The organism is Sutcliffiella horikoshii (genome assembly GCF_019931755.1).
Lineage (GTDB): Bacteria > Bacillota > Bacilli > Bacillales > Bacillaceae_I > Sutcliffiella_A > Sutcliffiella_A horikoshii_E.
The window spans coordinates 572,541-630,211 of sequence record NZ_CP082918.1; the positions used below are offsets into that span (position 1 = coordinate 572,541).

Annotated in this window: 49 protein-coding genes, 1 pseudogene and 1 riboswitch (2 of these 51 cut by a window edge); of the genes and pseudogenes, 43 read left to right on the forward strand and 7 right to left on the reverse strand. The window is 37.4% G+C overall.

Annotated elements, in window-relative coordinates; translation table 11 throughout:
- The 8 genes from K7887_RS03150 to K7887_RS03185 all read left to right on the forward strand — a co-directional run.
- On the forward strand, positions 1 to 1,030 hold the final stretch of the coding sequence (locus K7887_RS03150; RefSeq protein ID WP_223492139.1) for a helicase-related protein. The gene continues 2,213 nt to the left of window position 1, outside the view; only the last 1,030 of its 3,243 coding nucleotides appear in the window; the start codon falls outside the window, past its left edge; the stop codon is at positions 1,028 to 1,030.
- Between the two features lie 8 nt (positions 1,031 to 1,038).
- Complete coding sequence (locus tag K7887_RS03155; RefSeq protein ID WP_223492140.1) at positions 1,039 to 1,803, forward strand: DUF4391 domain-containing protein; 765 nt, start codon at positions 1,039 to 1,041, stop codon at positions 1,801 to 1,803.
- Positions 1,804 to 3,612: a site-specific DNA-methyltransferase gene (locus tag K7887_RS03160; RefSeq protein WP_223492141.1), complete on the forward strand. Its 1,809-nt coding sequence runs from the start codon at positions 1,804 to 1,806 to the stop codon at positions 3,610 to 3,612.
- A gap of 13 nt (positions 3,613 to 3,625) precedes the next feature.
- Positions 3,626 to 6,613 carry a type III restriction-modification system endonuclease gene (locus K7887_RS03165; protein WP_223492142.1) on the forward strand — a complete coding sequence of 996 codons (2,988 nt, stop codon included), beginning with the start codon at positions 3,626 to 3,628 and terminating at the stop codon, positions 6,611 to 6,613.
- A gap of 176 nt (positions 6,614 to 6,789) precedes the next feature.
- Complete coding sequence (gene drmA / locus K7887_RS03170; protein WP_223492143.1) at positions 6,790 to 10,092, forward strand: DISARM system helicase DrmA; 3,303 nt, start codon at positions 6,790 to 6,792, stop codon at positions 10,090 to 10,092.
- Positions 10,089 to 11,825, forward strand: coding sequence for a DUF1998 domain-containing protein (gene drmB, locus K7887_RS03175; RefSeq protein ID WP_223492144.1), 1,737 nt, complete (start codon positions 10,089 to 10,091; stop codon positions 11,823 to 11,825). Before drmA ends, drmB begins: the two co-directional genes overlap by 4 nt.
- A 3-nt stretch (positions 11,826 to 11,828) precedes the next feature.
- The gene (locus K7887_RS03180) at positions 11,829 to 12,545 is read left to right on the forward strand and encodes a phospholipase D-like domain-containing protein (protein ID WP_223492145.1); all 717 of its coding nucleotides are present in this window, start codon (positions 11,829 to 11,831) and stop codon (positions 12,543 to 12,545) included.
- A 25-nt stretch (positions 12,546 to 12,570) separates the two neighbouring features.
- The gene (locus tag K7887_RS03185) at positions 12,571 to 13,878 is read left to right on the forward strand and encodes a DNA cytosine methyltransferase (RefSeq protein ID WP_223492146.1); all 1,308 of its coding nucleotides are present in this window, start codon (positions 12,571 to 12,573) and stop codon (positions 13,876 to 13,878) included.
- 95 nt (positions 13,879 to 13,973) lie between these two features.
- Here the strand turns inward: K7887_RS03185 and K7887_RS03190 are convergent, their stop codons facing one another.
- The gene (locus tag K7887_RS03190) at positions 13,974 to 15,647 is read right to left on the reverse strand and encodes a DUF262 domain-containing protein (protein ID WP_223492147.1); all 1,674 of its coding nucleotides are present in this window, start codon (positions 15,645 to 15,647) and stop codon (positions 13,974 to 13,976) included.
- Between the two features lie 303 nt (positions 15,648 to 15,950).
- Here K7887_RS03190 and K7887_RS03195 point away from each other — a divergent pair, with 303 nt between their 5' ends.
- The 15 genes from K7887_RS03195 (at position 15,951) to K7887_RS03265 (ending at position 30,365) form a co-directional block, all read left to right on the forward strand.
- A complete protein-coding gene (locus K7887_RS03195; protein ID WP_223492148.1) occupies positions 15,951 to 17,069 on the forward strand; it encodes a DUF4145 domain-containing protein in 1,119 nt (372 codons plus the stop codon).
- A 254-nt stretch (positions 17,070 to 17,323) separates the two neighbouring features.
- A complete protein-coding gene (locus K7887_RS03200; protein ID WP_223492149.1) occupies positions 17,324 to 19,243 on the forward strand; it encodes a hypothetical protein in 1,920 nt (639 codons plus the stop codon).
- 1 nt (position 19,244) lies between these two features.
- Complete coding sequence (locus K7887_RS03205) at positions 19,245 to 20,096, forward strand: hypothetical protein (protein ID WP_223492150.1); 852 nt, start codon at positions 19,245 to 19,247, stop codon at positions 20,094 to 20,096.
- Positions 20,086 to 20,844 carry a hypothetical protein gene (locus K7887_RS03210; RefSeq protein ID WP_223492151.1) on the forward strand — a complete coding sequence of 253 codons (759 nt, stop codon included), beginning with the start codon at positions 20,086 to 20,088 and terminating at the stop codon, positions 20,842 to 20,844. The genes K7887_RS03205 and K7887_RS03210 overlap by 11 nt, the downstream gene beginning before the upstream one ends.
- A 104-nt stretch (positions 20,845 to 20,948) precedes the next feature.
- Positions 20,949 to 22,328, forward strand: coding sequence for a PD-(D/E)XK nuclease family protein (locus K7887_RS03215; protein ID WP_223492152.1), 1,380 nt, complete (start codon positions 20,949 to 20,951; stop codon positions 22,326 to 22,328).
- A 293-nt stretch (positions 22,329 to 22,621) separates the two neighbouring features.
- The gene (locus tag K7887_RS03220) at positions 22,622 to 22,849 is read left to right on the forward strand and encodes an HTH-like domain-containing protein (RefSeq protein WP_223492153.1); all 228 of its coding nucleotides are present in this window, start codon (positions 22,622 to 22,624) and stop codon (positions 22,847 to 22,849) included.
- Between the two features lie 20 nt (positions 22,850 to 22,869).
- Positions 22,870 to 23,175, forward strand: coding sequence for a hypothetical protein (locus K7887_RS03225; protein WP_223492154.1), 306 nt, complete (start codon positions 22,870 to 22,872; stop codon positions 23,173 to 23,175).
- A gap of 141 nt (positions 23,176 to 23,316) precedes the next feature.
- Positions 23,317 to 23,982 carry a YwqG family protein gene (locus K7887_RS03230; RefSeq protein WP_223492155.1) on the forward strand — a complete coding sequence of 222 codons (666 nt, stop codon included), beginning with the start codon at positions 23,317 to 23,319 and terminating at the stop codon, positions 23,980 to 23,982.
- 31 nt (positions 23,983 to 24,013) lie between these two features.
- Positions 24,014 to 24,331 (forward strand): hypothetical protein, encoded by a 318-nt coding sequence (locus tag K7887_RS03235; RefSeq protein WP_223492156.1) that lies wholly within the window; start codon positions 24,014 to 24,016, stop codon positions 24,329 to 24,331.
- Positions 24,312 to 24,809 (forward strand): DUF3895 domain-containing protein, encoded by a 498-nt coding sequence (locus K7887_RS03240; RefSeq protein ID WP_223492157.1) that lies wholly within the window; start codon positions 24,312 to 24,314, stop codon positions 24,807 to 24,809. Before K7887_RS03235 ends, K7887_RS03240 begins: the two co-directional genes overlap by 20 nt.
- Before the next feature lie 718 nt (positions 24,810 to 25,527).
- On the forward strand, positions 25,528 to 26,388 hold the full coding sequence (locus K7887_RS03245; RefSeq protein WP_223492158.1) for a hypothetical protein: 861 nt from the start codon (positions 25,528 to 25,530) through the stop codon (positions 26,386 to 26,388).
- A complete protein-coding gene (locus K7887_RS03250) occupies positions 26,381 to 27,877 on the forward strand; it encodes a hypothetical protein (RefSeq protein WP_223492159.1) in 1,497 nt (498 codons plus the stop codon). The genes K7887_RS03245 and K7887_RS03250 overlap by 8 nt, the downstream gene beginning before the upstream one ends.
- Positions 27,878 to 28,447: 570 nt before the next feature.
- Positions 28,448 to 29,050, forward strand: a complete 603-nt coding sequence (locus K7887_RS03255) for a GNAT family N-acetyltransferase (protein ID WP_223492160.1) — start codon at positions 28,448 to 28,450, stop codon at positions 29,048 to 29,050.
- 62 nt (positions 29,051 to 29,112) lie between these two features.
- Complete coding sequence (locus K7887_RS03260; RefSeq protein ID WP_399209656.1) at positions 29,113 to 29,532, forward strand: HIT family protein; 420 nt, start codon at positions 29,113 to 29,115, stop codon at positions 29,530 to 29,532.
- A 23-nt stretch (positions 29,533 to 29,555) separates the two neighbouring features.
- On the forward strand, positions 29,556 to 30,365 hold the full coding sequence (locus K7887_RS03265) for an SLATT domain-containing protein (protein WP_223492162.1): 810 nt from the start codon (positions 29,556 to 29,558) through the stop codon (positions 30,363 to 30,365).
- Positions 30,366 to 30,460: 95 nt separating this feature from the next.
- On the opposite strand, the gene K7887_RS03270 is transcribed toward K7887_RS03265, so the two are convergent.
- Positions 30,461 to 30,904 (reverse strand): VOC family protein, encoded by a 444-nt coding sequence (locus K7887_RS03270; protein ID WP_223492163.1) that lies wholly within the window; start codon positions 30,902 to 30,904, stop codon positions 30,461 to 30,463.
- A 269-nt stretch (positions 30,905 to 31,173) separates the two neighbouring features.
- On the opposite strand from K7887_RS03270, the pseudogene K7887_RS03275 reads away from it, so the two are divergent.
- The 3 genes and pseudogenes from K7887_RS03275 to K7887_RS03285 all read left to right on the forward strand — a co-directional run bounded on the left by K7887_RS03275 (position 31,174) and on the right by K7887_RS03285 (position 34,741).
- A pseudogene (locus K7887_RS03275) lies at positions 31,174 to 32,881 on the forward strand (LXG domain-containing protein).
- Positions 32,882 to 32,903: 22 nt separating this feature from the next.
- A complete protein-coding gene (locus K7887_RS03280) occupies positions 32,904 to 33,380 on the forward strand; it encodes a hypothetical protein (protein ID WP_223492164.1) in 477 nt (158 codons plus the stop codon).
- Between the two features lie 210 nt (positions 33,381 to 33,590).
- A riboswitch (purine riboswitch) is annotated at positions 33,591 to 33,693 on the forward strand.
- A 163-nt stretch (positions 33,694 to 33,856) separates the two neighbouring features.
- A complete protein-coding gene (locus tag K7887_RS03285) occupies positions 33,857 to 34,741 on the forward strand; it encodes a 5'-methylthioadenosine/S-adenosylhomocysteine nucleosidase (RefSeq protein ID WP_223492165.1) in 885 nt (294 codons plus the stop codon).
- Positions 34,742 to 34,818: 77 nt separating this feature from the next.
- Here the strand turns inward: K7887_RS03285 and K7887_RS03290 are convergent, their stop codons facing one another.
- Together K7887_RS03290 and K7887_RS03295 are read right to left on the reverse strand one after the other, a co-directional pair.
- On the reverse strand, positions 34,819 to 35,169 hold the full coding sequence (locus tag K7887_RS03290) for a hypothetical protein (RefSeq protein WP_223492166.1): 351 nt from the start codon (positions 35,167 to 35,169) through the stop codon (positions 34,819 to 34,821).
- 192 nt (positions 35,170 to 35,361) lie between these two features.
- A complete protein-coding gene (locus K7887_RS03295; protein ID WP_223493569.1) occupies positions 35,362 to 36,447 on the reverse strand; it encodes an endonuclease in 1,086 nt (361 codons plus the stop codon).
- Between the two features lie 813 nt (positions 36,448 to 37,260).
- Between K7887_RS03295 and ltrA (K7887_RS03300) the strand changes: the two genes are divergently transcribed.
- From ltrA (K7887_RS03300) to ltrA (K7887_RS03345), 10 genes are all read left to right on the forward strand, one after another.
- Complete coding sequence (gene ltrA, locus K7887_RS03300) at positions 37,261 to 38,511, forward strand: group II intron reverse transcriptase/maturase (protein ID WP_223492167.1); 1,251 nt, start codon at positions 37,261 to 37,263, stop codon at positions 38,509 to 38,511.
- A gap of 291 nt (positions 38,512 to 38,802) precedes the next feature.
- The gene (locus tag K7887_RS03305) at positions 38,803 to 39,168 is read left to right on the forward strand and encodes a helix-turn-helix domain-containing protein (protein WP_223492168.1); all 366 of its coding nucleotides are present in this window, start codon (positions 38,803 to 38,805) and stop codon (positions 39,166 to 39,168) included.
- A gap of 4 nt (positions 39,169 to 39,172) precedes the next feature.
- The gene (locus K7887_RS03310) at positions 39,173 to 39,964 is read left to right on the forward strand and encodes an ImmA/IrrE family metallo-endopeptidase (protein ID WP_223492169.1); all 792 of its coding nucleotides are present in this window, start codon (positions 39,173 to 39,175) and stop codon (positions 39,962 to 39,964) included.
- Positions 39,951 to 40,787: a hypothetical protein gene (locus K7887_RS03315; RefSeq protein WP_223492170.1), complete on the forward strand. Its 837-nt coding sequence runs from the start codon at positions 39,951 to 39,953 to the stop codon at positions 40,785 to 40,787. The genes K7887_RS03310 and K7887_RS03315 overlap by 14 nt, the downstream gene beginning before the upstream one ends.
- A 522-nt stretch (positions 40,788 to 41,309) precedes the next feature.
- Entirely contained in the window at positions 41,310 to 42,110 is an 801-nt protein-coding gene (locus tag K7887_RS03320) for a reverse transcriptase domain-containing protein (protein WP_223492171.1), read from the forward strand.
- Positions 42,111 to 42,616: 506 nt separating this feature from the next.
- The gene (gene ltrA, locus K7887_RS03325; protein ID WP_223492172.1) at positions 42,617 to 43,861 is read left to right on the forward strand and encodes a group II intron reverse transcriptase/maturase; all 1,245 of its coding nucleotides are present in this window, start codon (positions 42,617 to 42,619) and stop codon (positions 43,859 to 43,861) included.
- Positions 43,862 to 44,192: 331 nt separating this feature from the next.
- The gene (locus K7887_RS03330) at positions 44,193 to 44,510 is read left to right on the forward strand and encodes a group II intron maturase-specific domain-containing protein (RefSeq protein WP_223492173.1); all 318 of its coding nucleotides are present in this window, start codon (positions 44,193 to 44,195) and stop codon (positions 44,508 to 44,510) included.
- Positions 44,511 to 44,785: 275 nt separating this feature from the next.
- Complete coding sequence (locus K7887_RS03335) at positions 44,786 to 46,168, forward strand: alkaline phosphatase (protein WP_317849233.1); 1,383 nt, start codon at positions 44,786 to 44,788, stop codon at positions 46,166 to 46,168.
- Between the two features lie 87 nt (positions 46,169 to 46,255).
- A complete protein-coding gene (locus K7887_RS03340; protein WP_223492174.1) occupies positions 46,256 to 46,894 on the forward strand; it encodes a DUF4352 domain-containing protein in 639 nt (212 codons plus the stop codon).
- A 523-nt stretch (positions 46,895 to 47,417) separates the two neighbouring features.
- Entirely contained in the window at positions 47,418 to 48,746 is a 1,329-nt protein-coding gene (ltrA, locus tag K7887_RS03345; RefSeq protein WP_223492175.1) for a group II intron reverse transcriptase/maturase, read from the forward strand.
- A gap of 187 nt (positions 48,747 to 48,933) precedes the next feature.
- Here ltrA (K7887_RS03345) and K7887_RS03350 read toward each other — a convergent pair whose 3' ends face one another.
- The 3 genes from K7887_RS03350 to K7887_RS03360 form a co-directional block, all read right to left on the reverse strand.
- Complete coding sequence (locus K7887_RS03350; RefSeq protein ID WP_223492176.1) at positions 48,934 to 49,737, reverse strand: Ltp family lipoprotein; 804 nt, start codon at positions 49,735 to 49,737, stop codon at positions 48,934 to 48,936.
- A gap of 30 nt (positions 49,738 to 49,767) precedes the next feature.
- On the reverse strand, positions 49,768 to 50,388 hold the full coding sequence (locus K7887_RS03355; protein ID WP_223492177.1) for a hypothetical protein: 621 nt from the start codon (positions 50,386 to 50,388) through the stop codon (positions 49,768 to 49,770).
- A 377-nt stretch (positions 50,389 to 50,765) separates the two neighbouring features.
- A complete protein-coding gene (locus K7887_RS03360) occupies positions 50,766 to 51,212 on the reverse strand; it encodes a GNAT family N-acetyltransferase (protein ID WP_223492178.1) in 447 nt (148 codons plus the stop codon).
- A 154-nt stretch (positions 51,213 to 51,366) separates the two neighbouring features.
- Between K7887_RS03360 and K7887_RS03365 the strand changes: the two genes are divergently transcribed.
- The 7 genes from K7887_RS03365 to K7887_RS03395 form a co-directional block, all read left to right on the forward strand.
- Entirely contained in the window at positions 51,367 to 51,789 is a 423-nt protein-coding gene (locus K7887_RS03365) for an Lrp/AsnC family transcriptional regulator (protein WP_223492179.1), read from the forward strand.
- 322 nt (positions 51,790 to 52,111) lie between these two features.
- Complete coding sequence (locus K7887_RS03370; protein WP_223492180.1) at positions 52,112 to 52,948, forward strand: sugar phosphate isomerase/epimerase family protein; 837 nt, start codon at positions 52,112 to 52,114, stop codon at positions 52,946 to 52,948.
- Positions 52,938 to 53,819 (forward strand): sugar phosphate isomerase/epimerase family protein, encoded by an 882-nt coding sequence (locus tag K7887_RS03375; RefSeq protein ID WP_223492181.1) that lies wholly within the window; start codon positions 52,938 to 52,940, stop codon positions 53,817 to 53,819. Before K7887_RS03370 ends, K7887_RS03375 begins: the two co-directional genes overlap by 11 nt.
- 91 nt (positions 53,820 to 53,910) lie before the next feature.
- Positions 53,911 to 54,891, forward strand: a complete 981-nt coding sequence (locus K7887_RS03380; protein ID WP_223492182.1) for a tripartite tricarboxylate transporter substrate binding protein — start codon at positions 53,911 to 53,913, stop codon at positions 54,889 to 54,891.
- A 55-nt stretch (positions 54,892 to 54,946) separates the two neighbouring features.
- The gene (locus K7887_RS03385; protein ID WP_223492183.1) at positions 54,947 to 55,465 is read left to right on the forward strand and encodes a tripartite tricarboxylate transporter TctB family protein; all 519 of its coding nucleotides are present in this window, start codon (positions 54,947 to 54,949) and stop codon (positions 55,463 to 55,465) included.
- 20 nt (positions 55,466 to 55,485) lie between these two features.
- Complete coding sequence (locus K7887_RS03390) at positions 55,486 to 56,997, forward strand: tripartite tricarboxylate transporter permease (RefSeq protein WP_223492184.1); 1,512 nt, start codon at positions 55,486 to 55,488, stop codon at positions 56,995 to 56,997.
- Between the two features lie 21 nt (positions 56,998 to 57,018).
- Positions 57,019 to 57,671, forward strand: the 5' portion of a protein-coding gene (locus tag K7887_RS03395; protein ID WP_223492185.1) for a PdxA family dehydrogenase. The gene runs 346 nt beyond the window's last position; the window shows 653 of its 999 coding nt (coding positions 1-653); its start codon is at positions 57,019 to 57,021; the stop codon falls past the right edge of the window.

Below are 57,671 nucleotides of genomic sequence, written 5' to 3' on the forward strand. Positions count from 1 at the left end.
TGGAGGCAATCAAACCACACTCAAAGGAGTCCAGAAAGATTTAAACTCAATCTTAACCCACTTTTCACCCGTATCCAAAGAGAGAAGTAAAATAGATTCCACAATTCGGGATGAGATCGACATATTGATTGCTACCGACTGCATTTCGGAAGGTCAGAACCTGCAAGACTGTGATTACCTTATTAATTACGACATTCACTGGAACCCAGTCCGAATCATCCAACGGTTTGGTCGAATCGATCGTTTAGGCTCTAAGAATGATGTTATCCAATTGGTGAACTTCTGGCCGAACATGGATCTTGATGAATACATTAATTTAGAAGCACGTGTCAGTGGCAGAATGGTACTCCTTGATATTTCAGCAACGGGTGAAGAGAACGTAATAGAATACGATGAAAAGAAGCAAATGAACGATTTGGAATATCGTAAAAAGCAACTAAAGCAGCTACAAGAAGAGGTTGTTGATTTGGAAGATATTTCTGGAGGAATCTCCATCACAGATTTGACCCTGAACGACTTTAAAATGGATTTGCTTGATTACATGGATACCAATAAGAAGAAAGTTGAGACAGCTCCTCTAGGATTACATGCAGTTACATCGCTTCAGTTGGCTCCGTCTTCTGATACCGAACCAGGGGTAATATTCTGCATCAAACAACGCAATGCAGCAGCACCAGTAAAAGAAACAAGCGCACTTTATCCTTATTATCTGGTGTATATGAATATGGATGGAGAGGTTCGACTAGGACATTTAAAGACAAAGCAGATACTGGATCTCTTCCGTAAAGTTGCTAATGGTCAAGGGGACGTGTTCAACGAGTTAATTCATCAGTTCGCTCAAGACACAGAGGATATGAGCGACATGTCTACTTACAAGTATCTATTAGACAAGGCGGTCGAATTTGTTCTTGGTATTGTAGAAGAGCAAGGAATGGAATCGTTGTTCAGTCTTGGGAATTCTAGTCTTTTACAGGACTCTAATACAACTTCGGAAGACTTTGAATTGATATCATTTTTAGTGATAAAGTAGGTGATGGAATGAGGGAATGGTTGATTAAACGTTTGCAAATACCTCAACGTGCTGTGCTAAACCGTAAGATACCAAAGAAAGCATTTTTCACTCAAGCGGACCTTTCCGCATCCGAGAAGGAAATGTTCACTTCCCAGATAGAGGGGATTTATCTATTAAGTGTTATGAATCAGCAGAGTACAAATATCCCTATCTATCAAGATGACGAATTTAATTATGCAGAAGTAGTATGGATATACGTTGAGCTGCGAACGGACAAAAATATAAACAAGATTATTAGTGCTTTTCATAAGTCTATCCCTAATCCAGTCGTATTAATAGTGGGTTCTTCAGAAGGTCAGATTCTTTTTAGTACTAGTCACAAAAAGCTTAATAAAAATGACAAGACCAAAGTAGTTGTCGAACAACCAACTATTACTAACTGGATTAAGCTGAAGGAAGAAGATGCCACATATTCCAAATTACTGAACGCTTTGGTCATTTCAAATTTATCTTTTGAAAACCTACATAGTATTTATGAGGATATCCATCAATGGATAAGATGTGAAGAATTGATTCAGTTAGTAGGTACAATGCCTACCAATGCAGACAACCGAAAAGAAGCGATTACCATATTAAATAATTTACAGAAGTATCGCAAAGAAGTAGAACAATTACATCATAATCAAAAAGGACAACTTGATTTTGGTACGAAAATGGATTTGCACATGAAGATACGGATAAAAGAACAGGAAATCCATAGTCAATTACAGCAAATAAAGGAGTTGTGTTAATTGCAGAAGTTAGAAGGAAAAACCTTCAATGTTGTTCAGGATAATATTGAAAAACTAAAAGAGTTATTTCCAGAAGTATTCACAGAGGAAAAAGTTGATATTGATAAACTGCGTCTTGCTCTTGGTGAAAATGTTGAAAAAGAAAAAGAGCGATATGAGTTTACATGGAATGGAAAAACTGAAGCAATTAAACTAGCACAAAAACAAACCACAGGAACGCTTCGACCATGTAAAGAAGAAAGTGTAGAGTGGGAAACCTCACAGAATCTATATATTGAAGGAGATAACTTAGAGGTTCTACGTATACTTCAAAATTCTTATCGTAATAAAGTAAAAATGATTTATATAGACCCCCCATATAATACTGGTAAAGATTTTGTATATAAAGATAGCTTCCAAGATAACTTAAAAAGCTATAAAGAAATGAATTTAGAAAACTATAAAACCAACGCAGAAACAAATGGTAGATTTCATACGGAGTGGTTGAACCTTATGTACCCTCGGTTAAAGGTTGCTAGGAGTTTACTTACAGAAGATGGAGTAATATTTATCAGCATTGATGAAAATGAACAACATAATCTAAAGAAAATTTGTGATGAGATTTTCGGTGAACACAACTTTATCACGGAGTTTGTATGGAGGAAAAGAACAGGTTCTAATGATTCAATTAATCTTGTTTCAATTGATCATGAAGTAATTGTTTGTTATGGAAAAAGTAACTCTGTTGTATTTAACGGCGTAGAAAAAGCATTTGAAAACTACAAGAACCCTGATAATGATCCTAGAGGTGACTGGATGGCAGATAATTTAACTTGTAATAAAACTGCTTCTGAGCGCCCTAATCTATATTATCCCATCACAGACCCAAAAACAGGCATAACATATCAATGTAATCCAAATAGAGTATGGGCTTATGAAAAGAATCGTATGAAGCAAGCAATCAATGAAGGAAAGATTATATTCCCGAAAAAAACTGATGGTACACCAATGTATAAGAGGTTCAAGAATGAAGTGAAATCTACACATAAACCCTTCAGTTCAATTATTGAAGCACCAATAAACTCTGTTGCCACAAAAGAGCTAAGGGAAATATTGGGTGGACATTTCTTTGATTTTCCTAAGAGTACAGCCTTAATTGAAAAATTAATAGGACAAGCAACTGATTCAGATAGCCTTGTTCTAGACTTTTTCTCTGGATCTTCTACAACTGCACACGCTGTTCTAAATCAAAATATTGCAGACGGAGGAAAACGGAAATTTATAATGGTGCAGTTACCCGAGAAAACTATAGAAGGTACAGGTGCTTTTGAAGCTGGATATAAAAATATCTGTGAGATTGGAAAAGAACGTATACGTAGGTCTGGGGAAAAAATCAAAGAAGAACAAAAAGAAAAATCCAAAAATCTAGACATCGGATTTAAAGTATTTAAGCTTGACGAAACCAATTTAAAAGTATGGAATCAAGAGTCAATGAATCTTGAAAAGGATTTATTAGATTTAATAGAGCCAATTAAAGAGGAACGCACTAAAGAAGATGTTGTATACGAAATTCTACTTAAGTATGGAGTAAATCTAACAGTGCCTATTCAGGAGTTGACTGTTAACGGTAGGACGGTTTTTTCAGTTGGTATGGATTATTTATTTATCTGTTTAGAAAAAGATCTAACACTAGAGGATATTGAAGAAATTTCCAAAAATAAGCCTTCAAGAGTTGTTTTCTATGATGAAGGATTCAATAACGATACCGTCCGCACAAATGCACAACAAATCCTTAAACGTTATGGTGTAGAAGATATTCGGGTGATATAAAAGGAGTGGTAACATGAAAATTAAGTTTGATAAACAACAATATCAGCTTGATGCCATCCAGTCAATCACTGATATCTTTGAAGGCCAAACAGTAAAAGTTTCTAACTTTACCGTCAGTATGGGTGATATTGTTGGGCAAGAAATAACAGAGTTGGGGATCGGAAACAAGCTGGAGTTATCTGAAGCAGAAGTTATTGAAAATGTTCAAAAAGTACAGAAGAGAAATCATCTAAAAAAAAGTTCTAGCATCCAAGATTGGAACTTCACCGTAGAAATGGAAACAGGAACTGGTAAAACCTACGTTTATACGAGAAGTATTTTTGAGTTGAATAAACTATATGGTTTTTCAAAATTTATTATTGTTGTCCCTAGTGTTGCTATTCGTGAAGGGGTATATAAGTCGTTTCAGATGACTGAAGAGCATTTTGCAAATGAGTATCCTGGACAGCATTGTCACTACTTTAAATATGATTCTTCCAAACTAGAACAAGTTCGTGAATATGCAACAAGCACCAATATTGAAGTAATGATAATTAATATTGATGCCTTTAAAAAAAGCTTTGATGATCCAGAAAAAGAGAATAAGGCTAATCTTATCCACCGTGAAAGAGACACAATGAACGGTAAAAAGCCTATTCAATTTATTCAAGAAACAAACCCTATAGTTATTATTGATGAGCCGCAAAGTGTTGATAACACGGATAAAGCAAAGGAAGCTATTGCTTCATTAAATCCACTTTGTAAATTGCGGTATTCTGCAACCCATAGGGATACGTACAATCTAATGTACAAGCTAGATCCTGTGGATGCCTATGAGAAGAAGCTTGTTAAGAAAATTGAAGTGCTTTCCGTCAATTCCGATGACGATTATAACGATCCATATATTAAATTAGTGAGTGTCTCCAATAAAAACGGATATAAGGCAACAGTGGAAATAGATGAAAAAAAGAAAAATGGTACTGTCACCAGAGTAAAAAAAGAAATAAACCCCAACAATAAGAGCAACTTATATCTATTATCTGGTGAGCGGGAACTCTACCGTGGTTTTATTGTAGATGGTATCGACTGTTATCCTGGAAATGAAATGGTTGAATTTGAGAACGGAAAGACACTGAGACTAGGAGAATCCATTGGTGGAATCGATGATGACTTACTCAAGAGATATCAAATAAGAGAAGCGATCCGCACTCATTTAGATAAAGAAAAAAGACTTGTTCACCAAGGAATTAAAGTACTTACTCTTTTCTTTATAGACAGAGTAGAGAACTATCGAGTTTATCCAAAAGGGCAACCTTGGCAAAAAGGAAAATATGCCAAGATTTTTGAAGAAGAGTATACTTCCCTTATTAAGCAATCTAAATATCGGTCGCTCTTTGAAGAAGACCAGTATATTTCTAATCAAACTGTTGAAGAGGTTCATGACGGATATTTTTCAGAGGACAAGAGCGGAAACTATAAGGATAGTAAAGTTGCGAAAGATGGCAGCCTACGGTCGAATAAAGATGATGAATCAGCATTTGAACTCATCATGAAAGAAAAAGAAAAGCTACTAAGTTTTGAGACGCCGTTGCGATTTATCTTCTCGCACTCTGCCCTTAAAGAAGGGTGGGATAACCCAAACGTCTTCCAAATATGCACTTTAGTAGAAACCAAGGATCCTTTCACTAAACGGCAAAAAATTGGTCGTGGATTGCGCTTAGCTGTAAATCAGAATGGACAAAGACAATATGATGAAAATATTAATGTCCTCACAGTAATAGCAAATGAATCGTACCAACAATTTGCTGAGTCACTTCAAAAGGAAATGGAAGATGAGACAGGTGTTAAGTTTGGATACCTTGAAGAACAATCCTTCTCTACAATTACTTTGACAGATGAGTTCACTGGAGAGTCTAAGGAAATAGGCTATGACTATTCTGCCCAAGTGTATTCTTTCCTTGTTAAAGAAAAATTCCTTGATAAAAAAGGAAAGGTTGAAAACAAGCTGAAGGAAGCAATTGCAGCTGAAACTTTCGATGTACCAGAGGAATTTAAGGAAATAAAGCAGGGTATTGAAATGGTCATAAGAAATTCCATTAAGAAGCTGCCGATTTTCAATAAGAAAGACGAAGTGGATATTAAGCTGAATAAAGAAGTTCTCCTTAGCGACGTGTTTAATCAACTATGGAACCAGATAAAATACAAGACGACTTATTCAGTGGATTTAGACTCCGATACACTTAAGAGCCGTTGTATAGATGCAATACAAAATCTGAATGCATTTAAGGCTAGGAAAATCAAACGAGAAAATGCCCTGTTGAAAGTGGACAAATCAGGTGTGTCTGGTGAAGGGCAGACAATGCGTGTATATGAAGCGCTGGAAGAGAAACGACGTCTGCCAGACATCCTACGTTATTTACAGGAACAAACCAACCTTAAAAGACGTACACTTGTGGACATCTTAATTGGCTCTAACCGCTTGAGAGACTTTGAGAAAAATCCACAAGCATTCATGGAAGCTGTGATGAAAATCATTAATAGAGAAAAGAAGAAGTTAATTGTTGATGGCATTAAATATGAGTGTATAGGTGACCATGCATTTTATCAACAATCTTTATTCGAGCATCAAGAGCTTGTCGGTTACATGAAGGCTAATGCAGTTGAAGTGTCCAATGATAAGTCAGTCTATAACTATATCCGTTACGATTCCAATGTGGAGCGAGCATTTGCAGAAAAGCTTAACAATGATGAAGACGTTAAGTTATTTGTTAAGCTCCCATCATCATTTGTAATAGATACACCGCTGGGCAACTACAACCCTGACTGGGCAGTATTGGTTGAAAAAGAGGGCGTCGAAACCCTATTCTTCGTAGTTGAAACAAAGGGGAGCACTGACCAGGAGGATCTTCGAATGAAAGAAGATGGGAAGATCACATGTGGTCGGAAGCACTTTGCTGCATTGGAGAACAATGTATTATATGAATTAGCAAATAGCTATGATAAGTTCAAAGAAAAAATTTAATTTTTGTTTGTGTAAAAAGGGTGTAGAGAAGATTCTATACCCTTTTTATTATAAGAAAAGTTACTTAATAAAATTTTATTAACACCTTTTCACAAATTATACTATGTTATAATAATAATTGGTACATTTCACCTAAATATGTCTGCATATTACAGTGCTGAATGGAGTGATATTTGTTGAGTAGAGAAGCATATAGAATTGTTCGCGAGAAAATGCTACAAGATTTAAAACGGGATCTTGTTGGCCCTGAATATATAAAAAATGATGTGATTACCGAACCCCCTTCTCAGGCTTATTTAACCGGAATTCTTTATCCTTTAGAGTCTGAGGTGGAAAGTCAAGATGATAGTTTATTAGATGAGAGGTTAGAAGCAGTTTCTGATGATGCTGAAGAATCAGTAGAAGAAGTTGTGGTGGAATCAAAAAATAAGACATTTAAGCAACAATCTTCAATGGGATTAAGGTTTTATATAAAAGAGTCGATCCAGAATTTTAACATAAAGTATACTTGGGGGAAGTATAAAAAATCCAAGAAATATAATGAAGAGAAGCAAAAAGATATTCCTATATGGGTTCGAAATATTGAATCTGATGTAAAAACTATTAATATCAAGAAAATTCAAGATAAAAATGAGTTTGAAGTATCCGATAATGTTTATATAGTAATAAATAAACGAAAAGTAAAAGAGACGAACAACTATCTTGTTTCCGTGTTCATAAGTAATAGGAACGTTGATAAGGATAGCAATAATGGGATGTTCCAGTGTGAATTGGAAGTTTTCCATGAAGGTGGAGATAAAATATTTCTTGCAGAAAACTATGCTAGGAAGGACTCGAATAAGTTTGAGGAGTTTTTATATCGGAATAAACCAATTTTTGCAAAAGGATTTGGTTGTGCAGCATCATGGGAAAATAACGACGATATGTTTGCAGGGAGTATTAAAACAGAATTTATACCCACTCATGAAGTAGGTAGTATGAGTACTGAACTACCTGAGGATGAAGATATGGGAAGTATACCTAAAGGCTTTTTTTCTATTAAAAGGTTTTCTGAAGAAAATGATAAAAGGGTAGTCATTGAAAAACTTAATAACCTAGCTGATAGATATGAAAATTGGATAAATAGACTTCCAGTGGAAAATGTTAAAGATATTGAATCAGCGGAATCGAGCATAAATGAATGTAGAAAAGTACTTAAACGAATCCGATCAGGAATCCTATTATTAGAAGATGATAAAGTTTTTAGTGCATTTACTTTTATGAACAAAGTGATGCACACTCAAATATCTATGAAAAACTATTCTAAAAGCAATAATACCACTTCACTAGAGGAGGAACTAAAGAAAGAAAACTTTAGTTGGCGACCTTTTCAATTAGCTTTTATTTTGCTAAATATGGAAGGGGTTGTTAACCCTAAATCAGCGGATCGTACTATTGTAGACCTTTTGTGGTTCCCTACAGGTGGGGGAAAGACGGAAGCATACTTGGGAATAATTTCATTTTTACTAGGATATCGAAGATTGCTTGCAACAGATGACCAAAAATACGAGCGAGATGGTGGAGTTACAATATTTCTTCGCTATACTTTAAGACTCTTAACTACCCAACAGAGAGATCGGTTAATGAGAGTTATTAGTGCTGCAGAATATATTAGAGCAAATGAAAAAGAACATAAATATGGACATGCTGAGTTTTCTGTAGGTTTTTGGGTCGGTGGTCAAGTCACAGCCAATAAATTTAATGAGTTACAGGAAACAAGCTATAGAAAAGCTTACCAAGTTAAGAATATGTATAAAAATATTGAGAAGCAACTCCTAGAATGTCCTTGCTGCGGTACAAAAAACCCTAAATTTCAGTTCTTACCTGATAGAAATACCAAGAGTGAAAAGACAGGCCTAGATATATATTGTGAAAATTCTTCTTGTTATTTCTCTAGTAACCATATTCCTGTTTATTTGATTGATGAAGAAATATACCGAAGGGTTCCATCGGTAATTATTTCAACCGTTGATAAATTTGCAAGGCTTCCTTGGGATGAAATTACAGGAACTCTTTTTGGGAAAATCGATAGATATTGTGAGAAGTGTGGGTTTATTGGTGAGGGAGAAAAACATACTGCATATCATATAAGTCCTAAAGCAAGTGTTTCTAAAGTAAGAAACTTTTATCCTCCAGAACTAATCATTCAAGATGAGCTGCACTTAATTACAGGTCCTTTAGGAACGATATATGGTGGATATGAGACGGTTATTGAAGAACTTTGCACTATTAAAGATGAAGATAATGAAACCATAAAGCCCAAATACATTGCTGCAACTGCCACAATCAAAAATGCAGAACAGCAAGTTGAACGTGTGTTTGGGAGAAGAAATATGCAACAATTCCCTCCTCCTGGCTTAGAAAATGAAGATTCTTTTTTTGCGCGCGAGATAAGTGTAGAAGATTATCCTTTCCGTTTATATAGTGGTGTCTGTGTATCTGGGCAATCCATGAAAACTGTATTACTTCGTATATATGCAGTCCTCCTCCAATCCACAGAAAATCTATTGAAAGATGAAGAACTTGCTAAATATGTGGATCCATACAGAACACTAATTGGTTACTTCAATAGTATTAGGGAATTAGGCGGTGCTGTAAGGTTACTAGATGACGACGTTAGAAAACGCATTCAAACTTTACAAAAAAAATATGGTTATAAAAATCAAAGGTATATTAATAGAAATGATGAACTTACAGCTCGTGTTCCATCATATAAGATTCCTAAAGTACTAGAATTACTTGAAAGAGAAACAGGTAACAATGAATACGATGTTGTTTTAGCAACTAACATGATCTCAGTGGGAATGGATGTAGATCGTTTAGGTTTAATGGTTGTTACAGGCCAACCAAAACAAACTTCAGAGTACATACAGGCCTCAAGCCGTGTAGGAAGAAGTAAACCAGGTTTGGTTATAACCGTTTATAATCCATATAGGCCACGAGACATGTCACATTATCAAAATTTTAAAGGTTATCATAGTAGGCTTTATTATTTTGTAGAAGGAACTACAGCTACACCATACGCTTCTCGTGCTAGAGATAGAGTTCTGCATGCGATAACAGTTGCACTCGCAAGGATGAAAGAGAAAGAGCTTGCTCAAAATGAAGGAGCTAAAAATATCGGTAATATTGATTTAAGTGTCATAAAGTCAATAATTCTGGATCGTGTTAGCATTGTAGAACCTAATAATGTTGATGGAACAATAGCCGATCTGGATGAGTTTTTGGACGAGTGGATTGCAACCAGTAGTTTAGATAAAGAACTTTTATACTACTTCAGTACAATGAGTAAACAAGCTAAGTTTAAAAAACAAAATAGGCTTTTACGTAGGTACTCTGAAAAGGAACTTTCTAAACATGAAAGACCTACACTAGATTCAATGAGGCAAATAGAAGGAAGCTCACGGTTATACTTATATGAAGGGTGGGAAAATGAATGAGTAAAAATCAAGTCGGAGAGGTAAGACCTGGACAACTAATTACTACTTTTGGTCCAGGAGCAATTCTTGATTCAGTAAATGATTCCTTAATGGTTCTTGACATCAAATATTGGGATAAAGCAAAAGATAAGATATTTGATAGAAGGTTATCTAAGTTCTTAAAGAAATCTTACTTTAAAAAAATTCCGGCAAAAGGATGGCAAGATTTACCCTCCATTCCTTTTCCCTTTTATCACATATGCAGTAATAATAATTGTCGTAGATTATTTGACTTGAGAGACAAATTTCATTTAGAAACTTATTTGGAAGAGGGACCAAAGTGTCCCGATTGTGAGTGGAAGTCATACCCATCTAGGTTTGTAGTTTCTTGTAGAGAAAGTAACCACTTAGATGATTTTCCATGGAGATGGTGGGTACATGGAAAACAGGAAACAACATGTTCTGGAAAACTTTACATGACAAGTTCAGGTAATACATCTAGTCTTGCCTCTCTAGGGGTAAAGTGTGAGTGCGGTGCATATGAAAATATGGCTGGTGCTACTCAATCTAATTCATTTAATCAATTTACTTGTACTGGAAACCATCCACATCAACTTAGCAAAAGTGGGTATTGTGAGTCACCAATAATTCCTTTGCAACGAGGTGCCTCGAATGTTTATTTTCCAGCACTTAGAAGTGCTATTTCTATTCCTGATCAAGAAGAATACGCGGATCAATTAATTCAACAAGAAGAAGAAATACGAGAATATGAAGAAGATTTTGGATTAGAAGGTCTAGAAAAATATTTCAAACGAAAACTAGCGAATGTATACGATAACTTTGATGATTTTGTAATAGATTGGGAAAAGTATAAAAATTCAACTATGGAAGAGGTTGAAGAATATCAAAATATCAAAGAAATTGAGTATGCAGCATTTACAGATTTTACTTCTAAGAAGAAGCTAAAAGATTTTGAAGCAGAAAATCAAGAAGTACCTAAAGACTTGCAACCTTATTTTAAACGTATTATTAAGGCGCATCGTCTTAAAGAAATATTAGTTTTATTAGGTTTTATGCGTAATGACAGTCCAGAACCAGAAGTAAATTCACCTAAAAATATTGTATGGTTAGGCTCAGGAACAGATGAAAAGTGGCTCCCAGCAGTAGAGGTATTTGGAGAAGGTATTTTCTTAGAGTTTAATAGAGACTATATTAAAAAGTGGTTGTCAGATAATGGGCCTACATTATCTAGTAAGTCAACGGAGTTCTCTCAATTATATGATAATTGGATAAAACAAAAAGGCTGGGAAGTTACAGGAGTAAGAGATGCAGTGTACGTGATGATGCATACATTGTCCCACTTACTTATAAATCAACTTTCTTTACAATCTGGATACTCATCGGTAGCTATTAAAGAGCGAATATATTGGAATGAGAACATGGCTGGAATACTACTATATACAGGCAGTACTGATCAAGAAGGTTCCTTAGGTGGATTAGTTGAAATGGGTGGTACAGACAATATACGTAAGACATTATTTGCTGCTCTGCAAGAAGCAGTATTTTGTGCAAGTGACCCTCATTGTGCCAACCTAGAACCTTCTGAGGAGAATCATTTTAATGGATGTTCTTGTTTTGCTTGTTCTATGATTGCAGAAACCTCTTGTGAAACTGGTAACCGATTCTTAGATCGTTCTTTGGTTGTTAGAACCATGGATTCTGAAATTAAGCCATTTTTTGATGGGTTTATCTAATGTATGGATAACGTTTTGTTTTCAAAGCTATATTTATTGTTAGATGAAATAGAATCAGAAGTAAAATCTTACGAAATGGTAGAGTTGGAATTATACAGTTCAATAGTGCAAGGGAGAAATAATAATTTGAGCAAGGATTTCCCCTTGCTCCTTACTCTATTTCCCTCTCTTACAAATGAAGAAATAGGAAATTTACTAATATTGCTAAAGTTATATTCTTCTAAATTTAACCAAGAAAAGATTGATTTAGTTGGCACACTGCCAATTGCTATTCCTAACGTTAGAAAAACTATTGGTGTTGTCAGACAGCTAATAAATGAGGCGAAAACTCATATATTAATTACTGGATATGCAATTTCAGAGTACTTTAATGATATCTTCGATCTTGTTCTTGCAAGAAGCGAACAGGGAATACAAGTCGATTTGTACGTTGATAATAATGAGCAGGTTTCACAATTCTTAAAGCAGTTTAAAGGTCGTAATCATAAGGTAAATATATATAATTATTCTGGGAAAGGTTTTTCCTCATTACATGCTAAGTTATTAGTAATAGATTTTCAAAAAGCATTTGTATCGTCATCTAATCTTTCTTATAATGGAATAATTAATAATCTTGAGATTGGTACATTAATTACAGGGAAAAAGGCTTTAACTTTAACCAGAATTTTTGATGAATTATATACTCAAGGATATTTTAAAAGATTATACACAAGTAATTAAGATGATGTAGGAGAGATAATAGAAAATGGTAATAATAGATCTTTTCTCAGGTGCTGGCGGGCTAAGTGAAGGTTTTCATAAAGAAGGCTTTAAGATTGTATCTCAGGTAGAAAAAGATCGTTGGGCAACTGAAACGTTAAAAACCAGATACATTTATCATGAGCTAAAAAAACATAATGACATAGATTTGTATTTGGAGTATCTTACCTCAAAGAAATCCTATAAATCTATTGAAGATGATAGAGAAATAATTTATAAGAAGTATAATTATTTAAAAGAAAAATTAGATATAGAGGTACTCAATAAAAAATTCGGCAATCCTGCTAATGATAAGGAAGCTTCCTCATCTAAAGAAGTTATATCCCTTATTGAGAAGAGCCTTAAATTTAACAACGAAAATTCAGTATCATTAATTATTGGAGGGCCACCATGCCAAGCATATTCTCTTGTCGGAAGAGGAAGAATGGGGAATGATGCTGAAAAAGATAATAGAAATTTCCTTTTCTATTACTATCTTCGGATTGTTCAAGAATTTTCACCTAAAATGTTTGTGTTTGAAAATGTACCTGGTATTATTTCTGCAAAAAAAGGGAGGATTTTCAAAGAAATTCAGGAACAGTTTGATAAAATAGGATATAAATTAGTGACTGGCCGTAATGCAGGTGAAAATGTTCTGAATTTCGCAGACTATGGAATTCCGCAAAATAGAAAGAGAGTATTGTTATTTGGTTTCAAGAAGGAATTTAACTTAGAATTCCCACCTTATATGGATGAAAAAATATACTGGGATCATGAATTAACTACCAGAAATGTACTATCTGACTTGCCAATTCTCTCTCCGGAACAAGGAACCGATAGGTTAATAGAATATGATGAAAAAGAATTAACTACATTTCAAACATTAATGCGCACAGAGTCAATAGGTGTGTTTAATCATAAAGCTCGTCGTATCCAAGCGAGAGATAGGGCAATTTATAAGATCGCTATCAATAAAGCAAAGAATGGAGAAAAACTTAATTACCCGGATTTACCAAGCGAACTTAAAACTCACAAGAATGAAAACATCTTTAAAGATAAATTTAAAGTACATCCAGAGGAGCAAACTCCTCATACAGTAGTAGCTCATATATCAAAAGATGGGCACTACAATATTCACTATGACTTATCTCAGGCTAGGTCTCTTACTGTCAGAGAAGCTGCAAGAATTCAAACTTTTCCTGATAACTTTTTCTTCGAAGGACCTAGAACAGCTCAATATGTACAAGTTGGTAATGCAGTCCCACCGCTTATGTCAGAAATTATTGCAAAAACAATTAAGAATACTTATTTTTAAAGAAAGACCGGTACAATAGAACTAATTAAAAGTTCTTTTTGTATGGGTCTTTTTTTCGGTGATTAAGAACTTTTATAAAACTTTAGACTTATAAATTAATTTATTAAAAGATCTAACATTTTATTTTGCCTTGATGTTAACACTTCAGGTGTCCACTTATCTACTTGAAGAACAAAAACTTTGCTGCCTGCAAAAACATCAATTCTTTTTTGAAGGTATTTTTGTTTTTTCTTTCCAAAATCAAGATTGCTTAAAGATGAATTTTTTCTTTTGGAAATCAAAACCAAATTAGCTAACTTATGAGTCCAGTTCAGTCGTTCCTCAAAGTTAAAATCTTGAACCCATGTACTATTTTCTTTTGGTGATTGCGGCAAAACATGTTCAACACTTATTGTCTTATAGTCAGCCAAATGGACAGTATTATCACTTTCTAAATACTCATATTTTAGCAGGATGTATCTAGCGAATCTACGTCCATATATATTCTTATCTAGAACTTCTCTTAACGCTTGTTTATCTACTGAAAATAGTTCCTCTACTTGAAGTAAATCGTTTGAACTATTGGAAAGCTCAATCTGCTTTAGTATTTTATTCATATTTTCTATTCTTTGGGTAGAGGTGAACTGTAAGATCCAATCCGCTACAAACTTGTATTCAAGCTTTTTTAAAAACTTTGTTAAGTCAATTCTTCCAAACTTCTTATAGTAATACATTAGAGAAGGTATCCAATCATCGGAAGGCAAACCGATAAGCATTATAGTTATCAAGTTTTTAAAATCATTAGTCAATTTATTATCCTTGAATAAGATTAAATTGTCATATACACTCTTATAGTCATTGATAAATCTTATTGTCTCCGTCCCTTTAGAGAGTAATCCTTTTTTATATACTTTCTCTTCAAATTCCTCTAGTAAATTGACCCTGGCCTTTTCTTTCACCAATATTGTTCTAACAAAAGAAAGGAAACGGTCGAAATCATCTCCTAACTCTCCTTCAATCTCTTCCCACACCCGAGCATGTTTTTGACTATCATTTTCAATTTCTCCAATATTTATAGACTTCAAAATATCTGCACTTGTCAAGGGAATTCCACGATTGTTTAAAATAGTAAACAATCTAAATGCATCTTCTCTATTATTAGTATAAACATATATGAAAACTACATTCATAGCTAGGAACTGAGCAAAAGACTCTACTTCTTCAGTTTCTTTTGAATCAAAGAACTTACGCATTGTAATAATAGCATTTGCCATATTCTTAATCGAAGTATTTTCTTCATTAAGTTTACTTCTTAGAAATTCATTGTTTTTAGTGCAACCATTGTTTAGAAGGGACTCGCTTATAAAGCCTTCTACACTATCACGAATTTTATACAAAATTCTAACCCGCTCTGGAATTCCCTTAAAGATATTCTTCTTCTGAAAAAGCATTTCACTATATGTATCTAATAAGTCTTGGTTGTTTGATGTATCTCTAATTACTGATAAAAGCATAAACAATGTAGTTAATCTTTGTTGGCCATCTAAGACTTCAAATTCTTTGTAACTAGTATTATTTAAATCACGTAATACTAGTGAACCAAGAAAATATTCACTATCCCTTTTATTCTCAAAAGCATACCAAAGATCATCGAGTAAATCATTAATGTTATCGGTCTCCCAAACATAAGACCGTTGGTATTCAGGAATAATAAACCAAAACCTTTCGAAAATAGTAGCGACATTACTTTTTTTTGCTTCAATGGATCCTTGTTCAGTTACAGTAGACACAGTTTCAACTCCTTATTAATAAGTATTATCCCTAAACTTATATATCCATATTCTAACACTTGCTGGTAACATTGTTAAATATGACTTCTTCAAAACATTTCTTTATTCTATAAAAATTTATTAACTTTCAATTCAAAAGAAACTTTATAATATAGCTATATGTATTTAATAATCACTTCTAAAAATGGAGTTTTGACCATCATAAAATTAATCATATTTATAGGTCATTTGGTAAAGGAACTATATGTGGTGTATACATAGAGCTTTTATAACTTGATAATTTTTAAATTTGGAGGGATCCCCTTGAATAACCAAAAATATTATTATATATTCCTTGAACCGCTTTCCAAGGAACTGGCCTTGTTAGCAAAAGAACTTGAGCATAGTGTTTTCTCAAGCCCCCGTACTATGTTGACTCACTCCAGAGTTTTAATTGAGAACATACTGAAGAACCTAATGAAGATTGAAAAACTCACAGACTCTTTAAATATGAGTATATTAGAACGGATTAATACACTTTCTCATCAAGGATACCTTGTTCCTAGTATAGTAGATGCTTTACATCATGTTCGTAAAGTAGGAAATGAGGCAGCGCATGATACAAGGGTGTTCCGATATTCTGAATCGTTGCTATGTTGGGAAGCTCTTTACAAAATTGTTAAATGGTATGTAGAAAGTTATGGTCCATTAGATTTATCGGTTCCGGAATATCAAGAACCGTCTCAACTTCGAGATGAGCCCTTAGATTTAGCTGAACTTTTGGATCGCTTGAAATCACTAGAAGAAAAATTATCTTCACCAGAGACGCAAGCAGAAGTTGCTGTTACTACAACTGACATAAACTACGATTCTAGTTTATCAGGATATGCTGCAATCAGAAGAATAAAATACTTCGACAAGCACCTAGACATTCCTTATTTTCTTAGAGATACATTCTTGCTGCCACAAAGATTTCATAAATCTGAAACTTTTCTCATTAGGTTAGGAGAAGTCCAGCAAGCTAGGTTCATGAGTGAATTACCTAATAGTCTCATCGATTTGCATAAACATGTAAAACGGTATAACGAAAAGAATGACAAAACGTTCTTTGAAGAACTCGCATTATTTGTCCAAGAAGAAATAACAAGAAGAAAAATTGAAAATAATCGGCGTGGAGAACTCCTGTTTTTCTACAAAACAGATTTTATAGTTGTTACAGAAGAGTTATCTAAGATCTCACTTACAACCCAGGAATTTAGCGGCATACCTAGTCTTATAAAGCAACTTAACCAGAATGAAATTTATACTGTGGGTCAATTACCTAAAGAACTCGTAAGTCTTGCAAAATACAAAAACGTAGGCACATTAACAATTGAAAATTTGTTTATACAATTAAAGGAGAAACAAGGAGCTGAAGTGACAGGTACATTATCTCGTATATAGCTGAAAAGGAAGAGAAAAGGGGGGAGGTGTAAGTGTCTAGTAAAAAATTGGGTGTACTATTACCTGCAAAATGGCAACTTACATAATAAGTTGGTTATGATTATAAACTATATAAAAATTTATCAAAAAATAAAGAAGATTGCCAAATTGGGTAATCTTTTTTTACTAGATTTAGAGTGAATTCACAAAAATAGCAAGATGATGTAAAATGTTAACAGGTGAAAATACAGATATTAGTAGAAGAGGAGCTTATCATGTTTAAACAGCAACCTAAGGAGCCATTGTGGAAATTTTCCCCGATTCCTAATATAGAAGAATCAAATTTTAATAAAATATTAGAGCGATTTTATAATATGCGTGTGACCGGTCTAACTCGTGAAAATACACAAAACTCGATGGACGGTCGCTTACTTGGATACGAAGGACCAGTTCGTTTGAAAATAGAAACAGGTAGTATAAAGAAAGAAGATATACCTGGGATCAATGATGTAATTGATAGAATAAAGTGTTTGCAAGGCAGAAATAGTTATACGAAAGAAACCATTCAACATATGATTAATAAAATCAATCAAGATGAAGTGAGATACATTTCCTTTGAAGACTCTAATACTAGAGGATTAACAGGTGCGAAAAATGGCCAAAGCAATTCTGCACGTGATACGTGGGGAATATACGCATATAACAAAGGAGTGCACTTTGAGGAAGCAGATTCCCAAGTGGAAACATCTCGTGGAGGATCACATGGGGTTGGTAAGATAGCCTCCAATGCAGCATCCGATTTACATCTGATGTATTTTGCCAACTGTGATGAATATGGTGATAAGCATTTGGGAGGGACTGTTCAACTTATTGAGCATGTATATGACGATCAATGCTATCGATCCACGGGTTATTTTACAGATATCGAAAGATTAGAAGACAATAAGTCCAAGTTTTATCCGTATGAAAACAATTTTCATCCTGTATTTGAAAAGAATACGCGCGGGCTAAAAATCATTATTCCTTTCCTAAGAGAAGAGTATGATAACGAAACAGAAATTGTGAAAAGTATTTGTGACAGCTTCTTTGTTTCTATTTTAGAAGGGAAGCTAGAAGTGTTGGTTAACAAAGAAATTATTACTCGCGAAACGATATTGGATTATGTAAAAGATCCTAAATATTATGAACAGGATATTACGGAAGCGAAAAAAATATTTACCCCGTTATACGTAGAAACTTATCAAAATCAAAAGCCAAGAAGTTTGAAGGTCTCAGATAGTGTCAGAGATTATAACTTTAATCTTTACTTCCATTACGATGAGCAAATTCCTAAAGGGCGTGTCGCCATTGTTAGAACTATAGGAATGAAGATAGAAGACTTCAAAGTGGCTTCCAATGCTAATAAACCATACAATGCTGTTCTAATTGGTGGTGCAGATGAGGATGCATATATAAAGTCGCTTGAAAACGAATCTCATACAGAACTATCATGGGAACACATTAAAGATCCGAAACTACAAAAACGTGCTAAGCGTTTTATAAATAACCTGTCTAAAGAAATGGCTAAAATTATTGAAGAAGCTATCAAAGAGAATAATCCAACTGACGGTGTAATGAATACAGAAGATATTCTCTATGTGGTGGAAACTCAATTTAAGAATGACTTATCGGATAGTCTAGGTACCGTTATGATCAATAAAGGTAAATCAGTGGTAAAGGCATCAACAGTAGTTCCTAAAAAGGCGAAGAAGAAACGCGGGGAAAACACTGAGAAGGAAAAGCCTGAAAAAAAACGTGATCCTTTGAAACGTAAGAAAAGAGAAGAAAAAGGTACAGAGTCGGAAGAACAGAAAAGCACAAAGTATAGCGCTAACCCTGAAATGGTAGAGCGACTTATTTTAGGTAAAAGAGAGTTGGTTAAATTCGATTTTACTAAAAGTGAGCTAATCAAAGACGAAACGGCTTGTGATATCTCCCTATCAATTATTGATGGAATGGGTGTAGAGTATCCTGATGAATTCAACTTACTAGGAAACTACAGCTCTATTGCAGATCCATACTCGGGCACTCAGTACAAGGTGAACAATAACGTTATTAAAGATGTGAAAATCCGCCAAGGTGTTTCTGAGCTGCAATTAGAATTAAATGATAACTTTAACAAATCACTAAAATTTGTTTATTACATCGAGGTGTAACATGATCTATAAAAAAGACGCAAATTTCCCCTATCCTGTATTAACGAATAAGTCTAATAGTTATGCTTCAAGCCAATTTATATTAGATGTAGAATTGCACGAAAATGTGCACCACTACCAATTCAACTATAAATACGAAATTGACTCAGCATTTATCAATAAACTATTAAGAGAAGGCCGAGCGCAACTCATATTAATTATTCAGTCAAAAGATAATAAGTTCTTTAAAGTAAGTATGGCACAGTCTTCTATAAAAATATTAAAATCACGAATCTCCATTAGTAGCCGTACTTCCATTCAGATGCATATTCAATCAACGGAAGATGTTTCTTTTAGAAACAACGAAGATCTAAGCACCTTCTATGATAAATTTAAGGACGAATTAGTTGTACCTAAACATTCTATTTTAGGATTCTCCAATGTTGTTATGTTTGAAGGTAGCACTACAAAACCATTGGAACTGTTTGAAAAGAAGTTGAATCCAGCATTAAAATCAGCCATTAAGATTGAACTGAGCCACGAAACCATTGTTATTCAATATAGAAATGAAGAGTTCCAATTTAATAATTTGCCTAAGAGTAATACACTGAACAATCCATATGTCTACACGGGTATGCATATGGCCCTTCATAGGTTCATTGTTAATAACGGAGAAGACAATGAATATGTAGACTTATTAGAAATAGATCCTCCGGCCAATCCTTTAGATTTAAAGCTTTACCATTTAATGAGAAAAAAGATGGTCGAGGAACTAGGTATAGACACGATTGATGAAGTAATCTATGCAATTTCTGACCGCATGATTGAAAAGTACACAACAGTAGTAAAGGGGTTAATTTCAAGTGGAAGTTAGATTACTAGAAAAAGGATATAAAGACAATGAGCAATTTTATAAAGACTTCCTTGAAGATCAATTGCAGCTGAAGGAAGAGTACTTTACTTCCGAAGTAATACATCTGGATAAGGCACCAGATTTCCCTATCTATATGGCACAAGGCAGTGAAGCAGAACGGAAAGAATTGTTTTTAGAAGCATTTAAGGTGCTAACAGATGACTATCTTGATACCGATCGCGATATCCATCTAAATGAAGTCTTTTGGCATTCTTTACTTATAACCAAAAGAGACTATCTTTTAGAGACATACCCTAAGATTACTGAAAGCCTTAGTCATTTTAACAATATAGTATTAAAGAAATTTGACTGGGAGAACTATATTTACAAATGTGTACTTGGTGCACAGTATATCAATGATCGCGTAACGGACCCTGCACAAAGAGAACGTTATTACTCTTTGCTTGTCGATAACCTAGACTTGTACAATTACATTATTAAGTATGAGATCTTCCGAAATGATCAATTTTTGCTAAATATCCTAGATATCATTGACGAACTGCAGTTGTCCAAAGTCCTGAAGGCAAAAATCACCGATCGGGACGACCTAGGCAAAGATGAACGTGTTGGACGACGTGTAATCTTTGAATTTAATAAGAGCTACCCAGTCGTTATGTCTCCAGTGTTAGAAAAAGAAGAGTTAAAGCCAATATTTCTGCAGTATTTGAGTTATTATTTCAACACAAGTAAGTTAATGCAGAGTTCATGAATTAGTTGAAAGTAAGCAACAGAAAACCAGATATGTTTTTTGTTGCTTGCTTTTTTATTCTTCAGAGAAAGTTTTTTAAAATACATAATTAGCAGGTGCGCATTATGAAATCACTTAAGAGAATGCTATATGAATTAACAATGGATAAAGATTTTGTCGCGTTAAAGTTCCTCATTAATCGACCGAATGTCTTTCATGTAGCTGGTGCCACTCATTTGGAAACTTGGCATTCAAGATTCCTGTCTTGGTTATTGGACCCTACAGAACGCCATAATCTTGGTTATTATCCTTTTCAGCGGTTTCTGATGGCTGTAGCTGACTCAGCGGATGCTGACATTGATGAAATTACCGATATTGCCATGCTGAATATGAAGCAGTTCAGAGACCCAGAGGTAGTAGCGGAAAAAGATATTAATAAGCTGAATATCATGGAGCTGGATGCATTGGAGGAAACAGCAGGCAGTGATGATAAGGGAAGACTAGATGTCTTTTTTAAGGTGAATATAGTGGATGATACAGACCCTACCCAAGTGAAAAAGTTAATTCTTGCAGTGGAGCAAAAGGTGTATGCACGAGTGGACGTAAAACAATGTAACAAGTACTTGCGAAAGTTCGAGGAGACTTTTAAGGATGAGCAGTATTTGTTGGTAGCTTTGGTTCCAAAGAGTCAAATCAAGGAAAGCAATCAAGAAACGTTCGGAAGCTCTGAGTGGATTGGAATTGACTATCAGCAATTAGTGGACATCGTCTTAATGCCTTGCCTAGAAAATCCCGATTTAAATGCGTTCGCAAAGCCAATTATCCAACAATATTTGGACGCTTTACGTATGCCTTATAAAGGGAAACGTGAGAAGCTTGCTACTATTGAAGAAGAGCGTGTGTTAGTTCGTTCCCTATATGATCGCTTTGAAGATGTATTTAAAGCCGTCACGAAAATAGCAGCAGAAGACGAAAGTGAAGAAAGAAACTATGTGAAGAGCGTTGTTAACGATACTTACGGGGAAGTGTTTAGAACCATTAAGTGGATTCTGGATGAAGAGAATGATATAGAAGAGACATGGAATTTTGCCAATCCATTTCAGCGAAACATTTATAAGAGATGGGATGAACTTAGAGTCATTGTGAAACATAACAATGATGAGTTTGTTATTGTTGCAGACAAAGTTCCTGACCTTTTCAAGAGGACTTTACGTTGGATGGAAGAGCAAAACTTGCCCCTACGAGAACAATTGGAAGAAGGCATTATCCTAGGTGGTGGCAACAATGGAAAACGATTTGCATTCGCATTACAACCCATTCATAAAGACAGGAAGAAGTTTGCGTCTATGCACACCTACGAATCTATACATACAGGTGAGACCTACTACATAGAGACGAAGATAAATCCGAAGAGTGCGATGTTAACTATTGCGAAGATGTTGAGGGAGTTAGGTGTCGGGGTGGAGACACCGTTGTTGGAGAGTGGAGAAGAGGTATTGGTTTAATAGTTTTCCAAAAAGAGATGTTATGCATGTCTTTTGTTGTGGAAAATAAAGGATGTTGAAGATTTTTGTAGAATCTTAAGTTAGGAAGAATATTAAATGGTCGTCTTAATCTTTTCAACTCCATGAACAAGGAAGGATTTGAGTAACATGAATAAACCACATCTCAACCTTATGCAGTTCTTTGAAGGTAGTTATGATCACTAGGCCAGGCCTAGAAACGTTGCTTTATAAAACATTGAAAAAGCGGAGAGATGGATTGGCTAATTAATAAAAATTATGGGGAGAAATAATTTATGAATAAAAATGAACTGTCTAAGATTCTTTACGAAATGTATACAAGTGCCCCAGAAGGTGAACAAGTGGCCAATATTCATCTTTTTGGAGTAAAGTATGCTGATTATATTATAAAGAGTAACTACAAGGCTACTGAAATTGTAAAACTATCCGGATTAAAACCTTCATACTCGACTGAAGTAAGTAAGGGTATTCGACTCTCAAAGTATGTTGTACCAAAAGTTTAATTTTGTAAGGAGGGCTATTAATGAAAGTTAAAGAAGAGTTGAGGTGTGACCTTCTTAACATTTACAAGACTGCTAAGCTAGAATGCAATTATAACGCATCTAGATTTTTGCAAATGCTATCTAGTAATGAGGATTCAATAACTATAACTAAGAAATTGGTGCTTTCTAATGTACCTTCTGATGGGTTTACTAAACTTTGGGAATTAAAAAGACTGGATTTAACAGTGGAAGCGTTAATTTACGAAAACGAACGCTATCAACGATTTTTCACAGAGTCTGAATTGGAATTTATTAAGGATAAGTTAGTAAGCTACGGTTATATTTAAACAAGGTTGGTGACAGCGCTGTCACCGCCTTATTCCTCATTAAAGCTTAATATTTGTTAGTACTAGAATTAATCTATTAACAGGAATAAGTAGGAAGTTGTTGAAAGTAGATTGAGAGAATAATAGTGAGGAGGAATCGTGTTGAAAGCCAAATTAGGCGGCTCCCCAGACTTTCCTGCTGGTTGGGAGTTCCCTTGTTATGAAGACAACTATCTTACTTTTATGCTTCAAGTCAATTTGTCTGAAGCCAAGCCTTATGACAAAGATAATTTGTTGCCTGAGAGCGGTATATTGTATTTATTTTATGAGGCATTGGAGCAGCCTTGGGGATTTGATGGAGATGAGGGATGCTTTAAGGTGCTTTATTATGATGGAGATTTAGGAGGCTTGGAGAGGAAGGAAAGTCCGAGTAGTAGGACGGATTTTGTTGCGTTTCCGGCGTTCCAACTTTCGTTTGAGAATATAGTGACATTGCCGGAAAGTCCTGAGAATCTGGATTTTGCAGATGATGATGAAGAAGCGAATTACTTTGATTTCCGTCAGGAGCTAGTGCAGCCAGAGGACAGGGATGGCAAAGTGGTGCCGGCTCATTATATGTTGGGCGCGCCGTTGAATATTCAGGATGATGTGTTGGAGGAGCTTTTTGAAGATGGAAAGGATCCGGTGCTCTTGTTCCAGATTGATTCGGATGAGGAACTGGCAGATGTCATGTGGGGAGATAGCGGCATGCTGTACTTCTGTATGGAGAAAGAGGACTTGATGGAGAAGCGGTTTGATCGGGTGAGGTTTACGTTGCAGTGTTTTTAATGTGGAAATTCGAAACACAGGAGGGGAATGAATGCTTTCACAATCAGAACGTGATTCCTTGTTGGAAACTTTATCAGAACCTCAAAAAGAGTTTATCGTGCACTTTATGAAGCGAGGAAAGAGGACGCAATTCTCTAACCTTATTGCTAAGTGGAAAGCCGAAACGAAAAGTGGAGAGGGTGCTGAGGATACAGCGAGTAATTGGGAGTTAATAGATTATATCGATGCAGGACCAGATTGGAGCGCGGCAGGATTGCAATGCGAATGTGGGAGAAAGCTTAGGAGGCAATATATTGTATCTAACACAATAACTGGTGTAACGCATAAGTTTGGCAGAGCGCGAAGATAATGAGCAAGCTAAAAGATTCAAGCAACAGAAGAGATTAAAGGATATAAAACGTATTCCTACAGAAAATATCTTAAGTAAAGTAAGGCAAGAAAACTCATATGAACCTAGTGAAAAAGAACAAACAGAGCAACCTCTCCCTGTACCTAATCGCAACATGAAATCAGTAGACTTCAAAAAAATGAGACTCTCCCTTCCCAGGAAACATCAAGATGCTGTAAGAGACATTATTAACAAGTGGAATTCTGACGATATAAGCACGCTCGCTATCTGCTGGGAGTTAATGAATAACTATGGTGCCAATAGCGAAATGTATGCAACAAATAAGAAGCCGAAAATTTACATGGATGTTCAGTTATTGATGAATGTTCTAGTAGAGAAAGGCGTACTTAAACTAACTTCTAAAAGTCTGGATAATTGCTCGTACTCTATTCTATCAGGTGTTAAGTCTGCGGAAGATCAGCAATTAAATTTGTTTTAGGGAGGAGTAATGTGTTGAATTTTGAAAAGTTGAAAGATGCTGGTGAAGGATACATCGTAATTACTGATAAACCTACTAGTAGATTTAAAGAGTTTTACTACAAAGGTGGTAGATAACCATGAGGAAAATGGCTCTTACTACTGGTTTAGTGATAAAAAGATGCAGTGTCAGTAACGAATGTTGATGAATGCTTAGTTTGTAACGGGAAATAAATTTAAAGTGCTTACTGTCATATTGAAATGTACCTCTACTGACATAATATTATCACCTAATGAGTAAGTGCAACACAGATTGACAGACTGTTTACCACTTCATAGATTATTCATTGTATTACTTAGTAGACGTATACTATGCAAAATAAAATATTCTACTTTAGAAAATTTTGTGAAGAATTTTATTTAAAGTATAGGGATTTTATGGAATTATAAAGAAAAATTAACCATATAAGAGGGTTTTACCAATCCTCATCGAATATATTATGCAAAATACAATCAATATTAGATTCTGCATATGGCGAGGGTGCCTTACTTGAGGCAGCAAAAAATAGGATAAGAGATTGTACAGCTTAGCTTATTGAAAGAGTATTTTGAGCAGAATGATATTGTGCCGATAAAAGGGGCAACTACATATTGGTTTATAGATGAGGTTCTTAAGCTTGACTCAAGCAAAGAAGATTAAAATTCTACTACAGTAATAAACTATGAGGGAAGGTAATCCCATGTTTAATGCAAAGTTAAGAAAAAATGCAATCGACAATTATAATGCAGCGGTAGAACGTTATGAAAAAGTCGCCAATGGTTTAGGTGAAAATACGAATGTTCTTTATAAAGAGCGTGAAAAAGCTTTAAAACTTGTAAAATTTATAGAAGAACGAATAAATAAATTAGCAAACACTCCCAAGGAATTCAAAGTAACACTTAAAAAAATTGAAATTGAAGTGGAGAATTTTAAGACAAAACAACAAGAAATTAAAAAGGCAGAAGTTGAAGCTAAAGCAGCTGCTGGAGGTTCTGGAGCGGGTGCAACTTTAAGTGCTCTTGGAGTTGCTGTAGCGACTATGGGTCCAACAGCAGCAATGGGCATTGCCACTACTTTTGGTGTTGCATCAACAGGTACTGCTATCTCGACTTTATCAGGAGCCGCTGCGACTAATGCTGCATTGGCATGGCTTGGTGGTGGTGCATTAGCAGCGGGTGGTGGTGGAGTGGGTGCAGGTAGTGCATTCCTCGCACTAGCAGGACCAGTAGGTTGGACAATTGCTGGTGTTATGCTTGCAGGTTCGGTTGGTTCAGGCTTGTATGCCAGTCATAAAAACAAAAAAACTGCGGAAAAGCTAATTGCTGAGAGAGAAAATCTCGAGAAAATAATTAGAAAATTTAACAATATGAACTCAGAAGTCAAGGCTTTGGTGGAAACTACCAACACTCAAATTACTGGAGTGTCTAAGGCAGAGAAAACTTTGATTGGGAGTGATTATAGTCAATTCACCAAAGATGAAAAACTACGAGCTGGATTGCTTGTGAATTCAACTTTAACTTTGGCACAACTAATCAATATGGAGCTAAAATTAGATGCTTAGTGAAAAGACTATTGATAATAATGTTGAACAAGGGATTGCATCATATGTCGATTATTTAAATACTATCCGATTAACAGATCTGATGAATACATTAGACTCAATTCTTACTAGTGAAACAGTTAAATTATCAGACTTAGCTACTAAATCAGCAAATGCATTATCAAATCTAGATTGGGCGAAAACAGAAATCGATAATCTTATCAAAAATAATCGTGGTGGAGATACTGGACTACATGGTTTTATTTCAGAGCTTGCTGAAACGGGTATAAGAAATGCAAGAGATATTTATCAAGGACTACAGAAAAGTGTAGTCCTATTAAATGATAATGGACCTGCAGATATTCTACTTCGAGGCAAAGAAGTGCAAATGAAGTTTTATGCAAATATCTTAAAAGAGATTAAGCAAGCTTCCAATTATAATAAAATGGGTATTATTTTTCCAAAGGACCATGTGGACGTCATTGAAAAAATTATGAGCGGAGCAAAATCTGTAGAGTTTAATGGAAATATCTTGTCTAACTCCCAAATCAATAATATTAGAAAAGCCATTGAAAGTGAGAGTGCTCTTCGTGGCGTTTTTTATGATAAATGGTTGGAATCATCAGTTCTTGAATATAAAGAAGTTCAAAAAGGAACAATTGACCAGACGTTATCAAGGGAAGTAAATGACATAAATAATCAAACTGCTCAAAAAAAATCTGATATTAAAAAAGAAGCGGATAGCGATAGATTAAGAGCCCATCAAGAAGCACAGCCAAGTTTCGGAGAAGCATCTAAAGTTGCTGGAATAGGTGCAACAGTACAAGGTGGGTTCAATCTAGGGATCTTTGTCTATCAAAAGCATAAAGATGGAAAAGAAGTCTGGGATTTTGATATGGAAGATTGGAAAGAGTGCGGACTCAGTACAGCTAAAGGTGCTATTAAAGGTGGAATTTCTGGATATGCAATATATGGATTAACCAACGTTTGTCACCTTGCTGCACCAAGTGCTGGTGCAATTACTTCAGGAACTTTTGGGTTAAGTAATGCCATTGTCAAATTTAGAAAAGGTGATGTTGATAGCGATGGATTTATTGATTTAGTAACACTAAATGCCATTGATGCAACAGGTGCTGCTATTGGTGCTGCTATAGGGCAAGCAGTTATACCATTTCCAGTTGTGGGTGCTTTAGTTGGCTCAATCGTTGCAACCACAGCACTAAGTCTTGGAAAAGGAGTCCTAAGCAAACGCGAAATAGAAGTTATTAATCTTTATCAAGAAAAAATTAATGCATTTGTTGATAAATTGGACAAAGAATTCCTAGTAAAACTTGAAGAGCTTTTGAATAAATATCTTAAACTCGGGGAATTCCAGCAATACTCGTTTGACTTCAATATCAATGTTCAGCTAAGATTTGTTTCTTCTATTAATTTAGCGAAGTCAGTAGGAATCCCAGAGAAAAGTATTCTCAAAAATGAAGATGAAATTGATGAATACTTTCTATGTTGATTTGTTCCCAAACACGACCATTAATAGAAATGGGGCATAAAAATTCGATTTTGATAACTATTCTTACCTCTCAAGGCATGTTGAGTGTGGAAACATTCTAATAAAATTAATGGCGGTTTAACCATAAACCTCGGTAAGTACTTTTACCAATGCCGTTTTGCCTCTTAGATAACAACGGTTAATCATACCACAAGTTAGGTAATCTTAATTAATCGTCATTTTTCTGAAAAGGTTTATAAGTTAAACAATGATTGCTGAACAGTACATCGAAACGAATGTGGAAAACCTATGGTTAATTCCTCCGTAAAGATAAGAAGGAGTATGCTTTTTCCCTTCACAAACATTGACAGACTATGTAAGTGTGTTTGCGTATAGTGGTGAAAAAGATGGCAAGAGTGGTAAAAGCTCTTGGTTGTATACAGATTAGAACAAGAGGAATGGGGAATGGTCTATTAGGCTATTCCTCTCTTTTTATGAAAAGGAAAAAACAGGATTTATGCAAGTTGTGTCGAAATGTGAAATATAGAATAGTAGGGATTAGTAATCTTCGGTCCACTAAAGAGGTGCATAGTGATTACATATATCGGAACACCAAAGCTAGAAACAAATCGATTAATCCTGGAAAAGTTTGAGCTCAGTGATGCCCAGAAGGTGTTTGATCACTGGATTTCAGATGAGCGGGTGACAGACAATCGAGTGAGTGCGGCGCATACAGATGTTTCACAAACGGTGGAGAGAGTGGCGGGTATTGTGTCGCAATATGAGAAGGAAGATTTTTGTTATTGGGCAGTGAAGTTGAAGGGTAGTGGAGAGCTAATTGGCGAGATTGATTTGTATGACTTTGATGAGGCAACCGGAAATTGCGAAGTGAGTTATTCCCTCGGTTACCGGTGGTGGAATCAGGGGTATGGCACGGAAGCGTTGCGAGCCGTGATCGAATTTGGCTTTCGGCACATGAATCTTCATAAGATTGCAGCTGCACACAACACCGACAACCCAGCGTCCGGGCGCATCATGAGCAAGGCAGGGATGGTGCAAGAGGGGATTGTGAGAGATATGATCCGGAATTCCAAAGGTCAGTATAAGGATTGTGCGATTTATGGGATTTTGGCGGGGGAGTATTTTAGTAAGGGGTTGGGGGATAAAGGGTTTATTTTGAATGTGAAGGGGTGAGAAAAGTGGCACATGAAGACTGCCTAGGCTGCCGATTAGCCAACAAAAGCGAAAACATCTATATGGTCTACGAAGATGACTATGTCATATGTTTCCTAGACCACGACCCGTTTAATGAGGGACATACCTTAATCTTGCCGAAACAACATTTCCTAGATGTCGACGAACTCGATGAGGAGACCGCAAATGCCATTATGAAAGCTTCTATTTTAATATCCAAAGCGTTGAAGTGCCTCTACCAACCGGACGGCATTACCATTAACCAAAATGGTGGGGTGTTTAATGATCTGACTCATTATCATATGCATGTGGTGCCTAGATATAAGGGGCAATGGTTTGGGGATTTTTATAGTGAGGAAGCGGTGGGGGAAGTGGATGTTAGGGAGTTGGAGCAGGTTAGGGGGAGGATGGTTGAGGAAATAAAGGAGATTTCAGGAGCTGGGGAAAGAAATTATAAACTTGATGTAAAGCAAGAGAGTTAACCGAAAAAATAAGGGAGATTAATATGGATAATGGAAACCAATGTAATTATAAACAACAGAGTGCATTAGAATGCGAACAGGAAGATCTATTTAAGTTGTTGCAAGAGCTAAAAAGAAAAGTAAACCTAACAAGAGTTTCGAGACTAAATGCTTCTAAAAGACTCAGAGAAGATCACACTTATTATCAAAAGGTTAGTGTTTATTATTCTGTGTTAATAGCTGGCTTATCAATTTGGTTTATAAGGTTTGGCGTAGATGGTGAACAAGAAATTAGTTATTTATTATCAAACATGCTTTTAGTTGCGTCAATTACCTTGACCTTTTTTTCCATGTACATATCTATTATAAACTTACAAGAACGCGCTTATAGAATGGAGAATAGTCAATTAGAGTTAGGGAAACTGTTAAATGACATTGAACGGGCACTAATAATAAAAGTACAAAGTTTAGAAGAATTAAAAAAACTTCAAAGGAAGTATGAAAATATATTAGTGAGAGTGGAAAATCACGAGGATGTCGATTACTGGATTACAATTGTAAGTAATTCAAAAAGAGAATTGAAGGTGAAGCGGAAAAATACAAATGAGAAGCACGATTTAACAAATGAAGAGGTTGCTGCAACTATTGAAAAAAGCACTGAAAAAGAAGATGAAGGTATTAATAAAAATGAGGAATTGTTTATCGAATATCAAAAAAATATAAAATCATATAAAAATAAGAGGCGGTTTTATAAAGTCGTAGGACTAAGCTTCCCAATTACATTTCCAATAATATTGTTAGGAATGGAAGCATTGTTTAAATGGGCTGCAAAAATTTTCATATCATTAAACTAATATACTACTATATGCTAAGGGACGTCTTAGTTTAATTGAAGCTACAGGCATTCCCCTGTAGCTTTTGATTGTTTCATAGGTTTCACTTATAGTCTTCACACATCCTCAATCACCAACATATTCGATTGATCAAATTTCCAAAACTCTCCATAAGCAACTTCCCAATAGTACCCGTCAAGATCGGTAAAGTAACCGCTATATCCACCCCAGTCTGTTTTCTGTGGCTTTTTCTGAATGGTCGCTCCTGCTGACTCCGCTTTCTTCATGACTTCGTCCACTTCATCTATGGATTTTGTATTATAAGCCAGGGTGATTCCTGGGAAACCTCTTCCGCTCTCAGGAGGTTGCTGCTCATTCACGTCTTTCGCTAATTCATCTATTGGATAAAGCGCGATTCTTGTGCCATCATTCTTGAAAAAGATAATGGCCGGAGCGGATTCTGGTCCTCTGATGGATGTTTCGAAGCCTAACTCTTTGTAAAATTGATGTGCCTTCATGATGTCCTTTGTACCGAGTGTAATGATATTTAAGCGGTTCATTGATTTTCCTCCTTTGTGGTCCCAATAAGGGAACTATTCTACATAGAGGTGGGAAACCCTTTTTGAAATACAGGGCAGACGACATATTCTCTTAAAATAGCTCCTTTCTATATAGGTCAATTCTCTCATTTTGCCATTCTATGCAGGAATTTCTGCAAATAGGTCGAAACGTGATAGTTATGCATATACAGTATTTGTAAAATATTAGCGAGAGGAGGGGAATGATGAAGGTGTTAGATGTGTCATCACTGCATGAGGGAATACGAGGGATGACCCAGCAACTGTCGCAATTAGAAAAACAATTAAATGGCGTGGAAAATAGTATACGATCTTTTGTCGCCTCAAAGGATTCCTATCGCGGTAAGGGTGCCAGCGCGATTAGACGATTTTATGAATACGCGCATCTTCCATTTTTGCAGTTCTTAGCTTCAACAGCTTCAATTTGAGATGGACGGGCTGGAGGGTGATTCCCGCGGATTTATCGATGAATCCTTCCTGTCGAGTGAACTAGAGGACGGCTTGTATCAAATCAACCGAATGGTGGCCGAGCTGACAGGGGAGACGAACGCCCAACTCAGGAGTGTCAGTGACATCGTGCATCTGCCGCGGTTGCAGGATCACCAGTTCCACGAAGGCATGCAGCAAGCCAAACAGTCAGCACGGCAAACAGTGGACAAGCTACACCAGTTCGATCACCAACAAACCCAGTCGTTCACTGCTCTGGTCGAGGACTTAACTCTAATCAAGCGTTACATAGAGGAAATGAACCAGCAGTTTGAATCTGGTAAGATAAACATGAAGAGCTTTTCGCCGGTCATGCTTCAGGATTTGGAGGCATACGGGAAGTTGCAGACACGGCTGTATAATCAGACGGTTATGGAGCGGTGGAATAGTCAGCACTATCCGGAGCTTGGAGTGTTTTATTCGGTGGGGCACCCAGTAGCGTTTGATAAGTGGGTGAACCCGAGTTGTGCGAGGCCGGATCCTAAAGGTGTAGTGGAATCTGGTGTAGATTTTACTAAAGGACTTCTAAAAGGTGGATTTGCTGTCGTCAAGGAAACGGTAGAATTTGCAGGAAGAGTTCTAACCGAACCAGATGAAGTAATTATTGAAACAGTAGATTTTGTGGCAGCTGTTGCGGACGACCCCGGAATACTTCTGGAAATAGGGCAATCATTAATAGATTCATTTAATGATCAAGTTGTTTACGGAACTGCGGAGACTCGTGGAGAATGGTTTGGCTACGCTCTTGCTACCGTGGCGGGAGGGAAAGGGATTACCTCCATACCAAAGATAGCGAAAGCCGGAAAGCTAGGGAAACTGGGAGGCGGTCCCGGAAGACAAATGCAGCATAAAGTGCAACTGATGATAGAAAGTCAGAAAGCCAAACTAAAAGACTTCTCTAATTCAGTGAAAGGCGCCATTAAGACCCAACAAGCAGCGATCAAAGGCACTGCCGCAGGCCTTAAAGCTTCAGGGATCAATAAAGTGCGTGAACTCATGAAGGATTTCCTCCTTCCTAACAACCAATCGCAACTATCACTTGCTGGGGGACCTTATAATACAATTGATAGTGCTAATATTAATAGAAAACTTGAAGATAATAAAAAGGATATTATTGATAGGATTGAGGTTGAAGCGGGTAAGGGTACGAATAAAGATATTAAAAATTATAGAAAAACATTTTTCGATAAATACCCTGAACTTGAAGGTAGTGTAATTGTTCATCATGCAATTGAACAACAAGTTCTTAAGAAATATCCAAATCTTTTTTCACTTGAAGAAATTCATGCCTTAGAGAACCTAAGAGGGATACCCAAAGAGATAAATAGTGATATTCACTTGTCTAAGATAAGAAAAGATTGGAACCGTTTTTATAGAAATCACCCTAATCCTACCAAAGAAGATATGATTAATTACATGATTGAATTAGATAAAAAATATGGGAAAAGCTTTAATCCGCCTTTAAAAAGGTAGTATGTAAAGGAGTAGATTATTAATGGTGTTGTATTTTCTGGAACCAGAAGTTTCTGGTGGCCATGGTGAACAAACAATATATGGAACAGAAGAAAATGTAAAAAAAGATGGCATATCCGGTCAGGTTGAATTTTTGCATTATGAGTTTGAAGGCTGGCTAGGAGACGACCTTATAGAGTCAACACCTACCTTCATAATTTCTAATAATCTCAAAATTGAACTATTAAAGAGCGAATTTAGGGACTATAAGCTTGAAGATTGTTTAATAACAACCTCTGATGAATTTAAGGAATTGTATCCTAACAAAGAGCTACCTTCTTTTACTAGATTTATTCCACTTGGAACAGTAGAAATTGAAGGGGAGAGCTTTAAAAACTGGTCAGGACATCAATTCTCTTTATCGCTAAAAGGAGAATTAGTGGTGACTCAAAAGGCTTTGGAATTTTTAGAGAAGTTCTCAATAGATAATTGTGATATTACTAGACTAAAACAATCATAAGGGCAGATTATTTTTATAATTATGTTTTGCTTGAGGGTCATGATCCTCAAGCTTTTTTGTGTAAAAATGTAATTTGGAGGGAGGGGTAGAGAAAATAACTTCATTTCTATTAATGAAATCTCCAAAAAACGAACATATATATAGTTTATTTTAATTAATATTCGTATTTTGGTTGATGGTCACATGTTCGTTTGTTATATTAGGAAAGTAGTAAAATTAAATATATTTACTCGTATATACTCGGTAATATGGTCTGAGTGTCTCTACCCGGTTCCCGTGAAAGAACTGGACTACGATTTAAAGTATATGGAGGAACAGCTTATTTGCTGGTTCCAACTTTTGAGGCAGGGCTACATGTCTGCGTCGTTATTTATACTTGAACTCGTAGGTGTAGAGGGTAGAAATTATTCTATTTTCTAGGCCTTTTTCTTTTGACCAGAGCAGCAAGAAAATACTACTTAGGAGAGATTACACGTATGAAAAACATTATGGTAAGAAAGTTCGCTTCATTAATATTGATTGCAGTACTGTTAGTGTCGGTATTTGCAGGCTGCAGTTCTGAGACTCAATCAGTAGCAGGTAAGGAAAAGGAAACGCAAAGGCCAATCATGGTTCAAGGGCCGATGCCAATTGAAGCGGAAAAATTTGCAGATAGACTTGAGAACTTAAAGGAAGAAAAATCAGGTTCGTTTGTATTTTACATAGGGACTTTAGATAACTATCCGGTTATCGTTGCAAAAACGGGTAAAGGGATGGAGAATACTGCAGCAGCTACTGCTGTTGCCATTGAGAGATACAATCCGATTGCCATCATCAACCAAGGAACATCAGGCGGACATGATGCAGATCTAAACGTATTTGATATCGTCTTAGGGGAAAGAACGACCAACCTTGGTTCATTAAAAACAGCAGATAAGGATGAAAACCAAGGAATTGATCCAACTGTATGGAAACCGATGGACTTGATGGCTTCTGAGGGAAGTGCAGGTGAAGATCCTAATGCCGAAAAGATTCGTTATTATGAGGGAGATAAAGAGTTGCTAGCAGCTGCCAATGCCGTAATAGATACATACACGGAAGGGAAAATTGTTCAGGGGACAATCGGCTCTGCAGATGTGTGGAATAATGAAGTAGATCGAATCAAATGGTTCCATGAAAAATACGGCACATCCGTAGAAGAAATGGAAGGAGCCGCAGCTGCTCAAATCGCGGGCGCGTATGATATCGCATTTTTAGGCATAAGAATACTCTCCAATAACAAGGTTAACGGAGGCAAATACAACCCGGAAACAGCAGCAGCCAACCAAGGATATGTGTATGAAGTGGTGAAAGAATACATTTCTACTTTGGATGGTGAGTAAAGTATTTAAGATAAGTAGAGAATTAGGTTTGAGGTTAATTGGCCTCAAGCCTTTTTTATATAAGCTAATAGAAAGTATTAGTTGGCTTCCCTTTTTTCCTGTTGCCATCTACGATATAGACGAATACAATCTACTGCCATGAAAATGGTTACACCGCCGAATACGACAAACCCAAAAGGACTCACGTGATCAGTCAAGTACATTATGAGTAGCAATAAACCTAAAAAAATTGGCATCGTCCACAAGTTGCGAATCAATTTTCTGCGAGTGCTAAGTTTGTGGTAGATAAGTGCCGTACCTGTATCTACTTTCGGTTGGTTTCGGTATTTTCGATATATCACGATGTTGAGGATGTTTACTAATCCTAATAATAGAATACTACCAATTAACAGTTGTGATATGTTTAATGTCCCTATCCATTCTTTCATTAAAAATCTCCCCCTTATTAAGCATAAAGGAAGCAGATGCGTGAGTTCAAGAATTTTCCTGTGGGTGCTTTCCCTTTTTAAGGGGCATGCAAAAAAACCATCTCGTGGAGAAACATGAGATGGTTTTTTCTTTTCTATGAAATAGTGCTTCAAACTATCGGTGGGTCGCCGTGCCTGTCCCCTCAACCCGTCCTACCAAATCATCTCCGCAAATTCCGGGTGGTCGATGAATGGGTTGCGATTTCCTTGGTAGTTTTCGAAAATGATATTGTTGCGGCGGATTTCTCTTGCATCCACTGGGTCTTCGGCGTGCCATTGCAGCAGGACGGACAGTTTGCCGTGGTATGGGGCACTGCCGTTGTTTACGTTGTTATTAAGCTCTAAATCTAGCTCCCCGCTGTCTCCTTCATAGCGAACCGCCATATAGAAAATCATGCGTGCTACGTCGCCTTTTACTTCATCACGCGGCTCCCAGGAATCATTGTCATAATAGTTTCCTGGTGCTTCAGCATGCTGGCTTCCGCCGTTATCAAAGTCCAGGTTTCCTCTGGAGGAGTTTACCGTCACATCCGTAGGGCGCAGATGGTGAAGGTCTGTGCCAGGGCCTTGTGTGGTACCGAAGTCACCATGGGATTTTGCCCAAACGTGCTCGCGGTTCCAGTCGTCTACTCCGCCCCCGTTTGTGGTCTTGGATTGAGAACGGCCGGAATATAGTAAAAGAACATTGTTGGCGTTTGCTGGGTCTTCATCTGTATTGCGCAACGCATCCCACACGGCAGCATAGGAGAGTGTCTGGTGATCGTCGATGATGTTATGCAGCGCTGTTTTCAATGCGGATCCTGTTTTTCCTTCTGCAGAACTGTAATACTCATCGTAGCTTGGTGGTGGGTCCGTGGGATCAGTAGGGTCCGTTTGTCCTCCATCCACTACCTCAAAAGCAGAAGCATTTTTGACACCTGAATGAGAGAAGTAAGCTGTTAAAGAACCAGTGACCTTCAGCTTTTCTCCCATTAGGTCTGGGTTGCTCTTCAATCCAAACTCTGAACGGAAGGAAGAAGGAATTTGAACATAAATCATATTGGATGTGCTTGTTTCAGACGGGCTGTCGGCCAACGCTAATGCGTAGTCGTTAGGAAAATTGCTCGTAACCACTGTATTGGTAGCGGTCGGTTGTCCCACTACATAGCCTTCGACAGTCTTAGTAGAACCGTTCTGATTGGAGTTTGCTTGACTGACAGTAAACGGAGAGGTCCAAGTACCGGAACCTGCAGCGCTCATTTTATCAGGTACGGCGTGGGAGCATGCAAGGGTAAAAGCAAATAGGAAAATAAATAAGCCTCTAACTTTTTTGTTTAATTGATTCAAACCGTTTCTCCTCCTCATGGTTGCTTCGTTACATAAATAGCGTACAACAGGAGGTTTGAGAATTGTGTAAATATTGTGTAAAACTCGATAAATGAGGCTTTTAGCATGGGAGGGAAGAATCGAGGGGGAGCCGAGGGGACAGGCAGAGCGACCGAGCCTAGGTCGTGACATATAGCGGGTGGGATTCCCGCCGAGAAAGGATTAGCCATCCACTCGTAGCGAGTCTTGGAGGGTAGTGGGTAACCACTGCCTTTAAGCGTAGACAGTTAGATTGCAGGCCGTAAGCCAATATGGTTGAAGGGATTGAGCTCCGTAACCCCCAGTTAGTAGGGCTGATGCGTTTGCCTGTGCAGAAAGCAACATCACCTAGTTGTAACGGCTTAACAAAGGTGACCTACTCGGAGTCGGTGACCATGGCATGTAATACATTGATATGTTACGGCAACTCGGGAGACCCTGCGGGTCTTTCAAATTTATTTGAGAGTATGGCAATCAAGCGATAAAAAGTGAGTGAGCCAAATGTCGCGTAGGGAGTCGGATAGCCACGTAGTACCAATGAAATCGGGTAATGCTGATGGAGGGAAGGTAGGCTGCCTCAAAATCACCCTTATAGGGAAACATTTACTACACACAGAGGTAGGTTAAACAAATGGAAACAAAACTAGTAAGGATAGCTGAATTAGCTAAAGCTGAACCAAAGATGAAATTACAAGTTTAGCGCATCTTATGAACGAAAACAATCTAAAGCAGTGTCACCATGAACTTCCTAGTAAGAAAGCACCGGGGATTAACGCTACAACCAAGGAGGAATATGAACTCGACCTAGACAGGAATATCTCTAACCTAGTAAAGAGAATGAAATCTATGAGTTATAGACCAACTCCGGTTAGAAGAACCTACATCGGTAAACCTGGAACTACCAAGAAACGACCTCTTGGCATTCCAGAACATGAAGACAAAATAGTTCAAAGAGCCATCTCGAAGATTTTAAACGCAATATACGAACAGGATTTTCTAGACAGCTCATTTGGATTTAGACCTAAACGTAACTGCCATGATGCAATAAAGATATTGAACCATTACATCGACAAGAAACATGTCAACTTTATTGTGGATGCAGATATAAAAGGATTCTTCGACAACGTTAATCACAGGTGGATGATGGAATTTCTAAAAGAAAGAATCACAGATCCGAATCTTTTAAGAATTATAGCTAGATTCTTAAAGGGCGGATATATGGAAGAAGGTCGATTGTTTCCTACTGAAATTGGAACCCCGCAAGGGGGAATCATCTCACCCATTCTTGCGAATGTGTATCTACACTACGTTCTTGACCTGTGGTTTGAAAAAGTAGTAAGGAAAAAGTGTAAAGGACAAGCGTATATCGTGAGATATGCCGATGACTTTGTATGTTGTTTCCAAGTAAAAGAGGACGCGGAACATTTCTACCATTCATTAGTTAAACGGTTAAGGAAATTCAATCTGGAGGTCGCAGAGGATAAAACCAAAATTATACCGTTTGGTAAATACGCAGAACGCAACTTGAAGACGACACTCTTTAAAAAGCCACCTACTTTTGATTTTCTCGGTTTTACCCATTATGGAAGTAGAGGTAAAACTGGAGAATATCTAACGAAGGTTAAGTCTAGTAGTAAGAAAATGAGAGCGAAGCTCAAAGAGTGCAAGGAATGGCTGAAAGCGAATCGTAATAAGGACATTCACGAAGTGAAGAAAAGGTTAGACAGGTCGCTTGTAGGATACTACAACTATTATTGCCTCACATATAATGTGAGGTATGTAGATAACTTCCTAGATAAGATTAAGAAACTTTTCTTCAAGTGGATGAATAGGAGAAGTCAAAAGAAGTCATTCAACTGGGATAAATATAATCTGTTTTTAAAACGTTTTCCGTTTCGTAAACCAAAGCTAAAACATAGTATCTTTGAACTCAAGAAAGAGATTAGCTATATTTTGTGAATGATGGAGAGGAAGAGCCGTGTGCGTTAGTAGCGCATGCACGGTTCTGTGAGGGATAGGGAGTTCAATCCTTATAGGAAAGACTCCCGTCTACTCGACCCGTGACCCATTTTTTTGTGGATATTTATTATTGGGTCGAGGAACCTGTCCTAGGGAAAGAACTGTGTAAAAATTTGTATAAAAAGAGAAGCTTTCGTGTAAAATAATTTTACGAAGTGTAAAAATTATTTTTACAAGTTTTATGGATTTTATTGTATAATGAGAGTGAAGCAAAAGTGGGAGGTGATAAAAATGGCAATATATAACTTCAAGAAAATCATAGGCAGTAATTTACTTTCCTATTTGAAATTACAAGGTTACACTAAGACAGCTTTGGCGAAAATGACTGGAATTTCACGCCCTACACTTAATCAAATATTAGAGGGGGAAAGTCCAAATCCTAAGATATATGAGGAACAAATGCAAAAGATTGCAGAAACTTTCAGTTTACCAGTGGACTATTTCTTAAGAGCACCTGACATACAACAGGAAAAATGGCAAGTCCCGTCTACTCAGTATTCAGATAGATCCACCTCTAGTCGAGATCCACTAACACAAGAACTTTTAAATGATTTGGATGAATTGTTGACTGTTGCTGCTTACTATATAAAGGGGTGAAAAAATGAGAATAACTAGTAATAATCTTGATGATACCATTCAATTAAACCAACAAATTCATCATGAGACTCAAAACCATTTAAAGTATATGCACAGGTTTCTCGCAAAATATGAAATACACTCTCCTGAAAAACTAGGGTTGCAAATTTTAAAAGACAATTATTTAATTCAAATTCCAATTCCTAATTTAGATTGGGGAGGAGCGATAAGGGAACTACCCAATGGTAGAAAAGTTCCAGTAATTAATACTGCACAACCTCGACTGTATCAGTATTTCATTTACTGGCATGAAATATATCATTTAACAGAGGATTTCTCTAATTCTCATGATATCTCAGCAGAATTTGATCTGATAGAACGTAAAGCAGATTATTTTGCAAGTCAGATGCTAATAAGCAAAGATCTTTATAAGTACTTCCTCGACATAAAACATCCTGATTTTGTTTGTAGGGTTGCCATTTGTATGGATACATTTAAAGTGCCGTACAAAGCTATCTTAATTCAGCTTTATGAATCTGCCATTGAGTATGAAAATAAAAAGCTTCAAGAACAAATTAAGTTGAATTTTGATACACCTTTTGATGTACAATCTTGGATAGACATTTTTAGAAAATTGTCTTTGGACGAAAATCTAGTGAAACCTTCCTATATAGTAGATTTCGGGTTGTTAAAATATGAGGTGGTTTCCATAGAGACTTCAGATGATCGTGTTTTTATCGAAACAAAAGAATTTATTGATGCTTTAGAAAAAAAATATCTACTAGTGAAAGGAAAACTAGAAAGTGGGGAGTTATAGGGATTTACGCCAAATAATAAAAGAGAAAAGCAGTAGCCGTATTTTAATTATGGACAATAATAATTTGGAGTTCTGCAGTCAGCATGAAGAGGCGTTTCCTGCCCAAGTGGTATTTGAAAATTACGATATAATTCTTATACCAGAATGGGTTCATCGAGAGATATCACACAGTGAAAAACGATTAGATTATCTTGCAATGATCCCCACCCCCTATTTTATTATGAGTGAGGAAGAAGACTATATTGAGTTGGCTGGTTATCAGGAGCTAAGGTTATTAGAGCTTATTTTTCATGCTGCTTCTTCTATCTCACCTGCAAGAAAGTATTATGCAAAATTAAAAAAGCTTTATAGTCAAAATACAGATCTCCCAGAAAATTGGATAGAAAGCTTTTACGAAGAAGGTTTCGAGAAAAAATGCGAAACAGAATTAAGTAAGAACGCCGGAGAAACTTCAATTTTAGTATTAACATATTTATTACTCCATCATTTCCCCTCATATATTAAAAACATCACCATTTTCTCAAGTGACAAAGGAACCTTAACCATCAAAAATAAAATTATGGACAACCTTCATAAAATGGGGTTGATTCATAATCCAGTAACTCCTGTTAGTTTTATGAGTACAGATATTTTACTTATCGAAGCCCTTAATAAAAAATGGATAACTATAGAAGATGTTGAAGCATTGCGCCCCAATGCGAAAAAAGTAATTTATTCTATTAAACTAGAAAACCAAAGCAGCTCAAGGCATGAGTATGTAATGGATACATTAGAATTTACGGAAGTGCTAAGAGAAATAGACAAGTATCATTTTGAGTTTTGAACCATAGGGACAGGCAGAGCGACCGAGCCTAGGTCGTGACATATAACGGGTGGGATTCCCGTCGAGAAAGGATTAGCCATCCACTCGTAGCGAGTCTTGGAGGGCAGTGGGTAACCACTGCCTTTAAGCGTAGACAGTTAGATTGCAGGCCGTAAGCCAATATGGTTGAAGGGATTGAGCTCCGTAACCCCCAGTTAGTAGGGCTGATGCGTTTGCCTGTGCAGAAAGCAACATCACCTAGTTGTAACGGCTTAACTAAGGTGACCTACTCGGAGTCGGTGACCATGGCATGTAATACATTGATATGTTACGGCAACTCGGGAGACCCTACGGGTCTTTCAAATTTATTTGAGAGTATGGCAATCAAGCGATAAAAAAAGTGAGTGAGCCAAACGTCGCGTAGGGAGTCGGATAGCCACGTAGTACCAATGAAATCGGGTAATGCTGATGGAGGGAAGGTAGGCTGCCTCAAAATTGCCCTTATAGGGAAACATTTACTACACACAGAGGTAGGTTAAACAAATGGAAACAAAACTAGTAAGGATAGCTGAATTAGCTAAAGCTCAACCAAAGATGAAATTTACAAGTTTAGCGCATCTTATGAACGAAAACAGTCTTAAGCAGTGTCATTATGAGCTTCCCAGCAAGAAAGCTCCGGGGATTAACTCTACAACCAAAGAGGAATATGAACTCGACATAGATATGAATATCTCTAAACTTGTAAAGAGAATGAAATCTATGAGTTACAGACCAACTCCGGTTAGAAGAACCTACATTGGTAAACCTGGAACTACCAAGAAACGACCTCTTGGCATCCCAGAACATGAAGACAAAATAGTCCAAAGAGCCATCTCGAAGATTCTAAACGCAATATACGAACAGGATTTTCTAGACAGCTCATTTGGATTCAGACCTAAACGAAACTGCCATGACGCAATAAAGATACTAAACCATTATATCAACAAGAAACACGTCAACTTTATTGTGGATGCAGATATAAAAGGATTCTTCGACAACGTTAATCACAAGTGGATGATGGAATTTCTAAAAGAAAGAATCACAGATCCGAATCTTTTAAGAATTATAGCTAGATTCTTAAAAGGCGGGTATATGGAAGAAGGTCGATTGTTTCCTACTGAAGTTGGAACCCCGCAAGGGGGAATCATCTCACCCATTCTTGCGAATGTGTACCTACACTACGTTCTTGACTTATGGTTTGAAAAAGTAGTAAGAAAACAGTGTAAAGGACAAGCGTATATCGTGAGATATGCCGATGACTGTGTGCCACGAAGGAACACAAAAGCAACTCGAAGAGTTGCATAGTGTAACATGCTGCACAAAAGATGAGGGTGGGCCCCTCGGAATCGCCATACAGGTGGAGATTTCAAACCACCCTAAGGTGCTCTAGGCAAAAGCTAGGGTATTGAGCGTTAGGGAAAAGGCAGTGCAAGACACTGTCAGGTACGTATTAAGGAGACGAAAACCATTGAACCGCTGAAGAAGTATCGAAAGCGTAGAGATGTCATCAAAACTGAGGGGGAGTCGTTAACTCAGGATAAGTTCGGAGGAAACCTGTTTACTGTCCGTTCGGTGACCGGTATAAAGGCGGCGTGAACTTAATATAGGCTTTTGTGTGGAACGTGGGAACCTACGACATGGATGCTAAGGGAGAGATTTCAAGTGGAAGCCCCACAAGAATCAGAGTACCAATGCCATGTATAGGGGCGGAATAACTCGTAGTAGCAATGAAACCTCCTAACGGAGATGGAGCAAAGGGGTTATATTATTCAGTTTTATAAACAAGTCAACCATAGTACTGGGAGGAACTTATGCATAAAACAAAGCCATATGCGATATCTAAAAAGATAGTTTTTGAAGCTTTTAACAGGGTTAAAGCAAATAAAGGGTCAGCAGGAATTGATGAGCAATCTTTAGAAGAATTTGAAAGAAATCTAAAGGATAATCTGTATAAAATTTGGAACAGAATGTCATCGGGAAGTTACTTTCCTCCAGCGGTAAAAGCGGTAGAAATACCAAAGAAAGGTGGAGGTATTAGGACACTTGGAATTCCAACGGTTGCGGATAGAATTGCACAGATGACAGTGAAGTTATACTTCGAACCTTTGGTAGAACCATTCTTTCATGACGATTCTTATGGATACAGACCTAAGAAAAGCGCTATTCAAGCAATAGAGACAACCCGAAAAAGATGCTGGAAGTTCAATTGGGTACTTGAATTTGATATTAAAGGTTTATTCGATAACATCGACCATGAGTTACTGATGAAAGCAGTAGATAAGCATACAGACATTGACTGGGTTAGGTTGTACATCAAAAGATGGTTAACAGCACCATTTCAAACAAATGAAGGAATAAAAGAACGCACCTCCGGCACACCGCAAGGTGGTGTCATAAGTCCGGTGCTAGCAAATTTATTTCTACATTATGCGTTCGATAAATGGATGGCTATTAATCACCCAAGCAATCCATTCGCTAGATATGCAGATGACGCAGTCATCCACTGCAAGACAGAGGAAGAAGCAAAGAATGTGCTCAAATCCTTAAGCGAAAGAATGAATGAATGTAAACTCGAACTACATCCTTCCAAAACCAAAATCGTATATTGTAAGGATGCGGACAGGAAAGAAGATCATGAAAACATAGCGTTTGATTTTCTTGGATACACGTTCAGACCAAGGCTGTCGAAGAACAGGTGGGGGAAACATTTTGTGAATTTCACGCCAGCCATCAGTAACAAATCTAAGAAATCAATTCAGCAAAAAGTGAGAGACTGGAAACTACAATTGAAGGCTGATAAAGAGCTCATAGACCTATCAAATATGTTTAACTCAGTAATTCAAGGGTGGATTAACTACTATGGGAAATTCTACAAATCAGAAATGTACTCCTCTTTAAGGCACATAAACAAAGCCTTAATTATGTGGGCGAGAAGAAAGTATAAAAAGTTATCTCGACACAAGAGAAGGGCAGAACATTTTCTAGGCAGAATATCTAAACAAAATCCTAAACTCTTCAAACACTGGGATATTGGTATCAAACCTACGGCTGAATAATGGGAGCCGGATGAGCTGAGAGGTTCACGTCCGGTTCTGAGAGAGACTACTGGGGAGGTTCCAGTGGTCTACTTGCCTTGTATGTTGTTTTCAAGTAAAAGAGGACGCGGAAAACTTTTACCATTCATTAGTTAAACGGTTAAGGAAATTCCATCTGGAGGTCGCAGAGGATAAAACAAAAATAATACCGTTTGGTAAATACGTAGGACGCAACTTAAAGACTACACCCTTTAAAAAGCCACCTACTTTTGATTTTCTCGGTTTTACCCACTATGGTAGTAGAGGTAAAAATGGAGAATATATAACAAAGGTTAAGTCTAGTAGTAAGAAAATGAGAGCGAAGCTCAAAGAGTGCAAGGAATGGCTGAAAACTAATCGTACCAAAAACATTCACGAAGTGAAGAAAAGGTTAGACAGGTCGCTTATAGGATACTACAACTACTACTGCATCACATACAATGTGAGGTATGTAGATAACTTCTTGGATAAGATTAAGAAACTTTTCTTCAAGTGGATGAATAGGAGAAGCCAAAAGAAATCATTCAACTGGGATAAATATAATCTGTTTTTAAAACGTTTTCCGTTTCATAAACCAAAACTAAAACATAGTATCTTTGAGCTCAAGGAAGAGATTAGCTATATTTTGTAAACGATGGAGAGGAAGAGCCGTGTGCGTTAGTAGCGCACGCACGGTTCTGTGAGGGATAGGGAGTTCAATCTTTATAGGAAAGGCTCCCGTCTACTCGACCCGTGACCCATTCTGGTGCTGTGAGTAACATAAGTGGGTCAAGGAACCTGTCCCCTCAGCCCACTGTAACACTCTTGTAAACCAATCTTTACGCTGGCTCAAGGGTGGCTTAATAGTATGTTAGTATACTGACTCCTGTAAGTGAGATTGATAAATTCATTTTCCAGGAGGTTATTATGTTTTCTAAAAAACTATTAACAGTATCCATGGTTGCTTCTCTTGCGGTAAGTGGGGTCGCAATGAATCAAGTTTCCGCTAAGAAAGAAGATAATAATAAAGAAGAAATTCGCAACGTTATTTTCCTGATTGGAGATGGAATGGGCAATTCATATACGAGTGCGTACCGTTCTCTTAAAGATGATCCGAATACTCCAGAAGTGGAAGAGACCGCGTTCGATCCTTATCTTGTCGGGATGCAGTCCACTCATTCTTCAGATGAAGAGGAGAGCGTAACGGACTCCGCAGCGGCTGCAACTTCCATGTCTGCTGGAATCAAGACGTACAATGGCGCGATTGCTGTTGATATGGAGAAAAAAGACGTAAAAACTGTCCTGGAGCAAGCAAAAGAAAACGGAAAATCTACTGGACTAGTAGCAACCTCCCAAATCAACCATGCGACTCCTGCAGCATTCGGAGCGCATGATGAATCCCGTAACAATTACAATCAAATTGCTGATGATTATTACGACGATTTAATCAACGGTGAACATAAAGTGGATGTACTTCTTGGTGGCGGGACAAGCTATTTTGACCGTGAAGATCGTGATCTCACAAAAGAATTCGAAAAAGATGGCTATTCTTATGTAACAACTGCTGAGGAAATGGCAAAGGATGATAACGAGCAGATTCTAGGTCTTTTTGCACCAAAAGGGTTAGAAAAAATGATTGACCGTCCTGAGGAACAGCCTTCTCTGAAAGAAATGACTGACTCTGCACTTGACCGCCTTGATAACAACAAAGAAGGTTTCTTCCTGATGGTGGAAGGAAGCCAGATTGACTGGGCTGGCCATGATAATGATGTTGTTGGTGCGATGAGTGACATGCAAGACTTTGAAGAAGCGTTCCAAGCAGCGATTGACTATGCGAAAAAGGACAAGCACACGTTAGTTATTGCGACAGCCGACCACTCCACGGGAGGAATGGCGATGGGTCGTGACGGCGAGTACAAATGGGATCCAGCTGCCATTAAAGCTGCGAAGAAGACACCTGACTTCATCGCCAAGAAAATCGCAGAAGGTGCACCTGTGGAAGAAACATTGAATGAGTATATTGATCTTGAATTGACTGATGAAGAAATCCAATCTGTAGAAGATGCAAAAGAAACAAGTGGTGGCGAGCTTTTAGAAATCGACAACGCCATTGAGAAAATCTTTGACCTTCGCACTGGAACTGGCTGGACAACAGACGGTCACACCGGGGAAGACGTGTCCGTATATGCATACGGACCTGGCATGGATAAATTCACAGGTAAAATAGATAATACTGATACAGCAAAAGAAATCTTTAATATTTTGAAAGAAGCTCGAAAAGGGAAAGACAAGCATAAAGATGATAAATAACGGCGTTAATTGAGATCGAATTGATGACGAATTTTAAAAGCATTCCGAGTTCTTCTCGGGATGCTTCATTTTTAGGAGGTACTTTTCATGTCATTTAAACGTTATTTCATCATAGGTATGGCGGCTTTGTTTTTAGGGGGATGTTCTATAGAAGATACGGAAAAAGTTCAGAATTCTGCTTCAGAAAGCACGAATGAGGTGGAGGCAACTGAAACGGAGTCTAGCCCCAAAACGTTCCAAGACAGCCCGCAAGCCCCTGACGACAGAAAACTAAAACAGGTGGGCGAAACGTTGGAAGATGAGGACGGCGTAGTCACGCTTAAGCAATATGCCAATCTAAATGAAACTAAGCAATTAGGGGATATCACCATGACGATTGAAGAGGTGAAGGTGATGAACTATCGTCCGTCCCCGGATTTGGTCGACTATTTTCACGGCTTAACCCACGAAGAAGTGGAATTCCCGTATGTTCGAGTGAATGTAAAGGTGAAAAATAACAGCGACGAACCCCTTCACTTTGCGCCGGTCGCCGAGCTCACCACCAATCAAGGAGAAACCGTGACATGGGAAGAAGACTTCTACATTGAAAAACTAAACGGCGAACTAAAACCAGGCGAGGAAAAAGTCGGAAGCCTAGGCCTCATCATAGACGAAAGCAACCCAGAAGAACTCAAGAACCTGACGATCAAAACAAGCGAAGAAGAGGAGTTTTCTGTTGGATTTTAGTGGGTTGAGGGGACAGGCAGAGCGACCGAGCCTAGGTCGTGACATATAGCGGGTGGGATTCCCGCCGAGAAAGGATTAGCCATCCACTCGTAGCGAGTCTTGGAGGGTAGTGGGTAACCACTGCCTTTAAGCGTAGACAGTTAGATTGCAGGCCGTAAGCCAATATGGTTGAAGGGATTGAGCTCCGTAACCCCCAGTTAGTAGGGCTGATGCGTTTGCCTGTGCAGAAAGCAACATCACCTAGTTGTAACGGCTTAACAAAGGTGACCTACTCGGAGTCGGTGACCATGGCATGTAATACATTGATATGTTACGGCAACTCGGGAGACCCTGCGGGTCTTTCAAATTTATTTGAGAGTATGGCAATCAAGCGATAAAAAGTGAGTGAGCCAAATGTCGCGTAGGGAGTCGGATAGCCACGTAGTACCAATGAAATCGGGTAATGCTGATGGAGGGAAGGTAGGCTGCCTCAAAATCACCCTTATAGGGAAACATTTACTACACACAGAGGTAGGTTAAACAAATGGAAACAAAACTAGTAAGGATAGCTGAATTAGCTAAAGCTGAACCAAAGATGAAATTTACAAGTTTAGCGCATCTTATGAACGAAAACAATCTAAAGCAGTGTCACCATGAACTTCCTAGTAAGAAAGCACCGGGGATTAACGCTACAACCAAGGAGGAATATGAACTCGACCTAGACAGGAATATCTCTAACCTAGTAAAGAGAATGAAATCTATGAGTTATAGACCAACTCCGGTTAGAAGAACCTACATCGGTAAACCTGGAACTACCAAGAAACGACCTCTTGGCATTCCAGAACATGAAGACAAAATAGTTCAAAGAGCCATCTCGAAGATTTTAAACGCAATATACGAACAGGATTTTCTAGACAGCTCATTTGGATTTAGACCTAAACGTAACTGCCATGATGCAATAAAGATATTGAACCATTACATCGACAAGAAACATGTCAACTTTATTGTGGATGCAGATATAAAAGGATTCTTCGACAACGTTAATCACAGGTGGATGATGGAATTTCTAAAAGAAAGAATCACAGATCCGAATCTTTTAAGAATTATAGCTAGATTCTTAAAGGGCGGATATATGGAAGAAGGTCGATTGTTTCCTACTGAAATTGGAACCCCGCAAGGGGGAATCATCTCACCCATTCTTGCGAATGTGTATCTACACTACGTTCTTGACCTGTGGTTTGAAAAAGTAGTAAGGAAAAAGTGTAAAGGACAAGCGTATATCGTGAGATATGCCGATGACTTTGTATGTTGTTTCCAAGTAAAAGAGGACGCGGAACATTTCTACCATTCATTAGTTAAACGGTTAAGGAAATTCAATCTGGAGGTCGCAGAGGATAAAACCAAAATTATACCGTTTGGTAAATACGCAGAACGCAACTTGAAGACGACACTCTTTAAAAAGCCACCTACTTTTGATTTTCTCGGTTTTACCCATTATGGAAGTAGAGGTAAAACTGGAGAATATCTAACGAAGGTTAAGTCTAGTAGTAAGAAAATGAGAGCGAAGCTCAAAGAGTGCAAGGAATGGCTGAAAGCGAATCGTAATAAGGACATTCACGAAGTGAAGAAAAGGTTAGACAGGTCGCTTGTAGGATACTACAACTATTATTGCCTCACATATAATGTGAGGTATGTAGATAACTTCCTAGATAAGATTAAGAAACTTTTCTTCAAGTGGATGAATAGGAGAAGTCAAAAGAAGTCATTCAACTGGGATAAATATAATCTGTTTTTAAAACGTTTTCCGTTTCGTAAACCAAAGCTAAAACATAGTATCTTTGAACTCAAGAAAGAGATTAGCTATATTTTGTGAATGATGGAGAGGAAGAGCCGTGTGCGTTAGTAGCGCATGCACGGTTCTGTGAGGGATAGGGAGTTCAATCCTTATAGGAAAGACTCCCGTCTACTCGACCGCAGACCCATTTTTCCCCGTTAACGAAATGAGAAAGAGACATGCTGATTCGGCATGTCTCTTTGATATTGCTTGAGGAAACAGACTACTACAGCCCTACTTCGTCTACCGCATAAGTAGCATCAGCATTGCTGAACCCTTCAAATTCTAACTGTTGAATTAAGCCACTTCTTGAGAATGCCGTGTAATCAAGATAGTCTTGAGCCATTTGAACTGCTTGGGCTTGCCAATCTACATTGATTTTATCGACAGCATAAGTAGCATCAGCATTACTGAAGCCTTCGAATTCTAGCTGTTGAATTAAGCCAGTTCTTGAAAATGCCGTGTAATTTAGGTAATCTTGAGCCATTTGAACTGCTTGAGTTTGTGACATTGTTTCTGCATTTCTTGCAGCTTCTTCAGCCTCTTTTTTAGCTTGCTCTTCAGCCTCTTTTTTAGCTTGTTCTTCGGCTTCTTTCTTAGCTTGCTCTTCGGCCTCTTTCTTAGCTTGCTCTTCGGCTTCTTTTTTAGCTTGTTCTTCCGCCTCTTTCTTAGCTTGCTCTTCGGCTTCTTTTTTAGCTTGTTCTTCGGCGTCTTTTTTGGCTTGTTCTTCCGCCTCTATCTTAGCCTGCTCTTCGGCGTCTTTTTTAGCGTTTTCTTCTTCATCTTCTTTTAAAGTCTCGTTATCATCTTTCTCTGTTTGCTCGCTCTTAACTGTGCTCTCGCTTGTAGGAGGTGTAGTGATTGCAAATAAAGTGAAAAATACTACTGTTCCAATTCCAAAGTACTTCGCCACATGCTTTCTTTTTCTTTTGTCTTCAGGAGACCATGACAATACAATATTTGGTTTAATCATACCTACAAAAAATGCTAAAAATGAAATGAAAAATAATATTAAAAATAAACTATCCATTAGTTTTTCCTCCTATATTTTATTTCTTACTTACTGATTCATATCGTCAGGGAACAAGATCTCATCAAACACTTCGTTTGTTTCTTCGTCTTGAATAAGAACGTTGACTTTATACTTATCAGGTTCAACTCCATCGTACATTTGATACATCATTCCGCCTATGCCAAGAGCAAAAGAGGCAAATCCGTCCATGCTGTTTTCATAAGTTGTTTTATCCACGACCATCGTGAATTCTGTGAATGAATTATTGTGAGTGATATCCTTGATGGAAACAAATTCACCGCTAGTTTTCATTTCTTCCATAGAATCTATGATGGACTGTTTGATTTCGGCCAACATCTCTTTATGTTTCGACTTGCTCATTTTATAAGTAACAGATCCGTCCTCATTTTTGGCGGCTTTAATACCTTCTGCTTCAGCATCAACGATTACAGTGTCTAAATCTTCACCTTCAAACATGGAAGAGGGAATAGTGACCTCAACATTAAATATGCCCTTGTCCACACTTGCGGCTTCACTATCTGAAGTATCTTGATTCTTCGCTTCAGTTGGAGTATTCTCCTCGGCAACAACCTCTGTATCACTATTAGAAGAACATGCTGTAAGTACCAACATCCCAGCTAAAAGAATTGTAATCCATAATTTATTCAAAGTAATTCCTCCTACATTTCAAAATCCTCACCAAGTGTAACGTTCCTGTAACATTCCTGCAATACGTTCTTAACATTTGGATATATTTTACTAGATGAATAGTTAGTAAGAAGGGGAGAGATTAAAGAGAATTTGAGGGATTAATAGCGTGCTTGGAGGTAGAGAGAATGGAAAAGAATTTACATAGACCAATATATGTTAGTGGGCTCGAGAATATGAAAAAGGAAGGGATTTATTGAAGGAGGAGGGGGAATTGTCCACGTTTTCACATAGCTAGTCTTGCTGACAAGAGACATGTCGAGGAGGCATGTCTCTTTCAACGAAGTTCAAATGTGTAGGTGGATGAATAATCGTTTTTGTCTACAAGGATTTTTGAATCACTCTCCAAGTTCCAAATAATAATGATAATATTGATCGTCCTTTTTATACCCGTATTTTTCGTATAATCCTTGAGCCACTTCATTATCTGGTGTTGTTTCTAATGTAATACTTTTAGCACCAGTTTTGTTAGCAAACTCCTTTGCTTTTTGTAAAAGCATTCCTCCAACCCCGTGGTTTCTGGCCTTTGCATCCACAAACATGTCATTTAATATCCATGCCTTTTTCATCGATATGGATGAAAAGGTGGGGTAGAGTTGGGTGAATCCGATATATTCGTTGTTTGATTTTGCGACGAATATGACTGAATCCTTATTTTCTAAACGACTTCTAATAAAAGTCTTGGCGCCCTCTAAATCTGGTGTTTGTTGATAGAAAGTACGATACATATTAAATAAACTTGCAACAGCATCTAGGTCTTTCATGGTAGCTTGGTAGATCTCCATTTGTTGTTCTCTCCTTTATTTAAGTTAGTTATATTTTATCGGGTGTATTATTTTATTTACATAATATTTTGAAGGTTATTCGCAAAGATCTCATGCTATTTTATTATAATAGTAGTTAGTTACTTTAATTTTTAATGCGATGGAGGGAAGTAGCTTGGATGAGATAGATCAGAGCATACTTAGTCATCTTCAAGAAAATGCTAGAATGTCGATGACCGAACTGGGGAAGAGGGTTGGTCTTTCCACCCCTGCAACAAATGAGCGGGTAAAAAAGCTTGAAGATAAAAAAGTGATAAAGGGGTACAGGGCGATTGTGGATCCTGAGAAACTTGATAAGAATGTGACAGCCTTTATTTTGTTTGATACCAAACAAGGGAAGAAATTCAGAGACTTTTGCAGTGAGCACCCAGCCGTGGTAGAGTGCCATCGACTGGCAGGTCAATATAGTTATTTGGTGAAGGTAGTGGGGGAGTCGGTTAAAGAGTTGGGGGAATTCATTGATGCGACTTTACCTTTTGGAGAGCCGTCAACCTTGATCAAGCTATCTTCTGTGGTGGAGTTTAAGACATTGGTATAGAGGGGACAGGTTCCTTGCCTCATTTGTAGGTGGGTCACGGTGCCTGTCCCTACACCTGCCTCCCGATCTTCCGTTTCATATACTAAAACCTATATGTAAGCGGGGTGTTAACTATGGGTTGTCAAGAATATGGAAATATATGCTCCTCTTTTTATTTTCGTTTACTTTCGAAATCAATTTATTTTTATCGATAAGTTTTTATTTATTGTTAATTTCTATTGACAAAATAAAAATAATTGATAAAATTAAGAAAAGAAATTGAAAGCGTTTGCCGTTTTTTTAAAATGATTCAGCGAAATTAATAATAAAGGGGAGGGTATGTATGGAAATAAAATATGGATGCCATGGTTCAACATGGGAACTGGATTATGATAAGGAATGTGATTATCTTGACCAAATCATGGGAAGCGTTAAAAACGCAGGGTTTCATGGCATTGATGTACAAGTGGCACTGTTAGGTAAATATAAGAATCACCCGGAAAGACTCCGAGAAAAACTAACTGATCTGGGAATAGAGCTTGGAGCATTGACTGTTCCGTTTACTTGGGCTGGGGAAGAGGAATCGAATGAAGAGAAAGCACATGCTGACTTCTACATAAATTTCCTGAAACACTTCCCAGGGGCTGTTATGAATGTTCCAGCTAGAGTAGGGCCAAATCGAAATGATTTATTAAAAAGACAAAAAGAAATTATAAATTGTGTTAATGCACTCGGAAAGCGAGCTTATGAATGTGGTGTTGTCGCCTCTTTCCACCCGGCTTCTCCTAAAACCTCCTATTTTAGGTCACAAGAAGATTATGACGTGCTGTTTCAGGAATTGGATAGAAGATACCTTAGTTACACACCGGATGCAGGACACATTAAAGCTGGCGGAATGAATCCAGTAGAGATTATTAAAGACAATATATCAATAATTAAACATGTTCACTTCAAAGATTGTTCGAATACTTTCGAGTGGAGAAAAATGGGGACGGGAGATATTGATTTTCCTGCGATTATACAAATTCTCAAAAACCACAACTACAGCGGTTGGGTGATGGTGGAAGAGGAGACGGATGAAGCTGCTAAAGCTCCTGACAAAGTGATTAAAGATGTCGGAGAATATGTACGCAGTCAATTACAACCGATTACTCAAGGGGAAAAGAGTCGTGTCAACTAAATGGCTTCCTTCATTACTTATACCTGAAATTTATTTTCCTGTAAAAGATCAGGAGGGAATGTCATCTTATTTAATAGAACAACATGCAACGGAAGGTTTCTACAAATCCTTTGAGATAAGTGATATAAAAAGCGAACAAGAAAGAAAGCAAATAGGGTGCTTAGTCGAAAGATACAACATTGAAGTTACTCAATGGCTACCGTCACTTATTAAAAGAAACAAACTGGATTTATCTTCTCTAAATCCACAAGTAAGGGGCGAATCTATCCGGCAAATAAAAGAGAACCTCTATTTTGCTTCTGAATGTGGTGCAGGTTCTGTAGCTCTTATCAGTGGTGGAGATCCAGGACCAGAACAAAAAACAACAGCCTTTGCGTCTATGTTTGATAGTTTAAGTGAAATTTGTGAGGAAGCAGCAAAATATCCTATTAACGTTCTAATTGAACCAATCGGTTATAAGGCTTCTTTAAACGGACTTCTAGGTCCTATTAATCTTGTGTCACATATGATTGATAGATTGAAAGAAAACTATGAAAATATTGGATTGGTATTTGATACAGCGCACATTGCTTTGAATGAAGAAGATATTTTTAATGCGTTGCAATTAACAAAGTCGCATATTACGGGAATCCATTTATCTAATGCGGTATTGGATAAAGATAGCCTTATATATGGGGACAATCATATCCCGGTAGGTGAACCTGGTTTCTTGACGATGGATTTGATGAATCAGTTTTTACGAAAAGCAGGCAGAATTTTGAATAGAGAAGTAAAGGTTGCCATTGAAGTACGAAACGGTAATTTCGATGAGTGTCGCACGATGGAAAACAAGATTAGAAAAATTCAAAAGTCTCTTTTATCAAATCTGTAAATTCGTAAAGATAGCAGATATTCATTAAGTAGTACAGGTTTAATTTATGAAACACCATCTATTTTTAACTTAGAAACGAGGGGGATTAATAATGAAATCTAAATTTAGTGTTGGTGTCCTGTTCATCGGTCTTATGTTCATCTTGGCGGCATGTGGGGCAGATTCTGATCAGGCTGCCGGTGAAGGTGCTTCCAATTATCCGGAAAGAAATATTGAAGTCCTTGTAGGTCATGGTGCAGGTGGTGGAACCGACTTGTTTGCAAGAGCGGTAGTAAAAGAATTAGAAGAAATCTTGGATGTTAATTTCAATGTTGTCAATCAAGAGGGTGGTGCTGGAGTCATTGCAGCACAAAATGCTTATAATGCACCAGCTGATGGTTACACTTTAGTGGGTGATGCAGCATTCCCTATCACCACTGCAAGTGGAAATAATCAACATGGTTTAGAAGACTTTGTACCAATTGCCCGTTTCCAAAGTGATACGTACGCATTATGGGTAGACCCTGCAAAATATGATAGTATTGAAGAATTTATTCAAGCTGCTAAAGATAATCCCGGCAAAATTACTGTAGGTGGAACTGGTTCCATGGGAATGGATGAAATTACAGTGTTTCAACTTGGTCAAGCTGCGGAAGTGGAGTTAAGCTTTGTTCCAATGCAAGGTGCCGGTGAAATGCATGCAGGTGTCATTGGTGGCCATTTAGATGCAATGGTTGATGAATTTGGTCCAACGAAAGGTCTCTATGACGATGGATCTATCAAACCGCTTGTCGTATTTGCTGAGGAGAGATTGGAGGAGTTCCCTGATCTTGTAACAACAGTTGAAAATGGCTGGGATTTAACGGATGGAAATGAACGTGGTTTCTATATTAAAAAAGGAACAGACCCGGAAATAATTAAGGTTCTGGAGGATGCAATGCAAAAAGCATATAACTCGGAAGAATATCAAAAGTTTGAAGAAGAGAGCTATTTGCATCTTAGAGAAGGTTGGTTGAATTCCGAAGAGTTCACTGCAAGGACAGAAGAATTAATTGAGAAATATAAAGTTGTAATGGAAAAGCTTCAAAATTAAGAATAAAAAGTAGGAGGGCTCCCTCCTGCTTTTTGATAAAGTAGGGGGGATTAAAGTGACGAATGTAAAGAAAGATTATCTATTTTATAGCATTGTCATTCTGTTTGCTTTGTCTTTTATGATGATGACTCCACAAATAAAAATAACGAATGCTTCCTTTATTATCGGTCCAAGGTCTTGGCCATATATATTACTGACTTTAATGATATCTTTGGCCTTATTCGGGATTCTAAAAAACTATATTTTATCTAAAAAAATGAAAATGATTGAACCTGGAGAACTTGTTGAAGAGCATGAACCAGAAAAAACGGTATTTAAATTATCAATACCAATGATCTCTTTAATAATGTTGATAATATATGTCCTTTTACTTAATGTTATTGGATTTGTTATTTCCACACCACTCTTTTTGTATGGAATATCGCTTTTGCTTGGACAGAAGAAACAGCTGTACTCAGTTATCTTTGGATTCGTTACTACAGTTGTATTCGTTGGTTTGTTCTCAGTCCTGCTATCCATTCCTTTACCTCGAGGAATAGGTGTATTTAGACAGCTAAGCTTACTATTCTATTAAAAGTTAGGTGGGAGAATCTTATGTTGGAATATTTAATTACAGGTTTATTGAATATAGTCACTGACCCAATGAATATAACCATGTTGCTAATAGCCATTGCAATTGGCTACCTTGGAGGAGCAATCCCAGGTGTGAGTGGAACGATGTTGGTAGTCATCATGTTACCTCTAACCTATGCGCTCGAGCCGATGGCAGCTTTTATTTTACTTACAGGAATCTATGCGATAACCGCATTTTCAGGAGCAATCAGTGCCATATTACTTAGAACACCGGGTACACCTGAAGCGGTAGTCACCACTTTTGATGGATACCCCATGGCCCAGAAAGGAAATCCAGGTCGTGCATTGGGGATTGCCATTTGTTGTTCTGTAGTAGGAGGGATTTTCGGGACTTTATGTCTAATTACGATCACGCCGGCTCTCGCAAACGTAGCACTATCCTTTTCCTCTCCAGAATATTTCGCTTTGGCGGTAATGGGCCTCACTGTAGTAGCTTCCCTTAGTGGAAAGGAATTGGTCAAAGGGTTGATTGGTGTGTTGTTCGGTTTGATGATTTCGGTAATAGGGATGGATCCATTAACCGGTACATTGCGTTTTACATTTGACTCCCCCTTCTTAACCTCAGGAATAAACCTTATTCCTGTTATTATCGGGCTGTTCGCTTTGTCAGAATTCCTTAAGAAAACAAAGGACACTCATGTTGTACAAGATACAATATCTAATATTAAAACAAAAATATTTGAAAAAGAGATTTTCAAAAAAATAAAAGGTACGATGGCAAGATCAAGTATTATCGGTGTATTCATCGGAATATTACCTGGAGTCGGCGCAACAACGGCATCTATGCTGAGTTATAGTGAAGCGGTGAGATGGTCAAAAGATGAGGAAAAGGAAAGCTTTGGGAAAGGAAATCCTAAAGGTATTGCCGCATCCGAAACTTCAAATAATGCTGCTGCTATGGGTACTTTAGTACCGTTATTATCATTAGGTATCCCCGGAGGAGCAACGGCGGCTGTTTTGCTTGGTGCTTTTATCTTACATGGAATGCAGCCTGGACCGATGTTATTCAAAACAGAACCGGAACTGATGTACACCATTTTTGCGGGTTTGTTATTGGCGAATGTCGCTATGCTATTGGTCTCTAAGCCTTTCATTAAAGTTTTCCAAAAGATTGTAAATGTGCCCTATCATGTGTTAGGACCTTTGGTGGTTGTGTTTTGTGTAATTGGTACATATACAGTGAGAAATAACTACTTCGACATTTTGATAATGGTGCTGTTTGGTATACTGGGGTTTATTTTAGAAAAATATAAATTCCCATTGGCGACAATCATTCTGGGGGTGGTATTGGGACCTCTTACAGAAAGCGAATTTCGTCGGTCCATCCAGATGTCGAACGGGGACTTTTCCATCTTTTTTACACGTCCGATCAGTTTAACCCTGATAATAATTTCCGTTTTAATGTTGTTCTATCCAGTAGTTAACAACTTTTTCAAGAAGCGGAAAGCCCAAAAAATAAATATATCAGCTTAAAAAATTTTAGGAGGAATGATTGTGAGTAAACCTACAATTGGATTGTTATACGGAGATGCAGCAGGTGTGGGACCGGAGTTGGTGGCAAAAGCTTTTTCAAATAAAGAAATTTTGGATGCAGCCACATGGGTCCTGATAGGGGATGAAAGGGTCTTCAACCGTGGAGCAGATACAGTAGGAAAGGAATTGAACTATCAGAAAGTGGAAAGTATTGATGATGTCAAACCTGAGAACTTCTCGTTATGGTTAATCGATACGAAGAGTACTGACCCGGCTGATATTGAAATGGGAGTACTTTCTGTGGAGTCAGGTAAGGCGGCAGGGGATAACCTAATGTTCGCGTTAAAACTTGCAAAAGAAGAGAAACTTGATGGACTTACGTATGCCCCTATGAATAAAAGTGCACTCTTCAAAGGTGGGTTTGAATTTAAGGATGATATCCATCTGGTAGCTTCGGTCTTTGGATTGGAATCAGGTTTCAGTGAAGTGAATGTCATGAATGATGTGTGGTTTACGAGGGTAACCTCGCACATTCCTCTTAAGGAAGTTGCTGAAAATATTACAAAACAAAGTGTATTGGATAGTATTAATTTTGCTAGTAAAATTGTATCAAAAGCCGGTATTACTCCTAAAATTGCCATCGCTGGGCTTAATCCGCATGCAGGAGATGACGG

What these genes read in the sequence shown, in the direction of transcription:
- K7887_RS03360 (WP_223492178.1), bottom strand. Translation starts at nt 51,212, where the DNA reads ATGGAGATCTACCAAGCTACCATGAAAGACCTAGATGCTGTTGCAAGT.
- K7887_RS03320 (WP_223492171.1), top strand. Translation starts at nt 41,310, where the DNA reads ATGGAAACAAAACTAGTAAGGATAGCTGAATTAGCTAAAGCTCAACCA.
- K7887_RS03335 (WP_317849233.1), top strand. Translation starts at nt 44,786, where the DNA reads ATGTTTTCTAAAAAACTATTAACAGTATCCATGGTTGCTTCTCTTGCG.
- K7887_RS03340 (WP_223492174.1), top strand. Translation starts at nt 46,256, where the DNA reads ATGTCATTTAAACGTTATTTCATCATAGGTATGGCGGCTTTGTTTTTA.
- K7887_RS03330 (WP_223492173.1), top strand. Translation starts at nt 44,193, where the DNA reads ATGAGAGCGAAGCTCAAAGAGTGCAAGGAATGGCTGAAAACTAATCGT.
- ltrA (WP_223492175.1), top strand. Translation starts at nt 47,418, where the DNA reads ATGGAAACAAAACTAGTAAGGATAGCTGAATTAGCTAAAGCTGAACCA.
- K7887_RS03180 (WP_223492145.1), top strand. Translation starts at nt 11,829, where the DNA reads ATGGATAACGTTTTGTTTTCAAAGCTATATTTATTGTTAGATGAAATA.
- K7887_RS03260 (WP_399209656.1), top strand. Translation starts at nt 29,113, where the DNA reads ATGGTCTACGAAGATGACTATGTCATATGTTTCCTAGACCACGACCCG.
- K7887_RS03310 (WP_223492169.1), top strand. Translation starts at nt 39,173, where the DNA reads ATGAGAATAACTAGTAATAATCTTGATGATACCATTCAATTAAACCAA.
- K7887_RS03265 (WP_223492162.1), top strand. Translation starts at nt 29,556, where the DNA reads ATGGATAATGGAAACCAATGTAATTATAAACAACAGAGTGCATTAGAA.
- K7887_RS03305 (WP_223492168.1), top strand. Translation starts at nt 38,803, where the DNA reads ATGGCAATATATAACTTCAAGAAAATCATAGGCAGTAATTTACTTTCC.
- drmB (WP_223492144.1), top strand. Translation starts at nt 10,089, where the DNA reads ATGAGTAAAAATCAAGTCGGAGAGGTAAGACCTGGACAACTAATTACT.
- K7887_RS03235 (WP_223492156.1), top strand. Translation starts at nt 24,014, where the DNA reads ATGCTTTCACAATCAGAACGTGATTCCTTGTTGGAAACTTTATCAGAA.
- K7887_RS03350 (WP_223492176.1), bottom strand. Translation starts at nt 49,737, where the DNA reads ATGGATAGTTTATTTTTAATATTATTTTTCATTTCATTTTTAGCATTT.
- K7887_RS03205 (WP_223492150.1), top strand. Translation starts at nt 19,245, where the DNA reads ATGATCTATAAAAAAGACGCAAATTTCCCCTATCCTGTATTAACGAAT.
- K7887_RS03280 (WP_223492164.1), top strand. Translation starts at nt 32,904, where the DNA reads ATGGTGTTGTATTTTCTGGAACCAGAAGTTTCTGGTGGCCATGGTGAA.
- K7887_RS03250 (WP_223492159.1), top strand. Translation starts at nt 26,381, where the DNA reads ATGCTTAGTGAAAAGACTATTGATAATAATGTTGAACAAGGGATTGCA.
- K7887_RS03295 (WP_223493569.1), bottom strand. Translation starts at nt 36,447, where the DNA reads ATGAGCGCTGCAGGTTCCGGTACTTGGACCTCTCCGTTTACTGTCAGT.
- K7887_RS03220 (WP_223492153.1), top strand. Translation starts at nt 22,622, where the DNA reads ATGAATAAAAATGAACTGTCTAAGATTCTTTACGAAATGTATACAAGT.
- K7887_RS03185 (WP_223492146.1), top strand. Translation starts at nt 12,571, where the DNA reads ATGGTAATAATAGATCTTTTCTCAGGTGCTGGCGGGCTAAGTGAAGGT.
- K7887_RS03155 (WP_223492140.1), top strand. Translation starts at nt 1,039, where the DNA reads ATGAGGGAATGGTTGATTAAACGTTTGCAAATACCTCAACGTGCTGTG.
- K7887_RS03225 (WP_223492154.1), top strand. Translation starts at nt 22,870, where the DNA reads ATGAAAGTTAAAGAAGAGTTGAGGTGTGACCTTCTTAACATTTACAAG.
- K7887_RS03245 (WP_223492158.1), top strand. Translation starts at nt 25,528, where the DNA reads ATGTTTAATGCAAAGTTAAGAAAAAATGCAATCGACAATTATAATGCA.
- K7887_RS03200 (WP_223492149.1), top strand. Translation starts at nt 17,324, where the DNA reads ATGTTTAAACAGCAACCTAAGGAGCCATTGTGGAAATTTTCCCCGATT.
- K7887_RS03270 (WP_223492163.1), bottom strand. Translation starts at nt 30,904, where the DNA reads ATGAACCGCTTAAATATCATTACACTCGGTACAAAGGACATCATGAAG.
- ltrA (WP_223492172.1), top strand. Translation starts at nt 42,617, where the DNA reads ATGCATAAAACAAAGCCATATGCGATATCTAAAAAGATAGTTTTTGAA.
- K7887_RS03380 (WP_223492182.1), top strand. Translation starts at nt 53,911, where the DNA reads ATGAAATCTAAATTTAGTGTTGGTGTCCTGTTCATCGGTCTTATGTTC.
- K7887_RS03285 (WP_223492165.1), top strand. Translation starts at nt 33,857, where the DNA reads ATGAAAAACATTATGGTAAGAAAGTTCGCTTCATTAATATTGATTGCA.
- ltrA (WP_223492167.1), top strand. Translation starts at nt 37,261, where the DNA reads ATGAACGAAAACAATCTAAAGCAGTGTCACCATGAACTTCCTAGTAAG.
- K7887_RS03165 (WP_223492142.1), top strand. Translation starts at nt 3,626, where the DNA reads ATGAAAATTAAGTTTGATAAACAACAATATCAGCTTGATGCCATCCAG.
- K7887_RS03290 (WP_223492166.1), bottom strand. Translation starts at nt 35,169, where the DNA reads ATGAAAGAATGGATAGGGACATTAAACATATCACAACTGTTAATTGGT.
- K7887_RS03390 (WP_223492184.1), top strand. Translation starts at nt 55,486, where the DNA reads ATGTTGGAATATTTAATTACAGGTTTATTGAATATAGTCACTGACCCA.
- K7887_RS03215 (WP_223492152.1), top strand. Translation starts at nt 20,949, where the DNA reads ATGAAATCACTTAAGAGAATGCTATATGAATTAACAATGGATAAAGAT.
- K7887_RS03370 (WP_223492180.1), top strand. Translation starts at nt 52,112, where the DNA reads ATGGAAATAAAATATGGATGCCATGGTTCAACATGGGAACTGGATTAT.